Here is a 57671-nt window from a genome sequence, read left to right on the forward strand (position 1 = left end):
TCCCGATCGCCGGCCTGCCAGCGCGCCAGCCACTTGTAGCCGACGTCAGGACTGATGTTGAACCGACGGCACAGTTCGCGCCGGTTGGCGCCCTCCTGCAAAGCCAGCCGCACAAACTCGTGACGCTGATCCATCACTGACACCTCGCTCCAAGGCATGGACGGCCTCCCGAATCGGACCAATCCAGCCAATGTTGATGTGTCAGCTATGTCTCCGAACACCCGTCAGTGATCTGTCCGGGCTAAACAGAAGGCGGGGCATCCAGTACGCCGCGGCCCCTCGATTCATCACAGCTGTCTCGGAGTACTGGATCGCCCGCCTTCGCGGGCGATGACAGTGTTTGGTGTGGCGGCTACCGCCCCCCTAGCCGCACCCTAAGCCGCACCCCTCCTCCAATCGAACGACCAAATCTCATCCGAACCACGACAATTTCTCATGCCGGCCGCGGTTGCATTTTTTGCGCCGCATCATATGATGATCATAATCTTTTCCGTCATCGCTGGGAGTTTCATCATGGCCGAAGCCACCGATCCCGTCGTCATCGTCTCCGCCGCCCGCACCCCGCTCGGCCGCTTCATGGGCGAGCTGTCGCCGCTGGCGGCACACAAGCTCGGATCGCATGTGATCAACGCCGCGCTGGAGCGCGCCAAGCTTGCGCCCGCGAAGGTGGATGAAGTTTTCATGGGCTGTGTGCTGCCGGCCGGACAAGGCCAGGCGCCGGCTCGCCAGGCGGCGCGCGCGGCCGGCCTGCCCGACGCCACGGGCGCGACCACGGTCAACAAGGTCTGCGGCTCCGGCATGAAGGCGACCATGCTGGCGCACGACATCATCCGCGCCGGCTCGGCCGAGATCGTCGTTTCCGGCGGCATGGAGAGCATGAGCAACGCGCCCTATCTGCTCGCCAAGGCGCGCGGCGGCTACCGCGCCGGGCACGACCGCATCATCGACCACATGATGATGGACGGGCTGGAGGATGCCTATGAGACCGGCCGCTCCATGGGCGATTTCGGCGAGGCCACCGCGGAGGCGTATCAGTTCACCCGCAAGGACCAGGATGCCTACGCGATGGAGACGCTGAGCCGCGCGCGCAAGGCGGTCGAGGGCGGCGCGTTCAAGGCCGAGATCGCGCCGATCACGCTCACCGAGAAAGCAGGCCCGCGCATCGTCGCCAATGACGAGCATCCGCTGAAGGTCGATCCTGCGAAAATCCCCGGATTGAAGCCGGCGTTCCGCGCCAACGGCACCATCACGCCGGCCGCCTCCTCCGCCAATGCCGACGGCGCCGCGGCGCTGGTGCTGACGAAGCGCTCGCTCGCGGATCGCAACGGCCTGCCGGCAATCGCCGAGATCAAGGGCCACGCCACCCACAGCCAGGAGCCGCAATGGTTCACGACGGCGCCGATCCCGGCGATCCGCAAGCTGCTCGACAAGGTCGGCTGGAGCGCCGGCGACGTCGACCTGTTCGAGATCAACGAGGCCTTCGCCGTGGTGGCGATGGCGGCGCAGCGCGACCTCGGCATCCCCCGCGAGAAGCTGAACATCAACGGCGGCGCCTGCGCGCTCGGCCATCCCATCGGCGCCACCGGTGCGCGGCTGATCGTGACGCTGCTGCACGCGCTCGAGGCGCAAAACCTCAAGCGAGGCGTCGCGGCACTCTGCATTGGCGGCGGTGAAGCCACGGCCATCGCCGTGGAGCGTCTGACGCACTGACCTAGACACGTCCGAAAATGAGGGAACTCTGTCATTTTCGACAGACACGTTCCGTGCCATTCTGCAAGCTCGTGCAGGTGTCTCAAAGCCTGCCCATCAAACATTGAGGCCCAATGATCTCGAACTGGCTCGCGGCGACACTCAGCCGCCGCAACATCCACTACGGTTGGGTGATGGTCGGCGTGACCTTCCTCACCGCGCTGATCAGCGCCGGCACGGTCGGCGCGCCCGGCGTCTTCATCGTCCCGCTTCAGCACGAGTTCGGCTGGAGCACGGCGCAGATTTCCTCCGCGCTGTCGATCCGCTTCATCCTGTTCGGGCTGATGGCGCCGTTCGCGGCCGCCCTGCTCAACCGCTACGGCCTGCGTAACGTCACGCTGACCGCCCAGCTCATCGTGGTCTCGGCGCTGGTCCTTTCGCTCGGCATGACTGAAGTCTGGCAGCTCGTGTTGCTGTGGGGCGTCGTGATCGGCATCGGCACCGGCATGACCGCGCTGGTGCTGGGCGCCACCATAGCGACGCGCTGGTTCGCCGCGCGGCGCGGCCTCGTCGTCGGCATCATGACTGCGAGCGTCGCCACCGGCCAGCTCGTATTCTTGCCGTTGCTCGCAAGCCTGACCGAGCGTTACGGCTGGCGGCTCGCGCTCGGCTTCGTCTGCATGGCGCTCGGCGTCTCCGCCATAGCGGTTCTCCTCGCGATGCGCGACCGGCCGAGCGATGTGGGCCTGCGCCCGTTCGGCGACGAAGGCACCGAGCCCCTGCCGGCCCCGCCGGTCAGCCATGGCTCGATCACGGGCGTGGCGCTCGGCACGCTGCGCGACGCCTCGAAGTCGCGCGCGTTCTGGATCCTGTTTGCGACCTTCTTCGTCTGCGGCGCGTCGACCAACGGCCTCGTCCAGGTGCATTTGATCCCGATGTGCCTCGATTTCGGCATCCCGCAGGTGCAGGCCGCAGGCCTGCTCGCCGCAATGGGCATCTTCGACTTCTTCGGCACCATCATGTCGGGCTGGCTGTCGGACCGCTACGACAACCGCTATTTGCTGTTCTGGTACTACGGCCTGCGCGGGCTCTCGCTGATCTTCCTGCCCTTCAGCGACTTCTCGTTCTACGGGCTGTCGATCTTCGCGATGTTCTACGGCCTCGACTGGATCGCCACGGTGCCGCCGACGGTGCGGCTCACCGCGCAGAAGTTCGGGCCCGAGCGCGCCAATCTGGTGTTCGGCTGGATCTTCGCCGGTCATCAGCTCGGCGCAGGCACCGCGGCGTTCGGCGCCGGTTTGTCGCGGACGGTCTATGAGAGCTACCTGCCCGCGTTCTTCATCGCCGGCGCGCTCTGCGTGTTCGCCTCGCTGATCGTGCTGGCGCTGTCGCGGCAACCGAAGGCCGAGCCGAGGCCGGCGATGGCCTAGTACCTGATCGTGGTGGTGACGCCGAAGACTGCGGCGTCACCGATCCGCGACACGCCGGTCGGATCGTTTGGATTGGGGATGCCGCCGGAGGGGCGGAACACGTATTGGAAGTAAGGCGCGATCAGCCAGCCCGGCTTGATATGCGCCTCGTAGATCATCTCGATCAGCGTCTCGTTGCTGCGCACCGGGCTCTGGATGCCGGTGAAGGCCTGCGTATCAATGTCAAGATTGCGCGCAGTGTTCGAAATCCGCATATAGGCCATGGCCACGCCGAAGCGATCGAGCGGACGGCTTGGCGTGAAGCCGACGAAGCCGATGCCGCCGTCCACATAAAGGTCGATCAGATTGCGGTCCGGCGGGCTGTAGGCAATGCGGCCGAACGCGGTGACGCCCGGGATCGAGGCTGACGTGCTGTTGTCTTTCACCTCCGGCGGGCGATAGAGCACCTGCTCGATGACGGCGAAGATACCGTAATTGCCGCGAAGTCTTGCAGGTACACCGCTTCCGCCGGGATCGGCGATCGAGAGCCCCTCGGCCGTAAAACGCTGGCTGTCGAACGAGCCGTAATGCTTCCAGGCGCCCGGCGTGAAATTGCCGGCGAGCGGCCGGCCGCCGATATCGATGTCGTAGTTGAAGCGGACCTGCCCAATCACCCACGGCGGATCGTTGACGCGGAACGCCAGGCCATGATGGTCGCGCAGCTGCGGATCCGCCTCGCCCGGGCCTGACGGATCGCCGTTGAACACCGCACCGAACACGGTGATGTTCTCGGTCAGCGCCGCCTTGATGCGGATGCCGGGCACCGCGATCGGCGGTGCCGGGCCGCCGGCGGGAAGATTGCTCGCCTTGATCGCGGGCCAGCCGAAGGTGCCGTTGATGAAGAGGTCGTCGGTCTGGCTGTCGAAGAACTCGACGTCGGCGGCCTGCTGGCCGGCCCTGATGTTCAGGCGGTCGCCGAAGAAGCTCTGCTCGAAATAGGCGTTGTAGAGCCGCTGGTCCGGTAGCGCCTCGATCTCGCTGATGGTGGCGAGGTTCATCACGTAGTTGCGGGAGAGCCCCTGCCCGTAGATCACGAACGCATTGGCGTAGAAGCGGCCGCCGGTCCACCCGACGAGCTTGTCGAGATCGGCATCGACCGAGAGATCGAGGCGGCCGAAATGGATGGCACCACGCTTCACGCCGCCGGAGACGTTGGCGATGTTGTCGGCGATATAGGCGGCGCCGAAATTCAGGCCCTTGTTGGCGAGCCCGTCATGCCATTCGTTGAACCATTTCGGCGCCAGCCATTCGGCCGCGCTTTCGTCCTTGGCGCCGGCGAAGGCGCTGGTGCTCGCCATTGTCGAGGCCAGCGCAATCGCGGCCGCATTTCGCAGCGGAAATCTGTGGGACGTCCCGATCACGGCTGATACCGGCTGCGTACGCTACCTGAAGATACCCGTGCGCCGCATGAACAGATAGGCCGCGCCGACCGACGAGGCCATCAGGAGCGCCGCCCAGAGAAATCCGCTCTCGACGTCGGTGAGCGGCAGGCCCTTGGTGTTCATGCCGAAGATGCCGGTGATCAGGGTCGGCGGCAGCAGCAGCGAGGTCACGATGGAGAGCGTGTGGAGGTGGTGGTTGCTCTCCTCCTCGTTCTTGAAGCGCAGCTCCTCCTCGAGCAGGCGGCTGCGTTCGCGGAGCTCGACGATGTCGTGATCGAGCCCGTCCAGCCGCTGCGCCAGTTTGCCGGCGTGAATGCGCAAGGCCGGCGCGAGATGATCGGTGTTCTTCTGATCGAGGCGGTGGAACAGCACGCGCAGGCCGGTGAGCTGGCGATGCAACCTGACGCAGGTCCGGCGCAGCCGGCCGAGATTGCGGCGCATCTCCGGCTTGGCGTYGTCGGCCAAAATCCGTTCCTCGATGTCGTCGATCTCCTGGCCGAGCTTGTCCGCCATCCGGTCCAGCGTGTCAGCGACCTCGTCGACGATCTTTTCCAGGAGATGGGCGACGTTGTCGACGCGATAGCCGCCTTCGAGCACGCGGCGCGTCGCATCGGCCGAGCACAGCGCCTGATGCCGGCCGCTGACGAGAAGATGCTCGGTCATGGCGAAACGCAGGAACGCGGTCTCTTCCGTCGCGCTGTCGATGTCGCGCACGAGATCGGAGAAGACGCCGTAGACGCAGTGGTCGATGACGTGAAGTTGCTGGAAAGTGTCGTTGGACAGCAGGAGGTCGCGCGCGAGCGGCGGCAGCTGTGACGCCGCGATCCAGGGCCGTGCGCGCGCATCGGTCAGGTTGAAATGCAGCCAGAGCCGGCCGTCATGGCTGAACTCGATCGGCTGGTCGATCGGCAGCGCCTCGGCACTGCCGTCGCCGTGCAGCCGGAACGCCCAGACCAGGCCGGGAATGGCGGGCACAGAATCCGATATCGCGCTGACAAGCTTCGCCGGCTCAGCCATGGCCAACCCCAACCGTCAACAAATGCCCCGTTTCCGGAAGATGGCTGACGGCATCTTCCGGACCTCTCACGGGTACTCAATTACGGCTTTGTTACAGTTTGATGATGGCCGCCCTACTCCGCGGCCAGCCCCGTCGCGGCCATCGCCTCGGCCTCCTTGACGTAGTCGTGCACGACGCGGCCGAACGGCAGCGTGAGATCGGCGATGTAGTGGTGCGCGCCCAGGCAGCGGCGAACCGGGAAATCCGCAACCGGCGCGTTGACATGCGGCACCAGATGCAGCCGGCCGGGCCCCATCCAGGAGCCCTTCGGCACGATGTCGATGAGGTTGATCGCGACGAGCTGACAGACTTCGAGACGGCCGTCGACGCCCGGGATCATCTTCAGATTGATCTGCGTCTTCGACAGCGTCGCACGGGTGCGATCGCCGTTGCCGGCCATGCTCTCGTGCTTGTAGCCCATCGTGCCCATGGCGACGAGCTGACCGGCATATTCCAGCGTGCCCGTCAGCGTGTCCTTGACGATCTCGAGTTTCGGATGGGCATATTTCTTGGGAAAGCCCCAGATCTCGCGACCCGCCGCGATCGGCGGATCATCATCCAGATACATCTGCGAGACGAAATTGACCTCCTCGCCGTTGAGGCGCGCGGGGATGACGAGGCCGGATTCGGTGTAGCTGCCGAAGCCTGAGGAGTCCGGCATCTTGATCCATTCGTAGTGCACGATCGGCTGGTCGATCGGCTCCAGCGGCTCAGGCAGACCGGCGCGGATCAGCTCCGGATCGGTCTCGTAGGTGATGACGAGGAATTCGCGGTTGACGAAGCGATAGGGCCCGGCCGGATAGCTCGGCCCCGCCGCTGGCATGGACGGAAGTCTCAGCACGTCTTCCCTGCGCATCCTGATCTCCTGTGTGTGATGCCCGCCCGGCGGCGTCAGGCCTAGACCGCAAATTGCTAGCCGCCGTCATTGACTGCGATGTGAAGGATTTCCGTCAGGCGCACGACCTCCCGCCATTCCCGCTGCGGTCGGACCTGCATGCGGACGATGCATCGGCGCTGCAATTGTCATCACGCCGTCACTGCCGGACGCAATCGTTTGGTCCACGCTAGGAGGCACCCATGGACGCCCGCACGTCGCAACCGGCTCATCAGACGCATCAGCCTCCCGCACGGGGCTGGCGCCCCGAACGCTGCGACCGCGTCGCGCTGGTGCTGCAAGGTGGCGGCGCGCTCGGCGCCTACCAGGCCGGCGTCTACCAGGCCCTGCACGAGGCCGGCATCGAGCCCGACTGGGTCTGCGGTGTTTCAATCGGTGCGATCAATTCCGCCATCATCGCCGGCAACAAGCCGGAGAAGCGGCTGGAAGCGCTGCGCATCTTCTGGGAGCGCATCACCAATCGCAAGATCTGGCATTACACGCCCGACGGCGACATCTTCCGCCAGTGGCGCAATCTCACCAGTGCGTGGATGACGTCGGCGATGGGCCAGCCCGGCTTCTTCACCCCGCACCAGGTCAATCCCTGGTTCAGCCCGGTCGGCGCGCGCACCGCCACCAGCTATTACGACACGATGCCGCTGAAGGAGAGCCTGCTGGAGCTCGTCGACTTCGACCTCATCAACGAGAAGAAGGTTCGTTTCGCAGTCGGCGCGGTCAACGTGCTCTCGGGCAACTTCATCTATTTCGACAATTCCCATGACGAGATCGAGCCGGAGCACATCATGGCCTCCGGCGCCCTGCCCCCGGCGCTGCCGATGGTTCGGATCGGCACCGATCATTTCTGGGACGGCGGCATCGTCTCCAACACGCCGCTCCAGCATCTGCTGGACCAGGAGGATGCGCTCAATTCGCTGGTGTTCCAAGTCGACCTGTTCAGCGCTCGGGGCGTGCTGCCGCGCTCGATCCAGGACGTGATGGCCCGCCACAAGGACATCATGTATTCCTCGCGCACGCGCCACAACACCGACGTCTACCGCCGCACGCACAATCTCAAGGTTCTGCTCTACAAGGCGCTGGCGAAAGTCCCGGACGAGCAACTCTCCGACGAGGATCGCCAGCTCAAGTCGAGCCTGCGCCGCATGCCGGAGATCGCGATCCTGCACCTGATCTACCAGCAGAAGGCCTATGAGGGCGACGCCAAGGACCATGAGTTCTCGGGCACCTCGATGCGCGAGCACTGGACGAGCGGCTACGAGGACACCAAGCGCACGCTGAAGCGCCGCGACTGGATCAAGATGCCGGACGAAGGCATGGGCCTCGTGGTGCACGACGTGCACCGGGAGACGGAGAGCGCGTAAAGCGCCGCGCGCGCTGCTCCAAACAAAACTGCGAAAACAACCCCATGCACAGTAGACGAGGCATTGCGGATCAACAACTTACGTTTTCCGAAGACGGTTTGACTCGTCGGGCAAAACAGGAGCATGATGGCATCATTCCAAAATCGCACGATGCATCCGCTCCAGGCCGATCGCGCCACATGGTCAGACTGCGCCGCATCCCCTAAATTGCGCGCGGAATGACGTTGGGAGGCTGGCTTGCGCGCCATCAGCGAAGCCGCTTACTTCTTCGACAGCGACAGATTTTTCCCTCCGCAGGAGCCTTCGGGGCGAGCTTGCGTAGCGAAGCGGCGTGCTCCGCCCGATCTGCTCCGGTCGTTGCTTGAAACGCCAGAACGGTCGTCGCGGCAGGTTGCCGTTCGCGTCGGCCGGATTGTTATGAAGTTCTAACCGCAAAACGATCAAGCAAATCGGAGGAGATCGCATGTCCAAAGGAAAAGTTCTCGTTGTCGGCTCCAATGCCACCCGTATCGAAATCCGGGGTGGCGGCACCGGACCGACCGGCCAATACCTCAATGAAACCGTCGTGCCGGCAATGGCCGTGATCGATGCCGGCTACGAGGTGGTGCTGGCGACGCCGAACGGCAAGCAACCGTACATCGATCCGGCCTCCGATCATGCGGCCCATTTCGGCGGCGACGAGAAGGCCTACCGGCGGGGACGCGATTTCTTCGACAAGGACCCGTCGATGACCAACGTGCGCACGTTGCGCGCGATCGTGGACGGAGGACTGGATCAATATGCCGCCGTTTTTGTCCCCGGCGGGCAGGGTCCGGTCGTCGACCTCATGCAGGATCCCGAGCTCGGCAAGATTCTGCGATATTTCCACGAACGGAAGAAGATCACGGCGCTGCTCTGCCACGGACCGATCGCAACTCTGGCCGCCCTGCCCGACGCCAAGGCCTATCGCGCCGCCCTGATCGCTGGCGACAAGGCCAAGGTCGCGGAGCTGGGCAAGGGCTGGCAATATGCGGGATACAAGATGACGGTGTTCACCGCCTCGGAAGAGATACCGATCGAGGAGCAGTTCCTGCACGGCAAGATCTACTTCACCATGCCGGACGCGCTGGGAGCTGCGGGTGCCGAGGTCAGCCGAAGCACCGTCGACTTCGAGCCTTACGTCGTCGAGGACCGCGAGCTGATCACCGGCCAGAATCCGCGGTCCGACCATCCCATCGCGGCAAAGCTGATCGCAGCGCTCGACCGCGCCACTGTGGCGGCGTAAGCGTTCACCCCAATGTCATCCGGCCCGGTGCGCAATTGCGCTCAGGGGCCGGGAGGAAATCGGGACAGAAGCGTGCCTCAGCGGCATCCGGCTTCTTTCGGACCGCGTTCCGTGAAACTAACAGGTCTTCTGCTGCAAGTGCTGCACGCAGGTGCAGGTCTTCGCCGCCGGATATTTCACGTCGTAATAGGGAAAACTCGACGTGGCGGGGGTGTTCGTCGAGCAGCGGGGGAACAGGTAATAGCTGTCGGACAGCTTCACCGTGCCGGCGATCGTGAAGCCGAGGTTGGGCGCGTAGTCGTAGGACACCTCGCTCAGAATGAGCGAGATGTTGGCATTGCTGGTGCCGCCCGGCGCGGTAAAGGACGACAAGGTCATCTGCTGACCGGCGGCCCTCGCCCCCGACGTACTGGTCGACTTGCTCCATTGCACCGTCGCGTTGCCATTGCTGTCGGTCGAGACCTCGGAGACCGTGATCGTCATCAGCGAGGTGCTGCCGTTCTTGATGGGATAGGGAGCCATGATGGAGCTCGCCGCAGCGAGAATGCCGTCCATCTGGGTCGACGTGACGGCCGTGTTCTGCGAGATCATGTCGGCAACGCTGTGCGCAGTCGCGCTGACCTTGACGTTCATGGCGAGCCCGTTCCCGAGCTCGACGCCGCCGACATAGAGCACCAGCATGAACGGCGTCACGATGGCGAACTCCGTCGCTGCAACAGCGCGTACATCGGTCAACATCTGCCGAGCGCGAGACGACAGGGCGGAGATCATCAGGTAGCTCCTGGCTCGTTCTGGAACGCGGCGGACGACATGAGCAGCCGGTTGCCATTGCTAAGGTTCGAGAGATTGAAGCCGAGCGGCCCGAGCACGACCGGCCAGACATACATGACGCGGAGAACGACGATATCGCCGGAATCGCCCGGATTGTATTGCCAGCTGTTGGTCACATTGCCCGAGCCGTCGAAGGTCAGCGTGGGCGTCGCCGTGTTCGCGGAAGACCAGGACGTTGCGACCTGCATGTCGACCATCAGACCGCTGCAATTGAACAGGATCACGATCTGATCGCAGACCTTCTGCTTGAAAACCGCCTGGTTCATCTGCGCCGACTGAACCTGCCCCGTCATGACGAGACGCGCCGACTGGCGCACCACGGTTTCAAGCATCTGCTGGGCAAAGAAAACCAGAAACGTCTGGATGAGCGCGATGATGAGGGCGAGAAACGGCGCGGCAACGAGCGCGAATTCGACGGCCGTGGCTCCGCGGCTATCGCCGGCGAAGGCGGCGCAGCGGTTGCGGCGTCTTTTCGTTGTCGTGACCTGTCGGGTCATGGCCCCTTCCCTACTGCACGAGGCTGGCCGTGCTGGACGCAACCTTGATGAAGAGGTTGGTCAGCGCCGCGGAAATGTCGCCACCTGTCTGCACGCTCGCATACAGGCCGGGCGACGCGCACGATTGCAGCCGTGTCGCGATCGTACCGGTCGACGAGGATGGATTGTTGAACTGCGAGATGCGGCTCGTGTACCAGCTGTCGCTCAGCTGCAGATACTCGGTGTAGAGGACCGCGATGCGAATGCCGCGGTTCTTGATCGTCGTGCAGACCGTCGTGTCGAGCGGTTGCTGGCACCGCAAGGTCGTCGAGTTGGCTGTCGGAAGCGCATAGGTGGCATTGGGGTCGCAGGAGCCCCCCGTCTTCGGGATGAGCTTGTCCTCGACGCCGTCGGTGACGAGGAAGACCACTTCCTGCGGCGTATCGCCCGCCTGATTGGTGCCGGTGCCTGGCGCAGGCATCACGGTGTTGACGCCCGTGAGCCCGCCCGAGATATCCGTGCCGTAGTCGGTGGTGTAGGTGCAGTTGCCCTTGCTATCGACAATGGGGCAGTTCTGGTGGTCGACCGTCAGGAGCTGAATGTTGGTGATCTTCGTGGCGGCGGTGTCCGGCGTGGTCAGCACCTGAATCGTGTTGAGGGCGTAGTCGAAGGTGTAGATGGCGGCCTTGTAGGTCGTGTTGTTGAGCGCCGACATGCACTGCATGACGCCGCCCGTCACACCCGCCTGCGGGCACGTCCAGGGTCCCTTCAGCAATTGCGTAACGGCGTTGGTCACGAGATCGATGCGCAGTGTGATGTTGTTTGCGCGTGCGACGGTGAGATTGTCCTTGTTCGTCGAGCTGGCAGTTGCGTTGTTGGGACGCGCCTCATGGCAGGCGAACGAGCAATTCTTCGCGTAGCTGGGCTGGTTCTTCGTGGCCGCGATCATGTTGGTGATGTCGGCCTGCGTCGCAGCAAGCGCCATCGACGGCGAGTCGTCCAGCAGCAGGTAGAAATTCATGTTGGGCGCACTCGACGCCTTCGCCGTTGAGGAGCCAGAGACGTCCCAGGTCTGCTTGCCGAGAACGCTGGGGAAATTATTGACGGACTGCGCGGTGTACGAAACCGTGATGCTTCGTGCGAGGCCGGAATCCGTGACGGTGATGGTCGGCGTCGGCGTCGCCGTCAGACCGGGAAGATTCGCCTTCGCTGCAAAGACGGCTGCCGCGGTCGCCTGGACGACCGTCTTGTCGGTCTGGGTCAGCATCGCCGGCCGCACGGCTGCGATCGCGGCCGCGTCGGCGGCTGCGTTCAATTGCTCCCGCTTGCGGACGGCCTGCGTGTAGTCGAGCGTCATGCCCAGGAGAAAGACGATCGGGACCATCGTGAGGGCGAAGATAACGGCGATGTTGGCCGTCCGGTCTCTTGCGAAACGGAGCACTACCCGGCGGAGCATGACCTTCATCCTGATTGCCGTCGTGGCGGCAGAGAGCAAATTCCTAAAGTCTTTTGATCGGGGCAACCGGTGGGATTACCGCTGCCGGTCAGCCCGCCAATCGCAGGCTGGAATATGGATATGGCCTTCTTAATCAACACTTACGGGCAATCCACAAACAGGGAGTGCAACGGAGTGAGATGTTCCATATCGAGAAGACATCATTAACGTCGGTTAAACGCGATCGCAGAGATTGAGGGGTAAGCGGCCTCAGGTGCGGTCGATACGGCCTCAACGCCGGCGCTGGCGGGTGCGTCCGGTGGGCTGCGCAGCATCACCGCGCAGCAGGCACGTCGGTCTGGTTAAGGACGGCTATGGCACAGAGGCCAAGGCATCATGCCGTCATTGGGCATCTGCGCCATCGTCGTCTTCAACTTGCAGAATGGTGTCGGATAGCAGAGCGGCGGCCTTTTGAAGCGGCGCTATGAACCGGTCCAGTTCGGCGAAGCTCACGCGGGCCACCGGTACAGAGACGCCGAGGCAAGCGATCAATTCCCGATCCGGTGACAGAATGGGGACGGCGCACCCCACCACCCCCTTGACGTACTCTTCGTTTGTCTTGGCCCAGCCGCGTTGTCGCGTCTCCTCGAGAACCTTCATCAGCGCGTGGACATCGACGATCGTCGTTTCGGTGAATTTGGTGAGGGGTAGCGCGCGGCACAGCTTCGCCCGGATCCGCTCGGGCAGTCTGCTCATATAGATCTTTCCGGTCGACGTGCAGTGTAACGGCGCCGCTTCCCCCGGATTGAACTGAAGACCTTGCGGCTCCGAAACGCGAACGCTGTCGACATAGGCAACGACGTTGTCGCGTACGACGCCGATCTCACACTGTTCGCCGATTTCTCCCGCGACCGCCCGAAGCACCGCATGCCGCCGCGCAGTACGAAACGCAGCGCCGATGACGGTGGCTGACAGTGTGACGAGCTGGTTGCCCACAACGTACCGCTTGGTACCCAACGCCTTCTGAAGCAATCCGCGGTCTTCGAGGTTTCCGATCAACCTGTGTGCCGTTGGAAGCGGCAGCGAAAGAGCCTTTGCGATCTCCGCGGCCGAGACGGCTTTGCGCTGGTCGGCAACATGCCGAACGATCGCGAAAGCCCGATCCAACGGTCCTTCCTTCCCAATTCGCTTCGTCATTTCCCACCCGGCCAAAACTGGAAGTGAAATCAAGATCAAAGCCTAGTATTATCATTTTTCGGAATAAAACCTATTGAAATTCGACATAATTGATTGTCGAAATCCTGAAAGCTCATATTCTTGGCGTCACCGGCGATTGACCAGAAATTGTGCAGTGCGGTCTCGCCGTTCCGAAAATCGCGCTCCGCCGCTTGGCCGGGAGCCAAGTTCTGCCGGCGCGCTCAACAGGAGATGTGCATGTCTCGTCATTACGACGTGGACGCCGTGAGGAAGGAATTCCCCGCCGTCGAACGGATGGTCTATCTGGACTCCGGGTTTCAAACGCCGCTCGCGCGTCCCGTGAAGGCCGCGATCGAGCTTTTCCTGCGCGAGGGCTTCGAGACAGCCGGTCCGAAGAGCATCTGGCTCGATCGGGTCGAGCAGACCCGTGCCAAGGTCGCCCGCTTTCTCGGTGTGACGGCGGACGAGATTGCCTTCACGAAAAACACGTCGGAAAGCATGAACATTGCGGCAAATGCACTGCCGCTGCGCGCCGGCGACAACGTTCTGATGATCCACGGCGATCATCCGAACAACGCCTACGCGTTCCTCAATCTGCAACGGAAAGACGTCGAGATCCGCTTCATCCCAATGACGGAGGTCGTCGACGCCGACAGCTTTGCTCCCTTCATCGACGAAAGGACGCGTGCGATCTCGATGTCGCATGTGACTTTTCACGCCGGTCACCGCTTTGACATCGAGAGCGTCGGCGCGATGTGCGTCAGGAACAAGCTCCACTTCGTAGTGGACGTGATGCAGGCCATCGGAGTCGTGCCTGTTGACGCCAAGGCGATCGGCGCAAGCTTCATCGGCTCCGGCAGCCACAAGGGATTACTGGTTCCGCAAGGGCTCGGGCTGCTCTATTGGGACAAGACGCTCAAAGAGCTCGAGCCGGCCTATCTGGCGGCTGCGAGCCTCGCCGAGATCCCGAGCGATCTCATCGCGCGTGCCGACAGGATGGCGCCCTCGCCGGCCGCCAGGCGCTTCGAGCTCGGCAACTTCAATCTGCCCGCAGTCCACGCCCTCGGTGCCTCGCTCGACATGATCGAGCAGATCGGGGTGCAGAACATCCAGAACCACTGCTTCGATCTCGGCGATCACCTGATTGCGCGCCTGGACGAGCTGGGCGTCCGCCTCGTCGGTCCGCGCGAACGCAAGCATCGCGCTCCGCACATCTACGTCATCGCCCTGCCCGCGGCAGACTGGCTCGGCCATTTCGAGGAGAACGGCGTGCGCGTGTCGCCCGAACGAGATGGCATTCGCGTCTCGCTCGGCATGTTCAACACTGCCACCGACATCGATCGCCTGATCGACGTCATCCGCCGGCGAGGGCTCGGACGCCCATCCGTCGCAGCTTGAGTTTGACAAACGATGGGAAGGCAAGAACCATGAAGAAGCTCGTTCAGCTATTGGGACTTCTCCCGGCGCTCCTGGCTGTCAACGCAAGTCCGGCCGCGGCAGCCGACAGCCCGACGCTCGACAAGATCAAATCCAGCGGATCGATCACGATCGGCTACCGTGAGGCTTCGATACCGTTCTCGTACCTCGGGCCGGACCAGAAGCCGATCGGCTTCTCGCTCGATCTCTGCGCGGCGATCGTCGATCGCATCAAGGAGGAGCTGAAGTTGCCCGGTCTGAAGGTCAACTACACGCCGGTAAACTCCTCGAACCGGATTCCCCTGATCCAGAGCGGGACTGTCGACATCGAATGCGGCGGCACCGCCAACGACAAGAAGCGGCAGGAACAGGTCTCGTTCTCGGTCGCAACGTTCGTCAGCCAGCCGCGCTGGCTCGTCAAGGCCGCCAGTGGCGTGAAGACCGCCGGCGATCTGAAAGGCAAGACGGTTGTCGCTACGCAAGGCTCCAACGCAGTAGGTTTCGCGCAGAGCGTCAACGCCAAGGCGCAGCTCGGCCTCAACATCGTCCAGGCCAAGGACCATGCGGAGTCCTTCCTCATGCTGAACACCCGCCGTGCCGTCGCCTTCATGGAGGACGATATCCTTCTCGCCGGGCTCAAGGCTGCGGCGCCGAATCCGGACGCGCTCCTGTTCCTTTCCGAGGGTTACGCGAAGATCTACTATGGGCTGATGTTCACCAAGGGCGACGCCGGCTTCAAGAGGCTCGTCGACGACGTTCTCTCCAAGCAGATGGCATCCGGCCAATTCGAGAAGACCTACGCGAAATGGTTCACCAGGCCGATCCCGCCCAAGGGTGAGAACCTCGCATTCCCACTCACCGACGAGTTGATGGAGCGGATCGCACATCCCAGCGATGCCGTCGACTGATTGACGGAGCTGATCGTCCCGGAAAGTCATCCTCGTCCGCACCTGCAACCCGGAGGCTCGCGATGTTCGGAGTGCTTTTTGAACAGGCGGCAGACGGCCAGCGCTATATCGACTGGCTTCTGTCGGGTCTCGGTTGGACCCTGGCTCTGGCCTTCTTCGGCTGGTGGATCGCCTTCGGTATCGGCGTGTTCGTCGGCGTGGGCCGCACGGTCCAGAATCGTTTCATCTCGATTCCGGCCCGGCTCTACGTCGAGATATTCCGAAACATCCCTGTCCTGGTGCAGATGTTCCTCTGGTACTTTGTTTTCCCGGAGGTGGTGCCGGCCACGCTCGGAAATGCCATCAAGCAGATGCCGCCGCCTTGGGCATCGTTCTTCCCGGCACTCCTTTGCCTGGGACTCTACACGGCGTCTCGGATAGCCGAGCAGGTCCGGGCCGGCATCGAAGCGCTTCCTAAGGGGCAGATCGAGGCCGCCAATGCTCTCGGCCTCAGCGGCTACCTCACCTATCGCTACGTCGTCGTGCCGCAGGCTCTGCGCCTGATCGTGCCGAGCCTCACCAGCGAGGTGATGGGAATATACAAGAACACCTCTGTCGCACTCACGATCGGCTTGATGGAGCTGACCGCACAGGCGCGCCAGATCAGCGAGGCAACGTTCCAGACATTCTCGGCATTCGGCGCGGCGACGATCATCTATCTTTGCCTGGCGCTGGTTGCGTATCAGATCATGACGCTCATCGACAAGGCCTTCAGGATTCCGGGTAGCGCCCCGGTGAAGCTCACTGCTGAACAGGATCTCGCCGCCGACATGCAGCAAGGCAGCGCTCTGCCTGGCGCCATGGAGACCGTGAAATGAATACCCTCGATTTCTCGATCGTCGCGCAGTCGTGGCCTTATCTCTGGTCGGGCCTGCTCTTCTCGCTTTCGCTCACGGCGGCCGCATTCGCCATCGGCATGGTGCTCGGAACCTGTCTTGCGCTGGTACAGCACTTCGAGGTCCCGGTGTTCGCGCAGATCGTTCGCGGCTACGTCGCGATCATCCGGTCGATCCCGTTGATCCTGGTTCTCTTCTGGTTCTTCTTCCTGGTGCCGATCGTGCTTGGGCACCTGAGCGGCAACGGCCGCCCGGTCCCGATCGGGGCGACCTACACGGCGTTCATCACCTTTGGCTTGTTTGAAGCCGCCTACTACTCCGAGATCATCCGCGTCGGACTGCGGGCCGTGAACAAGGGGCAGTTCGAGGCCTGCCAGGCGCTCGCGCTGTCGACCTACGACACCTACCGCCATGTCGTCCTGCCGCAAGTCTTTCGCGTGGCGAGCCCGATCATCCTGAGCCAGACGATCATCCTGTTTCAGGACACGTCTCTCGTTTACGTGCTGTCGTTGACGGATCTTCTGGGCGCGGCTTCCAAGCTCGCACAGCTCAATGGACGTCTCGTCGAGATGTACCTCGTCGTCGCGGTGGCCTACCTCGTCATCAGCTCGGTGGCCTCCCAGTGCGTCGCCACCCTTCGCAAGCGATATGGCCTTGCCACGGCACGATGATCATCGGGATACCAAACGGCCTCGTATTTGGGAGACGAACATGCCTCAAGCGACTGTCAGCAATGCCACGCAGCCCAGTGCAATCGTGCTCGTCGAGAACGTGATGAAGCGATTCGGCGCATTCAATGCGCTGAACGACGTCAATCTCAGGGTCGGCAAGGGCGAGAAGATCGTGCTGTGCGGCCCTTCGGGCTCCGGCAAGTCGACGCTCATCCGGTGCATCAACCATATCGAGAAACACGACGGCGGCAGGATCGTCGTCGACGGTGTCGAATTGAGCAACCGCATGGCCGACATCAACAGCGTGCGCTGCGAGGTCGGGATGGTCTTTCAGAGCTTCAACCTCTTTCCGCACCTCACGGTCGCCGAGAACTGCATGCTGGCTCCGATGAAGGTTCGCGGCATCTCGCAGGCGGAAGCGCGCGATCGCGCACTCGGCTTGCTGCGGAAGGTCCGCATCCAGGATCAGGCGGACAAGTATCCCGCACAATTGTCGGGTGGCCAGCAGCAACGCGTCGCCATCGCGCGGGCGCTGTGCATGCAGCCCAAGATCATGCTGTTCGACGAACCGACGTCCGCTCTCGACCCCGAGATGGTCAAGGAAGTGCTGGACACCATGGTCGAGCTGGCACGAGATGGAATGACGATGGTCTGCGTGACGCACGAGATGGGATTCGCCCGCGAGGTCGCCGATCGGGTCGTCTTCATGGATCGCGGAAGCATCGTGGAAGAAGCGGATCCGGAGACATTCTTCCGGGCTCCGCGCACGGAACGGGCGAAGGGCTTCCTGAACCAGATCATCCACTAGAATTCCGCTCGGCCGAGACCAAGCGCCGTCGGTGACGGGCACCTGCTCGGCGCGTTCGTCCACGGTCCTCCGCTTCGAGACATATTGCCATTAGACTCCCCGCCGCAAACGTGGAGAATACCCCTGCACGTCACGTGCGCAGTGCACACCAAGATGCGCCAGGGGAAACAAAATGCCGGCTGCCTTCCCGTCGTCCCTACCCACCATCCCGACCGCTCCTTTGACCGCCCGGATGCGCAACGCGTTGCGCGCGATCGTCGGCGAGAAGGGCCTGATCGAGGACGAGCACGGCAAGCAGCCGTTCGTGACGGATTGGCGCGGATTGCTGGTTGGCGGCGCGGGCGCCGTCGTTCGTCCTGGCAGCACCGAGGAAGTCTCCAAAGTCGTCCGGCTTTGCCATGAGCACGGCGTCGCGATCGTGCCGCAGGGTGGCAACACCGGTCTGATGGGCGGGGCCACGCCCTGGCCGGCGCACACCGGTATCGTGCTGTCGCTCGGCCGCATGAACCGCGTGCTGGACGTCGATGCCGTCGGTTACGCGATGACGGTCGAGGCCGGCTGCGTTCTCCAGACGCTTCAGGAGACCGCAAGCCGTCACGACAGGTTCCTGCCGCTCAGCCTTGGCGCCCAGGGCTCATGCATGATCGGCGGCAACCTGTCGACCAACGCCGGCGGCGTGCAGGTGCTCCGCTATGGCAATGCGCGCAATCTCGTCTTGGGGCTCGAAGTCGTGCTGGCCAACGGGGACATCTGGGACGGACTGCGTGCGCTCAAGAAGGACAACACGGGCTACGACCTCAAACACCTTTTCATGGGCGCCGAGGGAACGCTGGGCATCATCACGAAGGCCGTCCTCAAGCTGTGGCCGGCGCCGAAGGACGTCTGCACGGCGTGGCTGGCGATCCGCGATCCGCGCGCGGCGCTGGAGATCCTGTCCGAAGCCCATGCCGCATCAGGGGACAATGTCGGCTCCTGCGAGCTGATGAGCCGCAGCGCCATCGACATGGTGCTGCGCCATATTCCCGGCACCCAGGATCCTCTCAAGGCGGACACGCCATGGTACCTCCTGCTTGAATGGTCGTCCTCGCGGGCCCGGCAGGACGGGACCGAGGGCATGACCGAGAAGCTGGAGCAGTTTCTCGCCGATCAGCTCGAGGCCGGCCGCGTGCTCGACGCGGCATTGGCGCAGACGGTCGGTCAATCGCGCAACATGTGGCGCATCCGGGAAAGTGTCGCCGAGGCCTCCCGTGCCGAGGGGCCGGGACTGAGCTACGACGTGTCGGTGGCCATCTCCAGGATTCCCGGGTTCATCGACCAGGGGCTGAAGGCCGTGTTCGACATTCTTCCGACCATTCGCCCCTATCCTTTGGGGCACATCGGCGACGGCAATCTGCATTTCTCGTTCATGGGCCCCAAAGGCATGGATCAGCAGACGCTGACCCAATATTCGTCCGCCATCACGCGGGCCGTAAACGATCTCATCACTTCCATGGGCGGCTCGATCTCGGCGGAGCACGGCATCGGCATCGACAAGCTCGACGAGCTCAGTCACTACCGCTCGAAGACCGAGCTCGACATCATGCGCACCATCAAGCGCGCGCTCGATCCGCAAAACATCATGAATCCAGGCAAGGTGCTGCGGCTGTGATCGACGCCGGATAGCCTCGTCTACAACGATGCCTGCCTTCGCGCGACCTCCACGCGGGCGCCGTAGTCGGACTGGCCTACGGAGAAGTGAAAAAGACTGAGAGCGTCTCCGGTCAGGACCGCGTCGCCGGACGTGAGATGATTGAGGCCAACCCAGCCATCGCGCATCCAGACCACCCCGGGCTTGACGTCGTCGGTGACGCAGGCCTTTGCCGCGAACTCGCCCCGCTGATTGTAAATCCTGATCGCATCCCCGTTGCTGAGCTGACGCGCCTCTGCATCCACCGGCGATATCCAGAGTTGCGGGGCGACATTGTGCTTTGCCAATGCCGGGAGAGCCTGGCCCTCGTCATAGAACGAATGAAAATGTGTCAGCGTCCTTCCGAAGCTCAGCGACAACGGATAGGACGAAGCCTGGTCGCCGCCGTGCACCGGAAGCGGCGGAAGCCCGAGCCTTGCCGCCTGCGGCGAGCAGAATTCGATCTTCCCGGACGGTGAATCGAATTTCCGATCCGCATAGGCGACCGCGGGCACGTTAAGAGGCAAAAAGCCACCGGCAGCGCGCAGCGACGCAACAGTCGCATGGCCGGTTGTCGTGTCATTCAAGATGACATCGATCACCTCTTCGATCGACGCCCACGGAAAGAAGTCAGCAAGCCCGAGGGAGTCTGCCAAAGAACTCAGGATTTCATAGATCGGGCGCGTCTCTCCCTCCCGTTCCAGTGCGCGCTCCATCAGATAGAGGTGCGTGTTCGTCACCTTAAATCCCAATTCCTCGAGCCAGGCGGTTCCAGGCAGCAGCACATCGGCGAAACGCCGCGCCGTTTCATTCATGAACAGATCGACGCAAACGACCAGACCCGTCTTGTCGAGACCATGGGAGATTTCACCGGCGTCCGCGAAGGACGACAGCATGTTGGTCCCCAGCAGGAGCAAAACCTTGAGCTGCCCGTCGGACAAGGCCTTTGCGATGTCGGGCATTTGATTGGCAACATAATTGCCCGGCGCGCGTGCCACACCCGTATTCAGATTGCACATGGCCGCACTGTGGGCGCCATGACGTGGGCCGAGACCGCCGCCTGCAACCCCAAAATTGCCGGTCAACGCCGGCAGACAGCTGATCGCACGCGCCGCGTGCCAGCCGTTGGCACTCTTGTGCATGGAGCTGCCGCCGAGAAGGATCATGGCTGGTCGCGTGGACGCGTACGCTCTGGCGAACGACGCAATCTGGCCTTCCTCAAGACCGGTCTCGGCTGCTGCCCAGGCCGGCGTGAAGGGCAGAACGTGAGACGACAATTCCGCGAAGCCGACGGTATGCGCTTCGATGAACTCAGAGTCATAGAGCTTTTCAGTGACGATGACGTGCATGACGGCCAAAGCGAACGCAGCGTCCGATCCAGGGCGGATCAGGAAAACTTCATCCGATTGAGCCGCCGCTTCCGTTCTCCTTACATCGATCGTGATGACTTTTGCCCCGCGACGCCGAGCCGCGACGATATGACGGGCGGTATTGGGCTGACTCGAAATGTTCGCGCCCCAAAGCACGATCATGTTCGAGTTCTCAGCCATATCCTCCTTGGTATTGACCTTGAGCGCGCCCGTCAGACCCACTCCAAAACCGCCAAGCCCCCAACAGACCATTGCAGGATGCCAGTTCTGGCATCCATACATATGCGCGAAACGCTGCATCAACTGCACCGTCACGGCACTGCCCACGGTGAAGCCGCCATGCCCCGCCCATAGACCCACCGCCTCGGGCCCAGCCGACCGCATCCGCTTCGCCATGAAATCCAGCGCCTCGTCCCAGCTTACCCGGCGCCAGATGTCGGTGCGGCGATCGTCGCGAATCTGGGGGTAGAGCAGTCGCTTCGGATTGCCGAAGATCTCGCTGGTCGCGCGCCCGCGAACGCAAAGAAACCCGGCACTGTCCGGATTATCCTTGTCTCCGCTCAGCGTCTTGAGCCGACCGCTCTCGACCTCAACCTGCATTCCGCAAAACGTCGGGTGGCAGTTCATCGGACACATGGTGCGGACGATCTTCGCATCGACAGCCGACATGAGCGAGCCCTCCCGGTCTCATTCCCGAGATGATCTTATCAGAGACGGGATAGGTCGGCAGCCCCAATGAGTTCCCCGTTCGCGCCGCTACGGCCGTATCGTCATGTTCTCCGGCGGACGCCGGTGACACACGACCAAGTCCGCTACGGCGCCTCCATCGCACTAACCCACGGCTTCATTCGCCGTTGTTATTCGACATGCCAGCGCTATTGTGCGCGGGCGGCGCAGCCGCGGCATTCATCCAATAGTTCAGATTATGGGAGAATCGCATGAAATTCATTACAACCTGGAGTGTACCTCAAGGCACCTTCAATGCAGCCGTCAGCCGTTTTCTGGAAACCGGCGGAGCGCCACCCGAAGGCGTCAAGATGCTGGGCCGGTGGCATGGCATGAACGGACAGGGATTTGCGATCTCTGAATCGAGCGATCCAAAGGCGATGTATCGCTGGCTCGCACAGTGGGCTGACCTGCTCCCATTGACCGTCACACCCTGTCTGGAGGATGGCGACGCGGGCGAAGTGATGGCCTCGCTGCCCAAGCGCTAATCGTCAATCCTCATGTCGCTGCCGCTGAAGACCGGCGGCAGTGACATCCCCGGCAGGTCTAAAATGTCGATCTGTCCGGCCGAAGGCGTGGCCGTTTCCGTGGCGGCTTACAACGAATGTGTTTGCGGGTATTTCGATAGGGCCGTCAGTGACGGCCGCGATTCCTTTAGCGCTCAGGTGGCGGGCGTGGAATCACCCATTGCTCGAGGCGATCGATTGATGCCTCCCGTTCATGCTGGCCCAGCCAAACCGTAAAGAGAACCAGCGCGGCGGCGAGAGCCCCGATGCCGAAATACAGGTTCCTCATGCGCGTTTGAATGCACAGCGCCGGAAATGGTTCCACGCATCACGACTTGCACCGCGCCGCTCCACGAGGAGCGAAGCGACGAAGCAATCCAGACGGCCTCCGCGGGTAACGTCTAGATTGCTTCGCGGAGCCCGTCATCGGGACTTCGCTTCGCGCGCACGGTTGCTCGCAATGACCGCAACCTACGGTCTGATCGTCATGTTCTCCGGCGGCCCCGCCTTCCGCAGCGGCTCGGCCAGCCTCGCGAACTCGCACAGCAGCGACCGCGTCTTCCGGGGATCGACGATCTCCTCGACCCAGAATTTTTCGGCGGAGCGGAACGGCGAGCGCAGCTTGTTCAGCCGTTCCTGGATCTCGTTGAGCTTGCCCGCCTTGTCCTCGGCCGCATCGATGTCGGCGCGGTAGGCGGCTTCGATGCCGCCTTCGAGCGGCAGCGAGCCCCAATAGGCTGACGGCCAGGCGTAGCGGATCGAGAAGCGGTCGGCCGGCTGATGCACCACGCCGGCGACACCGAAGGCATTGCGCAGGATCACAGTGCACCAGGGCACGGTGGTCTGGTTGACCGCGGCCATGGCGCGGACGCCGTGGCGGATGGTGGCCGCCTTCTCGGCATCGAGGCCGATCATGAAGCCCGGGCAGTCCATAAGATAGACGATCGGCAGGTGGAAGGTTTCCGCGAAGTCGACCCAGCGCACCACCTTCTGGCACGCATCCGCGGTCCACGAGCCGCCATAGTGAAAGCTGTCGCTGGCAAGCACCATCACCGCCCTGCCCTCGAGCCGGGCGAGACCGACGATGATTGGCTTGCCGAAATTCTTGGCGACCTCGAAGAACGAGCCCTTGTCGACGACCTGCTCGACGATCGGCCGCATCTTGTAGACCTGCTTGCGGTTGCGCGGCACCGCATTCATCAGGGCTTCTTCGGTGCGCTCCGGATTGTCGGTGCAGGGCAAGGTCGGCGGCAGTTCGTAGACCGATGACGGCAGGTAAGAGAGGAAACGCCGCGCGCAGGCGAACGCCTCTTCTTCCGTATCGACGGCGTGATCGACCGCGCCGGCGCGGGTCTGGATGTCGGCACCGCCGAGCTCCTCCTTCGAGAGGTCCTGCCCGAGCGCCTTCACCACCGGCGGCCCCGCGACGAACATCGCGGACTTCCGGGTCATGATGGAATAGTGGCTGGCGGCAAGGCGCGCCGCGCCCAAGCCCGCGACCGAGCCGAGACCGAGCGCGACGACCGGCACGCGCGACAAATTCTCCGTCGTGAAGCGATACCAGCGCGTGCCGCCGATGCCGCCCGGCAGATTGGCCGCGCCCTTGGTCTCGATGGTCTTGACCGAGCCGCCACCGCCGGAGCCCTCGATGATGCGGACGATGGGCAGACGGAAGTCGTGCGCCATCTCCTCCGCCATCAACGGCTTGGCCGAGATCGACGCATCGGCCGAGCCGCCGCGGACGGTGAAATCGTCGCCGACCACGACGACCGTGCGGCCTTCGACGCGCGCGCGGCCGAACACGCAGTTCGCCGGCGTCAATTTCTGCAGCTCGCCGCTGGAATCGTACTCACCGATGCCGGAGACGGCACCGATCTCGTGAAAGCTGCCGCTGTCGATCAGTCTGTCGATACGCTCCCGAACAGTCAGTCGGCCCTGGTCATGCTGACGCTTGACCTTGTCAACGCCGCCCATCTCCCGCGCGAAGGCTTCGCGCCGGGCGAGCTCGTCGAGTTCCGGCTTCCAGTTCATTCACTCCCTCCGAATTGATCGGCTTGTTATTGTTATGCACGGCCATTGCGACCGGTTTGCGCGAGATGCKGTTGTTGAAGACATCACCTTCGGCGCCCTCCATCAGGCTTCCGAGCGAGCGGCCGAGCGCGACCATCAACGGCGCGACTTCCGCATGCAGACGTTGCTCGTCATACATCGACGACAACAGCCCGATCGTGATGACGACGAAGGTCTGGTATTGCGGCGACCAGATCGGCACCGCGAGGCCGTTGATGTGCGGGCTCCACAGGCCGCAGGCCGTGACATAACCGCGCTCGAGCAACGACTGCCTGTTGGCCTCGATGCGGGGCCGCAGGATCTTTGCAGCTTCGGGCGCTTCCCGTTCCATGTCCGTAATGAAGGCATCGCCGACTTCACGCGCTAGCGCCGCCGTGTAGGCCGCGCCCGCGGCCGTCGAGGCCATCGAGATGCGGCTGCCGGTGCCCTCGTGCAGGCCGAGCGCCGAGGCCGAGCGCGCGAACTGGAGATAGACCAGATGGAAGCGATCGGGGACGACGAAGCCGACAGTGCCTGGCAATTGCTCGGCGACTTCCTGGAGCCGCTGCCGGATCATGCTGCGCAGCTGCGCGCCCTTCATCATCGAGGCGCTCATCGCCACCGCGCTCGGGCCGATGCGATATTTCTGGTCGCGCGGCAGGTACACGAGTTGCCCCATCCGCGTCAGCGTGTGCGTGAGCCGCGACACCGTCGAGCGCGGCAGGCCGCAGCGATTTGAAATCTCGAGATTGCCGAGTCGGGCCTCATGGCCCTCGAAGCATCGCAACACGTCGAACGCGCGCGACACCACCTGGATGACATCACCCTCGCCGGCATCGCCAGCGAGCGCACCTTGCCTGCTTAACCGCTCCGATCGTCGTCCCATGTTCCCTACCGTTCGTTCCGCTCTGCGGAATTAAATTCCACTTGCAGACGACGCTACCTCAGGCATTTTGCAACGACAACAAAAAGGCGATGGCATGCCAGAAATTAAGATCGTCACGGAGGTCGCGGGTCGCATCTGCGCAACTCCCGTGCAAGTTGGAGGAACCGTTGCGGATGGCGATGACGTTGTAGTCGTCGAAGCCATGAAGATGGAGATACCTGTGCCCTCGCCCGCGAGCGGCACGATCAAATCGCTGCTGGTCAAGCTCGACGATGTCGTCGCCGAAGGACAGGCGATCGCGATCGTCGCGAACTGACTGCATTATCCGTGGCTTCCGCGACAATCTTTCTGCCTCATCGCCGCGTTCGCGGTACGGCGTTGCCATCGCCTGATCGCGATGACATGATCCGTTTCAAACAAAAAACTGTTTCAAACAAAGAATGAAACTCTTCGCGGCAAACGCGAGGATCATTGGAGGGAAACATGCTTCGTGGGCTGACCATGCTCGCGCCTGCCTTGGTTGCGGGCATTTCTTTTGCGTCTACAAGCTATGCAATCGCCGAAGACATCAAGCTGCCGGCGACATTGACGTTCACCGCCTATGACACCGGCACCGCCGGCTTCAACATCGCGGTCGGCGTCGGCAAGATGATGAAGGACAAATACGGCACCGATGTGCGCGTGCTGCCCGCAGGCAACGACGTCGCGCGGCTTGCACCATTGCGCGCCAAGCGCGCGGCGTCATCGGCGATGGGATCGGGTACCTATTTCGCGCAGGAAGGCGTGTTCGAGTTCGGCTCGAAGGAATGGGGCCCGCAGCCGCTCCAGATCATGCTCTCGAGCGTCGATTGCAATTGCGGTTCGCTTGGGGTCGCAGCCGATAGCGGCGTGAAAGATCTGAAAGACCTGAAAGGCAAGCGCGTCGGCTTCGTCGTCGGCTCGCCCGCGCTGAACCAGAACTCGCTCGCAGTGCTCGCCTTCGCAGGCCTGACACAGAAGGACGTCAAGGTCGTCGAGTTCGCGAGCTACGGCGCGATGTGGAAGGGCCTAATCAACAACGACACCGACGCCGCCTTCGGCACCACCATCACCGGCCCCGCCAAGGAAGCCGAGACCTCGCCGCGCGGTCTGGTCTGGCCGCCGCTGCCCGCCAAGGACAAGGAAGGCTGGGCGCGAATGCAGAAGGTCGGCTCGTTCTTCTTCCCGCAGACGGCAACTTGCGGCGCCGGCATCACACCGGACAAGCCGATCGAGCTCGGCAACTACCCCTATCCGATCTTCGTCGCCTATGCCTCGCAACCGGCCGATCAGATCTATGCGATGACCAAGTCGATGATCGTGAGCTATGACGCGTACAAGGACTCCGCGCCCGGCGCCGGCGGGTTGGCCGCCGACCGGCAGACCAAGAACTGGGTGGTGCCCGTGCATCCCGGCGCAGTGAAGGCCTTGAAAGAAGCCGGGCAATGGTCTGACGCGCAGGACGCCCACAACAACAAGCTGTTCAAGCGACAGGACGTGCTTGGTGCGGCGTGGGCGGATTACGGCAAGTCCAATCCGCCGTCGGACGAAAAGGCCTTCCTCGAGGGCTGGATGAAGGCGCGCGCCACGGCGCTGGCCAAGGCCGACATGCCGAACGGGTTTGACTGACCGTCAAGCTGCCTGCCGCAGAACTGTTTGAGGAGAGCGCCGATGTCAGAGACTGCGGCAGCGCCGGCGACGAAGGTTGAGTTCGCAGATCCGCATCTCGGCGCCGCCGCCGATCTGCAGGAAGCCGAGGTCACGCGCGTCCGTACGCTGAAGGGTGCGTGGCGCTGGGTGCTGATGACGGCCACCGCGGCCACCATTCTGTTGTGTGTGAACCAGCAATTCTCGCTGCGCTTTTTCATCGACTACACCCAGCTCAACACCGAATATTTCTACCTGCTGATCGCGCTGATGCTGCCGTTCACCTTCCTGATCTTTCCGGGGTCGGAGAAGGCTCCGCTCGACCGCATCCCCTGGTATGACCTGCTGCTGTTCGCGGCGACCTTCGGTTCGGCGATCTGGCTGATGCTCAACATCCGCAAGGCCGCGCAATTCGGCTGGGAGTTCGATGGCGCGCCTGCCAACGTCATCGCCGCCGGGCTGGTGATGTGGTTCGTGCTGATGGAGGCGCTGCGTCGGACCGGCGGCTGGAGCCTGCTGCTCAGCGTGCTGCCCTTCACGCTCTATCCGCTGTTTGCGGACTCTTCCTGGCTCGGGCCGTTCCGCGGCACGCAATCGACGCTGGCACAGACCACGTCCTATCACATGCTCTCCGGTGAGAGCCTGCTCGGCATTCCCATCCAGGCGTTTGCCGACACCGTGATCGGCTTCCTCGTCTTCGGCACCGCGCTGATGATGACGGGCGCGGGCAAATTCTTCATCAACATCGCCTTCGCGATGTGCGGCACCTTCCGCGGCGGCGCGGCAAAAGTCTGCGTGTTCGCCTCCGGCCTGCTCGGCACCGTCGGCGGCAGCATCGTCTCCAATGTTCTGACCGCCGGAACGATGACGATCCCCGCGATGAAGAAGACGGGGTTCACGCCGTCCTATTCCGGCGCGATCGAGGCCTGCGCCTCGACCGGCGCCGTGCTGGCGCCGCCGGTGCTGGGCGCCACCGCCTTCGTCATGGCGCAGTTCATGAACACCGGCTATGCCGACGTCGCGCTCGCCGCCACCATCCCCTCGATCCTCTATTATGTCGGCCTGTTCGCGCAGGTCGACGCCTATGCCGCCCGCCACAAGCTGAAGGGCCTGCCGCGCGCCGAGCTGCCGCGCTTCTGGGACGCTTTCAAGGAGGGCTGGTACTATCTCTTCGTGATCGTCGTGCTCGTGGTGATGCTGCTCTACTTCAAGCGCGAGAGCCACGCGCCGTTCTATGCCTCCGTGCTGCTCGTGATCCTGCATCAATGGTCCGGGCCGGCGCGCTGGAAGCACGGCAATACGCTGGTGCTCGCCGGTTCGATCGCGGCAACGGCTGCGATGTTCTGGTTCGGCGTGCTCAACGCCGCGCTGTGGGGCATGTGCCTGCTGGCCGCACTGAACGAATTCTTCCCCGGCAAGAACTGGGGCGGCGCGCGCTGGCTGCATTTCCTCGAACTCAACGGCAAGACCTTCGTCGAGCTGATCGCGATCCTCGCCGGCTGCGGCCTGCTGATCGGCGCCTTCTCGCTCACCGGCGTGATCTCGAGCCTCGCCAACGACCTGCTCAGCATCGCCGGCGGCGATGCCTTCCTGCTGCTGATCATGTGCGCCATCACCAGCCTGATCCTCGGGCTCGGGCTGACCACGACTTCCTGCTACATCTTCCTGGCCATTCTGGTGGCGCCGGCGCTGGAGAAGCTCGGGCTGAACAAGATGGCGGTGCACATGTTCATCTTCTACTGGGGCATGCTGTCCTCGATCACGCCGCCGGTGGCGATCGCCTCCTTCGCGGCGGCCGGCATCGCCGGTGCGCCCGCGATGAAGACGGGCTGGGAGAGCATGTGGGTCGGCAGCATCATCTATTTCATCCCGTTCTTCTTCGTGCTCAATCCGGCGCTGCTGCTTCAGGGCAGCAACCCGTATCTGGAGGCATTCGGGCTGACCGGACTTGCCTGCTTCGGCATCGTCTTCATCTGCGGCGGCATCCAGGGCTACCAGGCTTTTGTCGGCGACCTTCGCGGCGCCGGCCTGATGGAGTGGCCTTTGCGGGTGCTGCTGGTGATCGGCGGCTTCGTCGTGGCCACCCCCGGCGGCGGGATCATGCCGCTGTCGCAGATGCAGGTCACGCTGCTGGGTCTCGCGATCCTCGTGCCCACGGTCTTGATCGCCCTGCTGCTGGTCCGGCGGCAGGCCGTGGTGCCCGACGGGTTGCGCGTGCCCTGATTGCGTTGCACAACAGGGGCGATGACATCACTCTCGCCTCTCGCTTCCGCCTGGACCCGCTCGAAGCCGCCCTTGCTGCGGTTTCTGGGCAATTGTCTCAACGAATTCTCGGCCGAGACCTCCGGCGCCGTCGCCGACTACATCCCCGAGCTGAGCAAGGCCGACCCTGCCCATTTTGGCATCAGCCTCGCGACGCTGGACGGCCATGTCTACGAGGTCGGCGACAGCCGGGTGCCCTTCACCATCCAGTCGATGTCAAAGCCGTTCGTGTTCGCGCTGGCGCTGGACCTCCTGGGCGCCGGCCGCGTCGAGAGCGCGATCGGCGTCGAGCCCTCGGGCGATCCCTTCAACTCGATCCGGCTCAATTCCGAGAACCATCCGTTCAACCCGATGGTCAATGCCGGCGCGATCGCCTGTACCGGGCTGATCTATGACAGCAAGGGCGCGGACGCCTTCGAGCAGATCCGGCTCGCGCTCAGCCGCTTTGCGGGGCGCGATCTCGCCGTGGACGAGGCCGTTTACAGCTCGGAGAGCCAGACCGGCGACCGCAACCGCGCCATCGGCTACCTCCTCAAGACCAATGCGGTGATCTCGGACAATGTCGCCGGCGTGCTCGACGTCTATTTCCGGCAATGCGCGGTGCTGGTCACGGCGCGCGACATCGCGGTGATGGCGGCGACGCTCGCCAATCGCGGCGTCAATCCGGTCACGGGCGAGCAGGTGCTGACGCCCTACGCCATCTCGCGCACGCTGTCGGTGATGACGTCGTCGGGGATGTACGACTACGCCGGCGAGTGGATCTACCGGATCGGCATCCCCGCCAAGAGCGGCGTCGGCGGCGGCATCCTCGCGGCCCTTCCCGCCCGACTCGGGCTCGGCAGCTATTCGCCGAGGCTCGACAAGCATGGCAACAGCGTGCGCGGCATCAAGGTCTGCGAGGCGCTGTCCTCGCATTACGACCTGCACATGCTCAACCGCAGCGACGACGCCCGCAACGCCGTCATCGCCGATTACGACATCGGCAAGAGCCCGTCGCGGCGCGTGCGCCGGCCGCAGGAGCGCGAGATTCTGGCCGGGCATGAGCAGGAGGTGCGGGTCATCGAGCTGGTCGGCACGCTGTCGCTGTCGGCGGTGGACTATGTCTCGCGCAGGCTGGCCGGACAGGCCCGGCCGCAAATCGTGATCTTCGATCTCCACCGCGTCACCTCCACCACGCGCGCCGGGGCGCGGCTCGTTGCCGAGGCGTTCGAGGAGCTGGCAGCGCTGAACGTGACCGTCGTACTGTCGGGGATCAGGCGTGCGTCGAAGGAATGGGACAGCCTGCGGGAATGGACGGCGGAGCTGAAGAACGTCCGCGACTTCTATCTGCTCGACACCGCGATCGAATGGGCGGAAGACCAGATCGTCTACCGTTACGGCGGCTCGATCGATTTCCACGAGACCACGGAGCTTGCCGAACAGCCGCTGCTATCAGGCATGAGCGAGGAAGAGCTGACCGACCTCGCCTCGATCTGCACGATCCGGACCTTTCAATCCGGGGCAAAGATCATCACGACAGGCGACCCCGCCGATTTCCTGTTCTTCCTGCGCAGCGGCGCCGTACATGTCACCCTGCCCGACGGCGTGCGGCTGGCGACGCTGACCGCCGGCATGGCCTTTGGCGAGATGGCGCTGCTGGAGCCGACGCGTTCGGCCGATGTTTTCGCGGACATGGCAGCGACCGCATTCGAGGTGCCGCTGAAGGATTTCGAGCGCTTCCGCAAGCAGCACCCGCGCGCTTCCGAGCGCATCATGCGCAATCTGGCGCAGCTGCTCGCCGACCGCCTGATCGTCGCCAATGCCAAGGTCGACATTCTGACGTCGACGTGAGCGCGCTGATCCGGGTCAGCGGCTCGCGGCTTCGCTCAGCCGTCGCTTGACCTTGGCAGCGCTCGCCTTGAGCAATTCGGACGGCTGCTGGCCGGTCGCGGCGCACAGGCAAGCCCAGTAGTAGATGACGTCGCCGAGCTCATCGACGAGGCCCGCCTTGTCGAGCCAGTCATCGCGCAGCAGCTTCTTGATGTGGTCGGCGACCTCGCCGGATTCGCCGGCGAGGCCGAGCCCGAGATAGGACAGCCGCTCGTTGGATGGATGCTCATCGACTTTCGCAATGCTCGCGGCCCAGACCGCGTATTCATCGATCGTCATCGGCAGACCTCGCCACAGTTTTTGGATCAGCCCACCACTTCCGTGACAGGCTGGAGATCGATTTCAAAAGTCTCCAGAAATTTCGAGGTCATGATGTAGAAGCCGACCGAAAGCTGGAGCTCGACCAGCGCGGCCGGTGTCAGCTTCGATGCGATCGTCTTGAATGTCGCATCCGTCGGCTTCTTCAGCTTCACGATCTCGTCGGTGAAGGCGAGTGCGGCGCGCTGCACCTCGTTGAAGCAGGTCGCGGCCTGCCAGTTCTCCAGCGCTTCGTTCTGCTCGTCGGTGACGCCGACATTCTTGCCGATGCGCTTGTGCGCGACGATCTCATACGGCGCCTCGCACAAAATGCCGGTGCGGGTGATCGCGAGCTCGCGCACGATGGGATCGAGCTCGCCCTTGTGGCGGATGGCTCCGCCGAGCCGGCAGTATTGCTCAAAGTAGCTCGGCGAGTGCGCCATCATGCGGAAGATGTTGGCGTTGCGGTTCTTGTCGAGAATTTCGCGGGTGCGGTCGGACGCCTTGATCGGGTCGCTGTAGTTGATGCGGGCCATCAGTCACCTTGGGTCTTGATCTTGTTGTCGTTTTTTCGAGCAGAGGTCCCAAGAGTATTCTCGCACCGGCCCAAGAGCAACATCGTCGCGTGAGGTCATCCCCCTTGTGCGGGGGCCTTCGGCACCGGGAATGGCGTCGAATCGGCGAAGCGCCTGACGATGTTGGTCACCAGCAGGGCTGCCACGTTGTTGTAGCCGTCGACGGGCAACGCGCCGATGAAATTCATCGAGCCGACGGAGAACACCGCGCCGCCATTCGGTGTCTCGAAAAAGGTCAGGTCGGAGCGGATGATGTCCTCGCGCGATGCCGGCCAGGTATGGTCGTAGCGCTCTTCGTTGACGGGCTGATAGGTCGGATCAGTGAGGACTGCGCGGCCGACGATGATCGCATGATGCGGGGTGCCAAGGCGCGTGTCCGCCCGATCCAGCTCGTGACCCGCCGCGCCGCCGCCCATGAAGCCGCGCTCGCCAAGCTTGGCACCGGGCTTCGCCAGATCCTCGATCCCCTCGCGCATGAAGGCGACGCGGGAATCGAGAATGCCATCGAGGAAGGTGTAGGGGAAACCCATATACTCCCCTTGCGTGCTGAAGCCGACGCCGACCAGCGCCTGCGGCGGGCGGCCGAGCCGACGCCAGAGGCCGCCATAGGACCCGTCGAACGCGTGATAGCTCTCGCCGGGCAGCGTTTCCCAGAGCCGGATGCCGCCCTCGGCGCGGCGCAGCTCGAAAGCCCAGGTGCCTGTCGCATGCGGCACCACTTTCCAGTAGAAGCCGTTGCCGCCGAGATACATGAAGCGGCCGCCATTGCCGAGATAGGCGCCGAGCGCGTCGAGCGTCTCATGGGTGTGATATTCCGGATGCTGCCCGGTCAGAACCACAGAATATTTCGACAGCAGATCGACGCCTTCGGCATGGACGTCGTGATCGGTGATGACTTCGAAGTCGATACCCTTGCGGGTCAGCAGATCGGTGATGGCGCTGTCGGCGGAGATCCAGTAGAGGCCGGAACCGTAGTCGCTGGGATCGACCAGATGGATCTGGTTCACACGCTTGTCGATCAGCGGCCGGCGCATCGTCGACATCACCACGCCGCTGCCGTCAGAGTGGAAGTTGTAGGGCGAGACGCCGTACTCGGGATGGCCGTCCGGCGCCTGCGCCAGCGCGCCCCAGGCCAGCGAGCGCTCCGTGATCAGGGCTTGCCTGCCCTTCTTCTGATACTGGCTGTAAACCGTGTAACTGAAGGTCGGCGCGAGAAAAGCCACCTTGGCCTGCGATCCCGGTATCCGGGCGCGGACATAGAAGACGATGTTGTCGCGCGTGCCATCCTTTTCGAGATGCAGTGCGTAGACGCCGCTCTTCCAGTCCTCCGGCACGGTGAAGGTCAGCGACGGCTGCCAGCCGGAATCGCCGATATCGTCGTCGTGGAAATGGATCGCACCCCAGAGCTTGGGTTCTTCTGTCCAGCGATGCGTCACGCCGCCGGTCCAGCGCGACCCCGTCATCGCGCGCGTCGGCAAATTGATGCAGGTGCCGTGCGCCTTGGCAGCGCCGATATCGGTCGCGGAGTCGGTCGGAATGCCGATGGAAAAATCCCATTCGGCGATGGACGGAGCCGCCGTTCCAGAAGCCTGCGCGGCGATGATGCCGTCAAGGTCGGTGCTGCCATCGGTGATACGCGGCCGTTCGATCTTGCCGTTGAAATGGTGGACTACGCCCCGGCCTGCGCGCTCCGCCGCAATCGCCGCCGTCCCCGTGCCGGCCAACGCGGCCTTTGGCGCGCCCAGCGATTTCGTCGCGCGCTCGTCGCGATCGAGCCTGATCTTGCGCGGTGCCTGTGCGATCGCCAACGATCCGGTTGCCGGGTCGAACACGCACGCGATGTCGTGCCACGCCCGCTCAGTGAGCCCGACGCCGGTCTCGACCTCGATGGTGCCCCCGCCAGTCACGAGCCGGACGAAAGCGCCCGCCTTGCCGACGCCGAGCGTCATTGAGCCGCCTGCGCCGGCCCAATTCAGCACGGCCTGCTGGCCCGCGGCCAGCAAGGTCGGCCAGACAGTCGCGGCAAAGGCGATCGGGCCCGCCGGCAGCGTCAGCGCCGATACATCGACCCATGAGCCCTTGGCGATGGTCTGCTCGATGCCATCGTGCTGGCCTTCCAGGTCCCACTTGACCGGAATCTCGCGATAGCCTGGTCCCCTGGGATTCGGGTCGCCACAGATGATGCGGGCGATCCGCGCCGAATAGCGGCCGCCGCCCTTGATCGCAATCATGAAGTTGATGTCGTCGCCGGAGCGCACGCTCCAGCGGTCCGCATAACCGGTGATCGGAAGCATCGAAAATCCCTCTTCAGGCGCCGCGCACGTTCCAGAACAACGGCAGGCCCTTGAGCATGCCCGTCAGGCTCTTCTTGTAAGCCGTCGGCTGATAGAAGACACCAAGCGGAACATAGGGAACATCGATGAAGCACTGCTTCTGCATCTCGACGCCAATCTTCGTCTGCGTGGCGGCATCGGGCGCGGCGAACCAGGCATCCCGGAGCTGCTCCAGCTTCTCGCTCTTTGCCCAGCCGAAGGTCGCCTTGTCACCGCTGCCGCGGATGAAGTTATGCGCCGAGGGGTTCAGCTGCGTGACGCCCGCAGAATATGTGCAGAAGGCGCTATATCCGCCCTTGTCCGGTGTCTCGCGGTTGCCCATGCGCCGCAGCATCGAGCCCCAATCCATCGCCGCGTAGTCGACATTGAAACCGAGCTTGCGGAACAGATCGGCCGCGACTTCGCTCATCTGCCCGATGACAGGGAAATCGCCCGGCGCCATCAGCAGCACTTTCTCGCCTTTGTAGCCGGCGTCCTTGATGGCCTTAGCCGCGGCGGCGATATCCCGGGGGCCGTTCAGCGCGTCCATGCCGGCATCGTTCGCCATGATGCCGCCGGGCGCGAAGAAGCCGACCTTGTCGCGCCAGAGACTGGTGTCGTCGCCCGCAACCGCGGACATGAATTCCTTCTGGCTGATGGCGGAGAGCACCGCGCGGCGGATGGCCGGGTTGTCGAACGGCGGCTGCGTATGGTTGAAGCGCAGCACGCCGACATTGCCGATGGGGTCGAGCAGTTCGACAGTCAGCGTCTTGTTGCCCTTCAGCTTCGGCAACAGGTCGACGATGGGCTGATCCCACCAGTCGATCTCCCCCTGCTGAAGCGCAGCCGCGGCCGTCGCGGGGTCCGGGATGACCTGCCACTCGACCCGGTCGAAATGCGCGATCTTCGGACCGGCGAGCAGGCTCGGCGTCCCCTCGGGGCGCGGCACGTAGCCATCGAAACGCGTATACACCAGGCGCGCGCCGGGCACGTGCTGATCGGCCTGGAATTTGAACGGACCGGAACCGATCAGCTCCTTGACCGGCGTGACGCTGTCGGTCTGCGCAAGACGTTCCGGCATGATGAAGGCGATGATGGCACCGACCTTGCCGAGCGCTTCCGGCAACAGCGGAAACGGTGACTTCAGACGCCAGCGCACGGTCTTGTCGTCAGGCGCCGAGAGTTCGTCCACCAAATTGAAGAGCGAATTGCCGAAGGCATCGCGCGCGGCCCAACGTTTCAGGCTCGCCACCACATCGCGCCCGCGTACGGGCTCTCCGTCGTGGAATTTCAAGCCGTCGCGCAACGTCATCGTCCAGAGCTTGCCGTCGTTCTCGATGGTATGGCCAGCGACCATCTGCGGCTGAACCTGGAATTTCTCATCGACGCCGTAGAGCGTGTCCCAGATCAGGAAGCCATGGTTGCGGTTGACGAGGCCGGTCGTGATCATCGGATCGAGGATAGCCGCATCGGCCTGCGGCACGAAGCGCAGCACGCGCGAACCTTGCGCGCGGGCCAGCCGCGGCATCGCAAGACTAGAGCCCAGGGCGACGCCGAGACCGGCGCCCAGTGTGGATCGGAGCAGGTCTCGACGGCGCATGCTATGGTCTCCTCAAGGGGTTACGCAGATGGACGTGTCTCGGCAAGCTTGGCCTCGGCGCTGAGCAAGGTCCGCGCGAACAGGTCGAGCGCCTCGTCAACTCCGGCTTCGTCGATGATCAGCGGCGGACAGAACCCGATCGTGTCGCCCATCGCGCGGATGATCAGGCCATTCTCGATTGCGAGCGCATCGAACATCGCGCCGACCTTCAGCGCGGGATCGAAGGCCTGCCGCGTCGCGGGGTCCGCGACCAGCTCGACCCCGATCATCAGTCCCTCGCCCCTCACCTGGCCGACGATGCGCGAATCCCGCGCGATCCGCTCCAGTCCGGCGCGGAGCCTTGAGCCCATGCGGCGGACGTGCGGCACCACATCCATCTCGTGATAGATCTTCAGCGTTTCGAGCGCGATCGCCGCGCCAACCGGGTGCCCGGAATTGGTGAAACCGTGGCCGAACAGCTCGCCGCCCTTGTTCATCTCGCTGAGCGCGTCGCGGATCGGACGGCCCAGCAACACGGCCGACATCGGGAAATAGGACGAGGTGATGCCCTTGGCGAGCGCCACCATGTCCGGCTTCATGCCGACCGTCTGGCAGCCGAACCAATTGCCGGTGCGACCGAAGCCGCAGACCACCTCGTCACCAAGCACCAGGATGTCGTGACGGCGCAGCACCGCCTCGATCCTCGCGAAATATCCCTTCGGCGGCACGACGATGCCGCCGCCGGCGTTGATCGGCTCGGCGATGAAGGCTGCGATCGTATCGGGTCCCTCGGCCATGATCAGTGCTTCGAGATCGGCTGCGAGCCGGCCGACAAACGCCGCCTCGCTCTCACCGGGCCTCGTGCCGCGATAGGCATCCGGGCAATGCGTGTGCAGGAAGCCTTCGAGCGGAAGACCGAATTCGCGGTGCATGCGGGGCAGACCGCACATCGAAGCAGCAACGATCGTCGAGCCATGGAACCCGCGATCGCGGGCGATGATCTTGCGCTTTCCGGGCTTGCCGTGAACCGCGTGATACACCCAGGCGAGCTTCACCATTGTCTCGGTGGCTTCCGAGCCTGACGTTGCGAAATAGGCCTGAGCATCCGGGATCGGCGAGATCTCGACCAGCTTCTCGGCGAGGTCGATCGTGGTGTCCGGCGTCTTGTGATTGAAGCTGTGATAGAAGCCGAATTTGTCGTAGGCCGCCGCTGCTGCCGCTTTCAGGCGCGTCTCGGAAAAGCCGAGCGAGGTACACCAGAGCCCGGCCATCGCTTCCAGATAACGCTTGCCGTTCGCGTCAAAGACATGGACGCCCTCGCCGCGTGCCATGATCAGCGGTCCGATTTCTGCATGTCGCTGGGGGTTGGTCTGCGAGTGCAGATGGAACGCGATGTCACGCGCCTCGGCTGAATTCGGCTTGCTGTCGAACACGCGCGCAGCCTCCATCGTCCCACCGACAGAGCATTCCCAACCCCGGTCGCGCGAAACTGGTCAGTCCAAATTGGTCTGACCAGACTTGGCTTTCGAGCGGCAGCTTGTCAAACTCAAAAAAAGGACTGATGAGCACGAAGATGTTGCACGATCCCCCGTCCAAGCCTGAACGCAGCTTCGAGATCGTTGCCCGGCGCATTGCTGCGATGATCCAGGCGAGTTACCGGATCGGCCAGCGCCTGCCGGCAGAGCGCGATCTCGCGAAGACGTTTGGCGTGTCGAGGCCGACGGTGCGCGAGGCCATCCTGTCGCTGGCAATGGCCGGCATGCTGAAGGTGCGCAGTAACAGCGGCGTCTATGTGATCAGTCGTCAGGAGGCACCTGACGTGCACGTGCTCGAAGGTTTTGGGCCATTCGAGAACCTGGAGGCGCGCCAGCTGATCGAACCGCAGATCGCGGCGATCGCGGCGCAGCGCGGCTCCGAGGCCGCCTTCGCGCAGCTCGCCGAAGCGCTCGCGATGATGCGCTGGGAGCATGCGCAGGGACGCGAGGCCGACACGTCCGACCACCGCTTCCACATGGTGCTGGCCGAGGCGACCGGGAACGGCGCGCTGGTGTCGATCAGCGACTCGCTGTGGCGCGCACAGACCGAGTCCGGCATCTGGCAGGAGATTCACAACCACATGCAGATGGAGGACTACCGGCCCATGTGGCGCAGGGATCACGAGGCCATCTTCGAAGCCGTTCAAGCGAGGAACCCGCGCAAGGCGAGCCACGCCATGACGCGTCACCTCACCAACATCAGGGATGCGCTGATGGAGGCTTCGAAGGCCAAATCGATGGCCACAAAGAAACCCGCGAATTCTCGCGGGAAAATCCGATGATTTGTCGCGATTGAAGAAAGTTGCCGCAAACCCTGTGCTGCGCGACCGCAACAGCAACATCATCGAGTCAAAATGCCGCCGCATTGCTGATCGACCTTGGCACAGTCGATATTCGCCGTGTGGGGACAAATCACGGTGAATACTCGCAAGGGGTGTTCCGAGTAAAAACAATTGACCGTCGGGTGCGCAGTGCGCGCAACGATGAGTCACGCCCAAGTCTAGGGAGAATAGGCATGAAGGAAGCCACCAAGGGGGCGGCCTCGGGAGCGCTCGCGCATATGCTGGCGGTGACGGCGATGCTCGTCATCGCCAGCATCTTGTTCTACGGGCGTTAGCAAAAGAGTTGCGTAGAGTGTTTTCGTCATTCCGGGGTGGCTCTCGCACAAGCCAGGCCCAGAATCCCGTTCCAGGCTCGGTCCCTTGGACCGCCCCCGAATGACGAATCCTACTATTTCCTTTTGCTGAAAAACGGCACGAGCTTGCCGGCGAACGTCGGGAAGCTCGCGGTGACCTCATCGCCGATAGCTAGATTCGTCTCGCCGTGCGCCATCATGCGAAATCCCTCGGCGCAATCGACCAGCAGGATGTTGTAGGGCACGTGCGCCCGGGTCTCGGGCGTGGCGGCGCGGCAGACCAGCGAAGTCGCATAGACCCTGCCCTTGCCGCTGGCGCGCGCGTCGCGCGGATCGGGCGCGCCGCAGGCCGCGCAGAAGGCGCGATGGAAATACTGCACATGGCCGCATGCGCCGCAGGTCTGAAAGGTGATGGCCTGCTCACCCTTGGTCCAGTCCGCGATTCGCTCGCTCATCGCACGCGCTCCAGAAACATGCTCACGTGGGACGACAGCACGCCGCCATCACCGTGCAGCAGCGCGATCGAGGCGTCGCGCACCTGGCGATTCGCAGCCCGCCCCGTCATCTGCAAATGTGCCTCGACCAGATGCGCCATGGCGCCGCCGACGCCGCAATGGCCATAGCTGAGCAGGCCGCCATGGGTGTTGAGCGGCATCGCGCCGTCGCGGCTGAAACGGCCGGCGCGCACGTGGGCTGCGGCCTCGCCGCGGCCGGCAAGGCCGAGGTCTTCCAGCAGCATAGAGAGCGTGATCGTGAAACTGTCGTAGATCGCGGCGTAGCGCACATCGGAGATCGCAAGGCCGGTGGCCTCCTTGGCGCGGGCAATCGAGATTTCAGCACCGAGCTCGCTGAGCGCGGGCGCGGCCGTCACGTGCTGATGGGTATGCGCCTGGGCGCAGCCGCGGATGCGCACGCCGGCCTCGCCGGTCCGCTCACGGCTGATGACGAAAGCCGCGCCGCCGTCCGACACCGGGCAGCAGTCCAGCAGCTTGAGCGGCATCGCCACCGGCTTGGACGCCATGACATCGGCGACCGTGATGGGATCGTGGAATTGTGCGCCGGGATGGGTGCAGGCATGCGCGCGCATCAGCACGGCGAATTCGGCGAGGTCCTCTTCCGTCACGCCGTATTCGTGCATGTAGCGGGTGGCGACCAGGCCGTAATAGGCGGGAATGGTCGGGCCGAGCGGCACCTCGTAGTCGGGATGACCGACCTGCGCCAGCGCCTGGATCGAAGCGTCGCGGCTCTGCCCGGTGAGCCGGTTCTCACCGGCGACGACGAGGACGTTGCGCGCGACACCCGCCTCGACGAGGTGATGGGCCAGCATCGTCATCGCGAGACCAGTGGCGCCGCCGACCTGCACGGCATGCGCGTAGGACGGGCGGATGCCAAAATGCTCGGCGAAGACGGTCGCCAGCATGATGTGCGGCGACACGGTGGAGTAGCCGCAGAGGATGCCGTCGATGTCCGAACGCTTCAGCCCGGCATCGTCGAGCGCGGCTTGCGCGGCCCGGCTCATCAGGTCGAGCGAGGACGAGCCTTCGTGCTTGCCGTAGGGTGTGAGGCCGACGCCGGTGATGAAGCTCATGGTGCCCCTCCCTGCTCCGGCGGTGAGCGCGTGACACCGTCGCGCACCATGGCGGCGATCTCGTCCGGGGAGTAGCCGACCTCACGCAGAATCTCCGCGCCGTGCTCGTTGAGCCGCGGCGCGAGTCGCACCGGCTCCGCCTCGGTCTCCGACCAGGTCGCCGTCACCTTCATGCTGCGGATCGGGCCTTCGGTCGGATGGTTCACGACCGGGAAGAAGCCGGTGGCTTCCAGATGCTCGTCGTGCAGGATCGACGCGAGGTCGTGCATCGGCATCACAGGCACGTCGGCCTTGGTCAGCAAATCGATCCATTCGGCCGTGGTGCGCGTCTCGAAGATGCGCGCGAGCTCGGCATAGACGACGTCGATATTGGCGGCACGGCCGGCGAAGGTCGCGAATTTGGGGTCGGCGCGCAGATCGTCGCGGCTCGTTGCCTTGAAGAAGTTCTCCCACTGCTTGTCGTTGTAGACGATGACGCTGAGATAGCCGTCCGAGGTCTTGTAGGGCCGGCGGTCGCGCGAGAGGTGGCGGGCGTAGCCGCCCTTGTCGAGCGGCGGCTCGTAGGTGAGCCCGCCCATGTGGTCGCCCATGACGAAGCCGGCCATGGTCTCGAACATCGGGATGTCGACGCGCTGGCCGCGGCCGGTGCGATCCCGATGCACGAGGCTGGCGCAGATCGCGCCGACCGCAGTGAGACCGACGATGCGGTCGACCAGCGCGTTGGGCACATAGCGCGGCACGCCGTCACCGGTCTGCGCCATCAAGGCGGGGAGCGCGGTCGCGCCCGGGATCAAATCGTCATAGGCGGGCTTTGCCGCATAAGGACCGTCCTGGCCGAAGCCGAACACGCCGGCGTAGACGAGACGCGGGTTGATTGCGGAGACAACGTCGTAGCCGAGCTGAAGCCGCGCCATCGCCTGCGGGCGGACATTGTAGACGAGAACGTCGGCGTCCTTCAGCAGCCGCAGCACGGCATCGCGGCCGGCGGGCTTCTTCAGGTCGAGACAGATCGAGCGCTTGCTGCGGTTGGTGTTGAGGTACACCGGGCCCATGCCGGCATGGCGCATCGGGCCGATCAGGCGAGTGACGTCGCCGTCGAGCGATTCCACCTTGATCACGTCGGCACCGTAATCGCCGAGCATCTGGGTCGCATAGGGACCCATCAGCACGGTGGTCATATCCACGACCTTGATGCCCTTCAGCGGCCCCATCCATTCGCTCCCGATTGCGCGGGCTCAACCTCGCCCTGCGATTTCGGTCCAGCTAAGGGCAGCGACGCCGCGCGCGCAAGGGCGGCCGGGGTATGGCCGCATGCGCGGTGCCGCGGCCGCTATTTCTTCTGGCGGGATTCGCGGATCTTGATGAGACGGTCGAGCTCATCGTTCTGCTGGTTGATCCGGTCGGCGATCCGCGACTCGTTCTGCTCGCCGGAGGCGGCCGCGGCCTGCTCGATGAGCTGCCGGATATTGTCCTCGAGGATCGCGATGCGATCGTTGAGTGCGTCTATCGACAGCGAGTCTTCGTAGTCATTGCCCATGATGCATTCCCTGCCAATCAATGAAGAGCCGCAGGATGGGCAAAGCCTAGCGTGCCCACCATGATCTAGCGCAACAAAAAGGTGGGCACGGCGCAAACGCGCCTTTGCCCACCCTACGAGAACTTACTTCAGCGGCTCCAGCACGGAAACGTAATTCGCGACCGCTGCGCCGCCCATGTTGAAGATGCCGCCAAGCTTGGCGTTCTTGAGCTGCATGCCCTCGGGCGCCTGGCCAGCGAGCTGCATCGCGGTCATCACGTGCATGGAGACGCCGGTGGCGCCGATCGGATGGCCCTTGGCCTTCAACCCGCCGGACGGATTGACCGGCAGCTTGCCGTCCTTGAGCGTCCAGCCTTCCTTGATGGCGCGGGCGCCCTGTCCCTTCGGCGTCAGGCCCATCGCTTCGTACTCGATCAGCTCGGCGACCGTGAAGCAGTCATGGGTCTCGACGAAGGAGAGATCGGTGAGCGCAACGCCCGCCTTCTCCAGCGCGCGCTGCCAAGCGACCGTGCAGCCCTCGAACTGGAGGATGTCGCGCTTGGACATCGGCAAAAAGTCCTGGGCGTGCGCGGTGGCGCGGAAGCCGATCGACTTGCTCATGCCCTTGGCGGTCTCGGCGTCGGCCAGCACCAGCGCCGCGGCGCCGTCGGAGACCAGCGAGCAGTCGGTACGCTTCAGTGGACCCGCGACGTAGGGGTTCTTCTCGCTCTCGGCGCGGCAGAACTCGAAGCCAAAGTCCTTGCGCATCTGGGCGAAGGGGTTGGCGACGCCGTTCTTGTGGTTCTTGGCCGCGATCAGCGCCAGCGCATCGGACTGGTCGCCGTATTTCTGGAAATAGGAGCTGGCGATCTTGCCGAACACGCCGGCGAAGCCGCCGACGGTGTCGCCGTCTTCCGGCAGATAGGATGCCTTGAGCAGGTTCTTGCCGATCTCGGGCCCCGGGGTGCGGGTCATCTGCTCGACGCCGACGACGAGCACGATCCTGGCCGCGCCTGCGTCGATCGCACGCAGGCCCTGATGGACCGCGGCGGAGCCGGTGGCGCAGGCGTTCTCGACGCGGGTCGTCGGCTTGAAGCGCAGCTTCGGGTCGGCCTGGAGCACCAGCGAGGCGGTAAAATCCTGCGGCGAGAAACCGGCGTTGAAATGGCCGAGCACGATCTCGTCGACGTCGGAGGCGGAAATGCCGGCATCGGCCATCGCCTCGTTGGCCACGCGGGTGACGAGGCTTTCGACGGTCTCGGTGTCGAACTTGCCGAACGGCGTATGCGCCCATCCGACGATGCTGGCGGTCATGGTCATCTCCCTGGGGTCTCTTACTGACCTAAGTCTTAGCCCACCAACCGCAAGACTTCACGTGGCTTTCAGGGCCTTGAGGGTGCGCTGGCAGATGGCAGTTATGCCGGCCCAGTTCCCGGCCTTGATCTCCGCCGTCGGGCATAGCCAGGAACCGCCGACCGCGACCACGTTGGGCTCGGCGAGCCAGGTCGCCGCATTGGCCTCGCCCACACCGCCGGTCGGGCAGAACCGCACATTCGGGAACGGCCCGCCCAGCGCGCGCAGGCCCTTGATGCCGCCGGCCTGCTCGGCCGGGAAGAATTTTGCGACGTCGAGGCCGTAGGACAGCGCCAGCATCAGCTCGGACGCGGTGGCAATGCCCGGCGCGAACGGCAAGGAGCTGTCCGCGGCGACCTTCAGCAGATCGGGGGTCAGACCCGGGCTGATGCCGAACGCGACGCCCAACTTCTCGACACGGACGAAATCGGCCGGCTTGAGGATCGTGCCGATGCCGACGACCGCCTCGGGCACCTCGGCCATCATCGCCCTCGCCGCCTCGATCGCAACGGGGGTGCGCATGGTCACTTCCAGCGTGCGGACGCCGCCGGCCACCAGCGCTTTCGCCAGCGGCACGGCATCCTGGATCCGCTCGATGGTGAGGACGGGAATGACGGTCGCGGCCTTGAACAGCGCGACGAGATGGTTCTGTTGGGCGGTCGTGGTCATCTTGGCTTTCGTTTCACTTGGTCGCTTGACGCGTGGTCGCCGGCCGGTGCCGCTTCTTCGGCGGCATGGCATAGCCCGGAATGATGGCGCCGGCATAGCAGATCACGAGGCTGGCGAGGCGGTGCCCGGCCTGGGCTGCCTCGACCGGATCGGAGCCGCCGAGCCGGGCCGCGATATAGGCCGCGGCAAAGCTGTCGCCCGCCGCTGTGGTGTCAACGACCGGCTTGGTCATGGGCTCGGCGCGGACCTCGCTGGTGCCGCCGGGAAAGCGCAGCAGGCTGACGGGCTCGGCGAGACGGAACACCAGCTCGGGGCTCGGGATGCGTGCCATCAACTGCTCGTGGCTTTCGCCGGGATAGAGCGCGAGCAGATCCTCGGTCGAGGTCAGCACGATGTCGGCGGTCGCAAACGCCGTGGCAAAGACCTCGCGGGCGACGTCGCGGTCCGGCCATCCCCGCGCGCGGAAATTGGTGTCGAACACGAAGCGGGTGCCGAGCAGGCGCGCCCGCTTGATCGCCGCGAACAGGCGCTCGCGCCCGGCCGCATCGTAGATCGAGAGCGTGATCGCGGAGAGATAGACGATGTCGTAGCTCATCAGCGAGTTGAGCAGCTCGTCCGTCTCGGGCAGGTTCATCAACTGGCGCGCCGCCGCACTGTCGCGCCAGTGGAAGAACTGCCGCTCGCCCTTCGCATCCGTCTGGATCATGTAGAGGCCGGGCAGCTTGCCCGGCAGCCGGGAGACGCGGCGGGTCCCGACGCCCTCCGCATTCCAGGCCGCGATCATCTCGTCGCTCAGGGCATCGTCGCCGAGCGCGGTGAGATAGTCGACCTTGACCTCGAGCCGCGCCAGGTACACCGCCGTGTTGAGGGTGTCGCCACCAAAGCCGCGCGAATACAGGCCGCCGCCCTGGCCATGCCCGCTGGACTGTCCAGCGGACTGTCCACCCTGGGCCTGCCGGAGCTCGACCATGCATTCACCGATGCAAGCAACGCTCGCCATCGTCATATCCACGCTGTTCATCAGTTCGATCAGGCGACGAAGTTGCCGCCGAGCTCGTCTTCGATGTGAATGCGGATGATGTCGTCAAAAGTCTTTTCTTCGGTGGTGAAGCCGAGCTCGCGTGCCCGCTTCGCCTCGAAATTGCGCGGCCAGCCGCCGACGATGCCGACGATGAACGGATCCAGCTCGTGCTTGATGCGCGCGGCGACCTTGTCGCCCGCAACACGACGGAGGGCTGCGATCTGCTCACCGACGGTGGCCGAGAAGCCGGGCATGGTCAGGTTGCGGCGCGGACCGACCTTGGCGAGGTCCATCGTGCCGGCATGGAGCAGGAAGCCGACGGCGGAACGCGGCGTGGCGTGCCAGTGGCGGACGTCCTCGGAGACCGGGAGGATCGCTTCCTTGCCGGCCAGCGGCTCGCGCAGGATGTTGGAGAAGAAGCCCGATGCCGCCTTATTGGGCAGGCCGGGCCGGATGCAGATGGTCGGTAGGCGGATGCCGATGCCGTCGAGGAAGCCGCGGCGCGAATAGTCGGCGAGCAGCAATTCACCGATCGCCTTCTGGGTGCCGTAGCTGAGCAGCGGGGTGTGGAAGAACTCGTCGCCGATCGCATCCGGGAACGGCGCGCCGAACACCGCGATTGACGAGGTGAAGACCACGCGCGGCTTGTAGCCGCCGCCGACGAGCCTGACGGCATCGAGCAGCATCCGCGTGCCGTCGAGATTGATGCGGTAGCCCTTGTCGAAATCGAGCTCGGCTTCGCCGGAGACGATCGCGGCGAGATGGAAGATCACGTCGGGTCGGCCGGCGATCAGCTTTTCGGCTGCCCCCGGCACGGCGAAATCGCCTGACACGGTCTCGACGGGGAAACCGGCCTTTTCCGGCTTCTTGGGCTCGACCACGTCGTGCATGGTCAGTTTGGTGATGTCGCTCTTGCCGAGCCGGCCGTCGCGCAACAGCCGTTCACACAATTTACGGCCGACCATGCCGGCGGCGCCCAGAACCAGAATGTGCAAGAGCCTACTCCTTCTTATTGGCCGGAGCGCGCCGCTCCTGACACGTTCTCCTGGCACGCTCTCAAGGCAGGCCCCGCGATCATTCCTTCACGGCGCCGGTCATCGCCGACACATAATACTCCACGAAGAAGGAATAAAGGATAACTACGGGGACCGAGCCGATCAGGGCCGCCGCCATCAGCGCGCCCCAATGGTAGACGTCGCCGCTGACGAGCTCGGTGATGGCGCCGACGGGAATCGTCTTGTTCTCCGACGAGGAGATGAAGGTCAGCGCGTAGATGAACTCGTTCCAGGACAACGTGAAGGCGAAGATGCCGGCCGAGATCACCCCCGGGAGCGACAGCGGCAGCGTGATCTTGACCAGGATCTGGAGCCGCGTCGCACCGTCGATCAGCGCGCATTCCTCGAGCTCGTAGGGAATGGTGCGGAAATAGCCCATCAGGAGCCAGGTGCAGAACGGGATCAGGAAGGTCGGATAGGTCAGGATCAGCGCCAGATTGCCATCGAACAGGCCGAGCTGGAACACGATCGCCGCCAGCGGAATGAACAGGATCGAGGGCGGCACGAGATAGCCGAGGAAGATCGCTAGCCCCACATAGCGCGAGCCCTTGTAGCGGAGACGTTCGATCGCGTAGGCGGCGCAGACGCTGGCGAACAGCGAGATGAAGGTGGAGGACACCGAGACGATCACGGTGTTCCACATCCAGAGCGGATAGTCGGTTTCGACCAACAGCTTCTTGATGTGCTCAATGGTCGGATTCACGATCCAGAACGGATTATACTTCTCGTAATCGTACATCTCCGCGTCCGGCTTGAACGTCGCGACCGCCATCCAATAGAACGGGAACAGCAGGAAGAAGATGATCAGGCCGAGCGGAAAGTACACCCGCAAGAACTTCCGCGGGAAGCTCTCGAGATAATCCATTCCGACGCTTTGGTCGTCTGCGGTGCTCATGGTCAGTCCCTCCCGCCCTGCTGCCAGCGGGAGCGCTGAAGCCCGAAGAAGCTGAGCAGGATCGCTGCGACCAGGAACGGGATCATCGCGTTCGAGATCGCTGCGCCCTCCCCGAGATTGCCGCCGGTGATGGCGCGCTGGAACGACAGCGTCGCCATCAGATGCGTGGCATTGATCGGCCCGCCCCGCGTGATGGTGTAGATCAGCTGGAAGTCGGTGAACGTCATCAGCACCGAGAATGTCATCACGACCGCGATGATCGGCGACAGCATCGGCAGCGTGATGTGGCGGAAGCGCTGCATGTTGGTGGCGCCATCGAGATTGGCCGCCTCGTAGAGCGAGGGCGAAATCGTCTGCAATCCCGCCAGCAGCGTGATCGCCACAAAGGGCACGCCACGCCAGATGTTGGCGGCGACGACCGACAAGCGCGCATTCCAGGGATCGCCGAGGAAGTCGATGTAGCGCGTGATCAGGCCGGCCTTGATCAGCACCCAGGAGATGATCGAGAACTGGCTGTCATAGATCCACCAGAACGCGATCGCGGACAGCACCGTCGGCACCACGAAGGGCAGCAGCACGATGGCGCGAATCATCGACTTGAACGGCAGCCGCTCGTTGAGCAGCAGCGCGAGGTAAAGGCCGATGGCGAATTTCACGATGCTCGCGGTGAACGTATAGAAGATGGTGTTGAAGACCGAGAGCCAGAACACCGAATCCTTGGAGAGCGAGACGAAGTTCGCAAAGCCGATATAGCGCCCGGCCCCGCCGATCTTGGTGTCGGTCATGCCGAGCCAGAAGCCCAGCGCCAGCGGATAAGCCAGAAACAGGATGAGGATCGCGATCGCCGGCACCATGAACATCGCGCCGAGCCAATTCCGGCTCTCGAATGCTCTGGTCCAGAGGCTGGCGCGCTTGACCTGCGCGACAGCGGACTCGGCCATGACTGCCATGTCGGATTCCCCTCGGGAGAAAAGTCACGGCGTCCGGCGAACCGGACGCCGCGCGGATTGGCGTTGATCAGACYTGGTAGTAGCGCTTGGCGCGCTCGGCGGCGCGCGCCGCCGCCTGCTTCGGCGTCGCCGAGCCGGAGGCTGCTTCCGCGAACATGTCGACGACGACGAAGTCGCCCATCACCGCGGCGGAGGCATAGCCGAGATCGCCGGCAAAGCCGTTGTCGCGGCAGCGCTTCAGGCAGTCGCGATACGGGGTGATCTTCGGATCCGACGTCCACACCGGGTTGTCGTTGTAGGCCGGCAGCGGCGGCGACACGTAGCCGTTGGAAGCGACCTCCCAGGCGTCGTAGTTCTCCTTGTCCATCATGAATTTGATGAATTCCTTGACCGCCTTGGGATACTTCGAGTGCTTGTAGCCGTAGTAGACCAGCACGTTCTGCTGCTCGGTCGATACGCCCACGGGGCCGATCGGCATCGGCGCGTGGTTCATATCCTTGGCGATCTCCTGCTGCTTCGCATCGGTAGAGTTCTTGCCGACGGTCCAGATCGAGATGCCGTTCAGCGTCAGGCTGAGTTCGCCGTTCAGGAACGCCTTGTTGTTGTTCGAGTCATTCCACGACAGCACGCCCGGGATGAAGGTCTCGTAGAGCTGCTTGACGTATTCGAGCGCGGCGATCGTCTCCGGGGAGTCGATCACGACCTCGTTCTTGTCGTTGACGACCTTGCCGCCGAACGCCCAGAGCGCCCACTGGCACCAGCCATTGGCATCGCCCGTGGCATGGCCGAGCGCGAAGCCGGCCGGCGTGTTGTTCTTCTTCAACGCCTGGCAGAGCTTGAGGAAGCCGGCGGTGTCCTTGGGGAATTCCTCGAAGCCCGCAGCCTTAACGTGGCTGATGCGGTAGTTCAGGCAGCCGCCGGTCGCGCCCTGCGGAATGGCGATCCAGCTGTTGCCCTTCTTGCCATAACGTTCGGCAACCGGATACCAGCCGCCATACTGCGCGCCGAGATAGTCGGCGACATCAGTCATATCGATCAGCTTTTCCGGGAATTTGTGGGGATCGTCGAGCGTGCCGATGATGAGGTCGGGGCCGGCGCCGACATTGGCGGCCACCGCGGCCTTGGGGCGGATGTCTTCCCAGCTCTCGGCCTCGAGCTTGATCTTGACGCCGGTCTTCTCGGAGAACTTCTTGGTCTGCTCGGCGAACTTGTCGAACTCGGCCTGGATGAACTGCTTCCAGCGCAAGACGCGGATGGACGCGTTCGGTTCGGGCGTGTTGGTCCACTCCGCGGCGCGGACCGGCACGATGCCCGGGCCGGCCAGCAACGCTGCGCCGCCCAGGCCGGCCTTAAGCACACTTCGCCTGTCGAAATTGCTCATCGTTCTCTCCCTGAATTTTATATTTGTATTGGGTCGTTCTTGAACAGTCGTTGGGCAATCCTTCGGCGCGGCTACATGCGTTTGCCCGTCGCCTCGTCGAACAGATGAACCAGTGACGGGTCAGGCTTCAGCTTGACCTTGTCGCCCGGATTGAACTGGTGACGCTCGCGGAAGACCGCGACGACCTGCTCGCCACCCACCTTCGCGAACACCTGCGTCTCCGAGCCGGTCGGCTCGACCACGATGATCTCGGCATCGGCGCCGTCGTCCGCGATGGTGAAATGCTCGGGTCGCACACCGTAGACGACAGGACGACCGTCGGACGCCGCCGGCGCGTTCTTGAGCGGCAGCTTGACGCCGTTCGGCCCCTCGAAGGTCGCAACGCCGTTGACGCGCACATGGCCTTTCAGGAAGTTCATGGCCGGCGAGCCGATGAAGCCGGCGACGAACTGGTTGTCGGGCTTGTCGTAGAGCTCGAGCGGGGTGCCCATCTGCTCGACGATGCCGTCATGCATGACGACGATCTTGTCAGCCATGGTCATGGCCTCGATCTGGTCGTGGGTGACGTAGACGGTCGTCGTCTTCAGCCGCTGGTGCAGCTCCTTGATCTCGGTGCGCATGGCGACGCGCAGCTTGGCGTCGAGGTTCGACAAGGGCTCGTCGAACAGGAACACCTGCGGATCGCGCACGATGGCGCGACCCATCGCGACGCGCTGGCGCTGACCGCCGGAGAGCTGGCGCGGGTAGCGCTCGAGCAGCGGCGACAGCGCGAGAATTTCGGCAGCGCGCTTGACACGCTTGTTGATCTCGTCGGAGCTCGCGTTCCGCAGCTTCAGCGAGAAGCCCATGTTCTCGCCGACGGTCATGTGCGGATAGAGCGCGTAGTTCTGGAACACCATCGCAATATCCCGCTCCTTGGGCTGGATATTGTTGACGACGCGGTCGCCGATCGAGATCGTGCCGGAGGTGATGTTCTCGAGGCCTGCAAGCATGCGCAGAAGCGTCGACTTGCCGCAGCCGGAGGGGCCAACCAGGACGACAAACTGGCCGTCCTCGATCGGAATCGAAACGCCGTGCAGGACTTCAAAATTGCCGAACGATTTCCGCACGTCGCGGATTTGCACAGACGACATCTAGCTCCCTCCTCGAAAGTCCACGACGCCTCACGCGCCGCGACCGTCTTGTTTTTCAGACTTCACCGAACGAAGCCCGATCTTAGCGAGCGACATTGTCGGCAGTTTGTGCGGTTTTGGCAATTTGTCTTTGGTTAGTCGTTGCTGGTAGCGCTGTCAACGTTCCTTTGTTTGCCGGACCGACTGTGATAAGAGCAGCAAATGGGTCGAAAACGCACCAAGTCAGGTAAAATCCGGCTGGCGGAAGTTGCCGAGCTTGCCGGCGTCAGCCCGATCACGGCGTCCCGGTTCTTCCGCAATCCGGAGGCCCTGTCGGTCGCCAAGCGGACGCGGGTCGAGAGCGCGGCCAACGAGCTCGGCTATGTGCCGAACCTGGCGGCGCGAGCGCTGGCCTCGCAGCGCACCGAAGTGATCGGCGTCTTGATCCCGTCACTGACCAACAACGTGTTTTCCGACGTGCTGCGCGGCATCTATGACGCCTCCGAAGGCAGCCGGTACTCGATCCAGTTGTCCAACACACGCTACAGTATTCTCCAGGAGGAGAAGCTGCTGCGCCTGTTTCTTGCGCAGAAGCCGGCCGGACTGATCGTCACCGGCATCGACCAGACCGCGGAATCGCGCGCGATGCTGGAGGCCGCCGACTGCCCGATCGTGCAGATCATGGAGATCGGGCCCAATCCAGTCGACATGATGATCGGCTTTTCGCACTATGATGCGGCCCGCGCGGCGATCGCCCACCTGTTCGCGCAAGGCCATCGCAAGATCGGCTTCGTCGGCGCGCGCATGGATCCGCGGGTGCAACGGCGGCTGGACGGATATGTCTCGGCCATGAAGGACGCCGCGCTGTTCGAGCAGCGCCTCGTCGTCACGACGGCGACACCGACCTCGGTGACGCTCGGCGGCACCCTGTTCACCGATCTGCTGGCGCGCGAGCCCGATATCGACTCGGTGTTCTGCGCCAATGACGACCTCGCGCTCGGCGTGCTGTTCGAATGCCGGCGCCGGGAGATCGCGGTCCCCGAGCAGATCGCGATCGTCGGATTCAACGACCTCGAATTCATGGCCTCCGCGGTGCCCACCCTCACCAGCGTGCGCACCAACCGCTACGAGATGGGCAACACGGCCGCCACCATGCTGATCGAAGCGATCGACGGACGCCGCCCCGAGCAGCCGGTGCTCGATCTCGGCTTCAAGGTGATCGAGCGGCAAAGCTCGTCGTCGCGGCGGTCGGACGACAGGCCTGCCGCATCAGGCGCGGGCGCCGCGAACAAAATGATAGCGTTACCAAGTGGCCAAGACTAGTATCGCGCTTGTGAGGGAATGACCCGCCAACGGGCCTTTGAACCATGGATCGCGCCGTTGGGCATCGCACCAGCCGAAGCTGAGCTCCCGACGCCAGTGCGTTTGCATTGCAGGAGAAACCAATGACAAAAAAACCAACCAATGGGCATGCGCCCGCCAGCAACGGCGCTCGCCGCCACCTCCGCTCGCAGGAATGGTTCAACAATCCGCATAATCCGGGCATGACCGCGCTCTATATGGAGCGCTACCTGAATTACGGCCTCACCCGGGCCGAGCTTCAGTCCGGCAAGCCGATCATCGGCATCGCCCAGACCGGCAACGACCTTTCCCCCTGCAACCGCCACCATATCGAGCTGGCGCACCGCGTCCGCGAAGGCATCCGCGAGGCCGGCGGCATTGCGATGGAATTCCCGACCCATCCGATCCAGGAGACCGGCAAGCGCCCGACCGCGGCGCTCGACCGCAACCTCGCCTATCTCGGCCTTGTCGAGATCCTCTACGGCTATCCGCTCGACGGCGTGGTGCTGACCACCGGCTGCGACAAGACCACGCCTGCCTGCATGATGGCGGCGGCGACCGTGAACCTGCCCGCGATCGTACTGTCGGGCGGCCCGATGCTGAACGGCTGGCATGCCGGCGAGCGCACCGGCTCCGGCACCATCGTCTGGAAGTCGCGCGAACGGCTCGCGGCCGGCGAGATCGACTATGAGGAATTCATGGAGATCGTGGCGTCCTCGGCGCCGTCGGTCGGCCATTGCAACACCATGGGCACCGCCTCGACCATGAACGGGCTTGCTGAAGCGCTCGGCTTCTCGCTGCCGGGCTGCGCGGCGATCCCGGCCCCCTATCGCGAGCGCGGCCAGATCGCCTACGAGACCGGCAAGCGCGCCGTCGAGATGGTCTGGGAAGACCTCAAGCCGTCGGACATCCTGACGCGCAAGGCGTTCGAGAACTGCATCGTGATCAACTCGGCGATCGGCGGCTCGACCAACGCGCCGATCCACATCAACGCGCTGGCCCGCCACATCGGCGTCGAGCTGTCGATCGACGACTGGCAGAAATTCGGCCACGACGTGCCGCTGCTGGTCAACATGCAGCCGGCCGGCTTCTATCTCGGCGAGGAATTCCACCGCGCCGGCGGCGTGCCGGCCGTGGTGCGCGAGCTGATGAAGCACAAGCGCATCCACGAGGACGCGGTCACCGTGAACGGCCGCGGCATCGGCGAGAACTGCGCCAATGCGCCCGCGCCCGACAATGACGTGATCAGGGCCTACGACAAGCCGCTGGTGAAGGACGCCGGCTTCCTGGTCCTGAAGGGCAATCTGTTCGATTCCGCGATCATGAAGACCAGCGTGATCTCCAAGGAATTCCGCGACCGCTATCTCAGCAACCCGAAGGACCTCAACGCCTTCGAGGGCCGCGCCATCGTGTTCGAGGGCCCGGAGGATTATCACGAGCGGATCGACGATCCTTCACTCGACATCGACGAGAATTGCATGCTGTTCGTCCGCGGCACCGGCCCGATCGGCTACCCCGGTGGCGCCGAGGTCGTGAACATGCAGCCGCCGGCTGCGCTGATCAAACGCGGCATTCTCGCCCTGCCCTGCATCGGCGACGGCCGCCAGTCCGGCACCTCGGGCTCGCCGTCGATCCTGAACGCCTCGCCGGAAGCTGCCGCCAATGGCGGGCTCGCGATCCTCAAGACCGGCGACAAGGTACGCATCGACCTCAACAAGGGCAGCGCCAATATTCTCATTTCGGACGACGAGGTGAAGAAGCGCCACGCCGAGCTGATGGCCAATGGCGGCTTCAAGCATCCGGCGAACCAGACGCCGTGGCAGGAGATCTACCGCAACACGGTCGGCCAGCAATCGACCGGCGCCTGCATGGAGCTCGCCACAAGGTATCAGAACGTCGCCGGCACGTTTGGTGTCGCCAGAGACAACCACTAACAGCCACGTCGTCATTGCGAGCGAAGCGAAGCAATCCAGAGATATCTCCAAGGAGACAGTCTGGATTGCTTCGTCGCAACAGTGCAAAATTGCTGCGCAATTTTGTCACGAGCTCCTCGCAATGACGAGCCGATAGACAAATTCAAGCCAAGGAGAAAAACAACATGGCAGACCGCCTCAAGGGAAAGCGCGCCGTCGTCACGGCTGCAGCGGCAGGCATCGGGCGCGCATGCGCCATCGCATTCGCGCGTGAAGGCGCAACCGTCATCGCCACCGACATCAACGAGGCCGGCATCGCGGGCCTGACCAAGGAAGGCATCGCCGAGGTCGCAAAGCTCGACGTCCGCAACACCGCCGACGTCAACGCCTTCGCCAAGCGCATCGGCAAGGTCGACATCCTGCTCAACGCGGCCGGTTTCGTGCATCACGGCACCATCCTGGAGTGCTCGGAAGAGGATTTTGACTTCTCGTTCGACCTCAACGTCAAGTCGATGCACCGGACCATCCGGGCGTTCCTGCCCGAGATGCTGGCGGGCGGCGGCGGCAGCATCGTCAACATCTCGTCCTGCGCGGCGCTGCGGCCACCGGCCAACCGCTACGTCTACAGCGCGTCGAAGGCGGCGGTGTCGCTGCTGACGCGCGCGGTCGCGCTCGACTTCATCACCAAGGGCATCCGCTGCAACAGCATCTGCCCCGGCACCGTCGAGACGCCCTCGATGCTCGACCGCGCCGCCGCGCAGGGTCCGCAGGGCAAGGAGATGTTCGTCTCCCGCCAGAAGATGGGCCGGCTCGGCACCGCCGACGAAATCGCATCCATGGCGGTCTATCTCGGCAGCGACGAAAGCGCATTCACCACCGGCGTCGACCTTGTCGTCGACGGCGGCTACATGCTCTGATCGCTCCTCATCCCGAGGAGGCGCGACAGCGCCGTCTCGAGGATGGGCCACGGGCTTATGGTTCGAGACGCGCGCAAGTGCGCGCTCCTCACCATGAGGGATAGACAAGGGAGTTCTCGATGAACAAGATCGATCTCAACGGCCGCATTGCCGTCGTTACCGGCGGCGCGCAGGGCTTTGGCCGTGCCATCACCCGGCGCTTCATCGACTCCGGCGCCAAGGTCGCGATCTGGGATTTCGACTCGGCTCTCGCCGAGAAGACCGCGAATGAAGTCGGCGGCGAGACAAAGGTCTTCAAGGTCGACGTCACCGACCCCGCCGCCGTCGAGCAGGCGCGCGATGCGACGCTTGCCGCCTTCGGCAAGATCGACATCCTCGTCAACAATGCCGGCATCGCCGGCGTCAACAAGCCGGTCTGGGAGACCGATCTCGAGGAGTGGCGCAAGGTCCTGCGCATCAATCTCGACGGCCCTTTCATCGTCTGCAAGGCGATCGTGCCGACGATGCTCAAGCAGAAATACGGGCGGATCGTGAACATCGCCTCGATCGCCGGCAAGGAAGGCAATCCCAACGCCTCGCATTATTCGGCCTCCAAGGCCGGACTGATCGCGCTGACGAAATCGCTCGGCAAGGAATTGGCGGCACATGACATCCTCGTGAATGCGGTGACGCCGGCCGCGGCGAAGACCGCGATCTTCGACCAGATGACGCAGCAGCATATCGACTTCATGCTGTCAAAAATCCCAAAGGCGCGCTTCGTGCTGGTGGAAGAGCTCGCCGCGATGGTGAGCTGGCTCGCATCCCAAGATTGTGCCTTCTCCACCGGCGCCGTGTTTGATATTTCCGGCGGACGGGCGACCTACTGAAGCTTTGGCCGCCCCTTGAAGGGGTGGACCATGCGGCTTGGACGTCGGGATTTTGGGCGGCGGGATTTCGTGAAGCTCGCAGCGGGCGTAGGCGCGCTGCCGCTGCTGTCGCGCGTTGCACCCGCGCAACTGGCGCCCAACCCGCCGAGCATCCTCCCGCCCTCGCCAGCCGAGCGCGGCGCCATGGCGCGGCTCGCGCGCAGCTTCATGGACAAATACGACGTGCCGGCGCTGTCCTTTGCGATCGGCTATGCCGGCACTGTTGTCCACGAGGACGCCTTCGGTCTTGCCGATCGCGAGCGGAACGAGACCGTGACACCGCGGCATCTGTTCCGGATCGCCAGCGTCAGCAAGATGATCACCTCGGTCACTATCTTCCGCCTGATCGAGGAGAACCGCCTCAATCTCACGGATCGCGTGTTCGGCCCCGGTGCACTGCTCGGCACCGATTACGGGTCACCGCCCTACTCCGCCGGCATCGACCAGATCACGCTCGAGCATCTGCTGACGCACGCTGCCGGCGGCTGGAGCAATGACAACCGCGATCCCATGTTCACGCATCCGCGGATGGATCATGCCGAGCTGATCGCCTGGACGCTCGCCAACCGGCCGCTGGACCGGCCGCCGGGCCAGCACTACGCCTATTCCAATTTCGGCTATTGCGTGCTGGGCCGCGTGATCGAGAAGCTCACCGGCCAGGCCTATGCCGAGCACGTCCGCACCGAGGTGCTGACGCGCTGCGGCGTCACCGACATGACCATCGCCGGTAATACCCGCGACCAGCGTCAGGCCGGCGAAGTCGCCTACTACGGTCAGGGCGAAAGTCCGTATGAGATGAAGGTGAGGCGGATGGATTCCCATGGCGGCTGGATCGCGACGCCGGCGGATCTCGTGCAGTTCCTGATGCATGTCGACGGCTATACGAGACCGGCGAACATCCTGCGGCCGCGCACCATAGAGGTCATGACCACCGCGCCCAGTTACAGCCCGAACTACGCCAAGGGCTTCTGTGTCAACAAATTCGACAATTGGTGGCACAATGGCAGCCTGCCGGGCACGAGCACGATTGCCGTGCGCACCCATGGCGGCTTCTGCTGGGCCGCCTTCACCAACACCAGACGCGGGAATTCCAACATGGATGGCGATCTCGACAATCTCAACTGGAGCATGGCGCGCCAGGTCGGCGAATGGCGGGTGGCCTGAGCCATGATCCGGGAAGGTGGATGCCTGTGCGGCGCGGTACGGTTCAAGGCGGAGGGTGAGCCGCTCAACGTCCGCATCTGCCATTGCCGCCTGTGCCAGAAGGCGATGGGCTCGCCCTATTTTGCCCGCGCGCAGTTCGACCAGCGCGCGCTGACCGTCGAGGGCGACACCGGCCGCTATGCCTCGTCCGAGAACATCGATCGCGTGTTCTGCAAGCGCTGCGGCACGCGCCTGTTCTCCTGGCGGCGCAACGGCACGCTGGCGGGCGTTTCGCTCACGACCTTCGACGATCGCAACGCCTTCGCGCCGACCGAGCACATCTGGGTCTCGGAGAAGGTCGCCTGGCTGAAGCTCGACGACGGCCTCACGCAATATCAGGGCACCATCCCGGCGTGACGTCAGGCTTGCCCTGACGCAGGCACTCTCGCCGCCTGAGCGCGCCGTCCCGCCGTCGTCGCGATCCAGATCCCGGCAAACACCGCAACAATGCCGGCCGCCAGATTCCAGCGCAGCGGCTCGTTCAGCAGCCAGGCGCCGACCAGGGAGGCCGTGATCGGGTTGACCGTCACCGAGATCGCGACGCGCGTCGGCGTGGTCCGCTCAAGCGCGAAGGCCCAGAGATAGAAGGTCAGCGCAGCACCAAAGGCGCCGAGATAGAAGGCCGCCAGCCATTGCGGCGCGCCGAAGCCGGCGACCGGCGCAAAACTGCCGCGGACATAAGAGAGCAGGATGAGGCAGGCCGCGCCCGCCGCCATGCTCATGGTCGTGAAGGCGATCGGGCTGGAGCGCCGGATCAGCGGCTTCGACCAGATGCCGTACAGCGCCATGCACAGCGCTGCCGCCATCATCAGGAGATCGCCGCGCCAGGCGCCGGATGGTGCCGAGGTCAGGTCGGAGAGCAGCGCGACGGCAACGCCAAACGTCGCAATCACGACACCGATCGATTTGCGCCAGCTCAGGGCTTCGGCGCCGAGCGCCGCGCCGATCACGAGCGACAACAGCGGAAGCGTCGACAAGGCGAGCGCGCCGCGCGCGGCGGTCGTGAAGATCAGCGACGCGTTGAACAGGATCGGAAACAGCGCAAAGAACAGGATGCCGAGCCCGATCGCGGCGGCCCAGTCCCCTCGCCCCGGCCAGCGGTCACCGCGGAGCAGCGTCAGGGGTAACAGCAGCAGGAAGCCGATGCTGAACCGGAACGAGCCGATCGCGAGCGGATCGAGGCTGCCCACCAGATAGCGCGTGGCACCGATCGAGGTGCCGCCGAGGCCGCTCGACAGCACCGCGGCCAGAACGCCGGAGATTTCGCCCACACGCCCTCCCTTGACGAGCTCTGAACGCAGCATACGAGGCGCGCCGAAACAGGGAATGGAGTTTCCGTCATGCTGGGATAAGTTTTCGTCATGACCACGCCTGTTCTCGACCCCGATCTGCTGAAAGCATTTCTCGCCGTCGCCGAGCATCGCTCGTTCACGCGCGCAGCCCAATTGCTCAACCGGACCCAGTCGGCGGTCAGCGTCCAGATCAGGCGCCTGGAAGAGCGGATCGGCACCAGGCTGTTTCAGCGCACCAGGGCCGGTGTCGCGCTGACCGCGGCGGGCGAAGAACTCCTCGTTTATGCGAGGCGGCTTCTCGGCCTCAATGCAGAGGCGATCGCTGTGCTCCGCGCACGCAAGCGCGACGCCGTGGTCCGCCTCGGCGTGATGGACGATTACGGCACGATCGTCATTC

Annotated in this window: 52 protein-coding genes (1 of these 52 running past the window's edge); 23 read left to right on the forward strand and 29 right to left on the reverse strand. The window is 63.9% G+C overall.

Annotated elements, in window-relative coordinates; translation table 11 throughout:
- Positions 1–158 (reverse strand): helix-turn-helix domain-containing protein (locus AC1DW2_RS17945; RefSeq protein ID WP_477006897.1); only part of this gene is annotated, 158 nt, incomplete at its 3' end.
- 355 nt (positions 159–513) lie between these two features.
- Between AC1DW2_RS17945 and AC1DW2_RS17950 the strand changes: the two genes are divergently transcribed.
- Positions 514–1710 carry an acetyl-CoA C-acyltransferase gene (locus AC1DW2_RS17950; RefSeq protein WP_477006789.1) on the forward strand — a complete coding sequence of 399 codons (1197 nt, stop codon included), beginning with the start codon at positions 514–516 and terminating at the stop codon, positions 1708–1710.
- Positions 1711–1823: 113 nt separating this feature from the next.
- Positions 1824–3119 (forward strand): MFS transporter, encoded by a 1296-nt coding sequence (locus tag AC1DW2_RS17955; RefSeq protein ID WP_477006790.1) that lies wholly within the window; start codon positions 1824–1826, stop codon positions 3117–3119.
- Here AC1DW2_RS17955 and AC1DW2_RS17960 read toward each other — a convergent pair.
- The 3 genes from AC1DW2_RS17960 to AC1DW2_RS17970 form a co-directional block, all read right to left on the reverse strand.
- Complete coding sequence (locus AC1DW2_RS17960) at positions 3116–4519, reverse strand: carbohydrate porin (protein WP_477006791.1); 1404 nt, start codon at positions 4517–4519, stop codon at positions 3116–3118. The two genes, AC1DW2_RS17955 and AC1DW2_RS17960, sit on opposite strands and share 4 nt — an antisense overlap.
- A 21-nt stretch (positions 4520–4540) precedes the next feature.
- Positions 4541–5557 carry a transporter gene (locus AC1DW2_RS17965; protein WP_477006792.1) on the reverse strand — a complete coding sequence of 339 codons (1017 nt, stop codon included), beginning with the start codon at positions 5555–5557 and terminating at the stop codon, positions 4541–4543.
- A 113-nt stretch (positions 5558–5670) separates the two neighbouring features.
- A complete protein-coding gene (locus AC1DW2_RS17970; RefSeq protein ID WP_063983825.1) occupies positions 5671–6453 on the reverse strand; it encodes an acetoacetate decarboxylase in 783 nt (260 codons plus the stop codon).
- Between the two features lie 221 nt (positions 6454–6674).
- Here AC1DW2_RS17970 and AC1DW2_RS17975 point away from each other — a divergent pair, with 221 nt between their 5' ends.
- Together AC1DW2_RS17975 and AC1DW2_RS17980 are read left to right on the forward strand one after the other, a co-directional pair.
- Positions 6675–7850, forward strand: coding sequence for a patatin-like phospholipase family protein (locus AC1DW2_RS17975; protein ID WP_135214333.1), 1176 nt, complete (start codon positions 6675–6677; stop codon positions 7848–7850).
- Positions 7851–8313: 463 nt separating this feature from the next.
- On the forward strand, positions 8314–9114 hold the full coding sequence (locus AC1DW2_RS17980) for a type 1 glutamine amidotransferase domain-containing protein (protein ID WP_477006793.1): 801 nt from the start codon (positions 8314–8316) through the stop codon (positions 9112–9114).
- Between the two features lie 117 nt (positions 9115–9231).
- On the opposite strand, the gene AC1DW2_RS17985 is transcribed toward AC1DW2_RS17980, so the two are convergent.
- The 4 genes from AC1DW2_RS17985 to AC1DW2_RS18000 all read right to left on the reverse strand — a co-directional run bounded on the left by AC1DW2_RS17985 (position 9232) and on the right by AC1DW2_RS18000 (position 13053).
- Positions 9232–9885: a TadE/TadG family type IV pilus assembly protein gene (locus AC1DW2_RS17985; RefSeq protein WP_028157690.1), complete on the reverse strand. Its 654-nt coding sequence runs from the start codon at positions 9883–9885 to the stop codon at positions 9232–9234.
- Positions 9885–10442: a TadE/TadG family type IV pilus assembly protein gene (locus AC1DW2_RS17990; protein ID WP_135214335.1), complete on the reverse strand. Its 558-nt coding sequence runs from the start codon at positions 10440–10442 to the stop codon at positions 9885–9887. Before AC1DW2_RS17990 ends, AC1DW2_RS17985 begins: the two co-directional genes overlap by 1 nt.
- Before the next feature lie 10 nt (positions 10443–10452).
- A complete protein-coding gene (locus AC1DW2_RS17995; RefSeq protein ID WP_477006794.1) occupies positions 10453–11877 on the reverse strand; it encodes a TadE/TadG family type IV pilus assembly protein in 1425 nt (474 codons plus the stop codon).
- Between the two features lie 381 nt (positions 11878–12258).
- Complete coding sequence (locus AC1DW2_RS18000; RefSeq protein ID WP_063983830.1) at positions 12259–13053, reverse strand: IclR family transcriptional regulator; 795 nt, start codon at positions 13051–13053, stop codon at positions 12259–12261.
- A gap of 237 nt (positions 13054–13290) precedes the next feature.
- Between AC1DW2_RS18000 and AC1DW2_RS18005 the strand changes: the two genes are divergently transcribed.
- The 6 genes from AC1DW2_RS18005 to AC1DW2_RS18030 all read left to right on the forward strand — a co-directional run bounded on the left by AC1DW2_RS18005 (position 13291) and on the right by AC1DW2_RS18030 (position 19379).
- The gene (locus tag AC1DW2_RS18005) at positions 13291–14451 is read left to right on the forward strand and encodes an aminotransferase class V-fold PLP-dependent enzyme (RefSeq protein ID WP_477006795.1); all 1161 of its coding nucleotides are present in this window, start codon (positions 13291–13293) and stop codon (positions 14449–14451) included.
- Between the two features lie 29 nt (positions 14452–14480).
- Positions 14481–15377: an amino acid ABC transporter substrate-binding protein gene (locus AC1DW2_RS18010; RefSeq protein ID WP_477006796.1), complete on the forward strand. Its 897-nt coding sequence runs from the start codon at positions 14481–14483 to the stop codon at positions 15375–15377.
- 62 nt (positions 15378–15439) lie between these two features.
- A complete protein-coding gene (locus AC1DW2_RS18015; protein WP_247311993.1) occupies positions 15440–16234 on the forward strand; it encodes an amino acid ABC transporter permease in 795 nt (264 codons plus the stop codon).
- On the forward strand, positions 16231–16923 hold the full coding sequence (locus tag AC1DW2_RS18020; protein WP_477006797.1) for an amino acid ABC transporter permease: 693 nt from the start codon (positions 16231–16233) through the stop codon (positions 16921–16923). Before AC1DW2_RS18015 ends, AC1DW2_RS18020 begins: the two co-directional genes overlap by 4 nt.
- 40 nt (positions 16924–16963) lie before the next feature.
- Entirely contained in the window at positions 16964–17731 is a 768-nt protein-coding gene (locus AC1DW2_RS18025) for an amino acid ABC transporter ATP-binding protein (RefSeq protein WP_441268269.1), read from the forward strand.
- Between the two features lie 172 nt (positions 17732–17903).
- Entirely contained in the window at positions 17904–19379 is a 1476-nt protein-coding gene (locus tag AC1DW2_RS18030) for an FAD-binding oxidoreductase (RefSeq protein ID WP_477006798.1), read from the forward strand.
- A gap of 20 nt (positions 19380–19399) precedes the next feature.
- On the opposite strand, the gene AC1DW2_RS18035 is transcribed toward AC1DW2_RS18030, so the two are convergent.
- A complete protein-coding gene (locus tag AC1DW2_RS18035) occupies positions 19400–21436 on the reverse strand; it encodes a molybdopterin-containing oxidoreductase family protein (RefSeq protein ID WP_477006799.1) in 2037 nt (678 codons plus the stop codon).
- Positions 21437–21705: 269 nt separating this feature from the next.
- Between AC1DW2_RS18035 and AC1DW2_RS18040 the strand changes: the two genes are divergently transcribed.
- Positions 21706–21981, forward strand: a complete 276-nt coding sequence (locus AC1DW2_RS18040; protein ID WP_038941960.1) for a DUF3303 domain-containing protein — start codon at positions 21706–21708, stop codon at positions 21979–21981.
- 489 nt (positions 21982–22470) lie between these two features.
- Here AC1DW2_RS18040 and AC1DW2_RS18045 read toward each other — a convergent pair whose 3' ends face one another.
- On the reverse strand, positions 22471–24030 hold the full coding sequence (locus AC1DW2_RS18045; RefSeq protein ID WP_477006800.1) for an acyl-CoA carboxylase subunit beta: 1560 nt from the start codon (positions 24028–24030) through the stop codon (positions 22471–22473).
- On the reverse strand, positions 23960–24934 hold the full coding sequence (locus AC1DW2_RS18050) for an IclR family transcriptional regulator (protein ID WP_477006801.1): 975 nt from the start codon (positions 24932–24934) through the stop codon (positions 23960–23962). Before AC1DW2_RS18050 ends, AC1DW2_RS18045 begins: the two co-directional genes overlap by 71 nt.
- A gap of 94 nt (positions 24935–25028) precedes the next feature.
- Here AC1DW2_RS18050 and AC1DW2_RS18055 point away from each other — a divergent pair, with 94 nt between their 5' ends.
- From AC1DW2_RS18055 to glsA, 4 genes are all read left to right on the forward strand, one after another.
- A complete protein-coding gene (locus AC1DW2_RS18055) occupies positions 25029–25250 on the forward strand; it encodes an acyl-CoA carboxylase biotin carboxyl carrier protein subunit (protein ID WP_135214343.1) in 222 nt (73 codons plus the stop codon).
- Positions 25251–25417: 167 nt separating this feature from the next.
- On the forward strand, positions 25418–26581 hold the full coding sequence (locus tag AC1DW2_RS18060; RefSeq protein WP_477006802.1) for a TAXI family TRAP transporter solute-binding subunit: 1164 nt from the start codon (positions 25418–25420) through the stop codon (positions 26579–26581).
- Positions 26582–26623: 42 nt separating this feature from the next.
- The gene (locus AC1DW2_RS18065) at positions 26624–28822 is read left to right on the forward strand and encodes a TRAP transporter permease (protein WP_477006803.1); all 2199 of its coding nucleotides are present in this window, start codon (positions 26624–26626) and stop codon (positions 28820–28822) included.
- A 21-nt stretch (positions 28823–28843) separates the two neighbouring features.
- The gene (gene glsA / locus AC1DW2_RS18070; RefSeq protein ID WP_477006804.1) at positions 28844–30691 is read left to right on the forward strand and encodes a glutaminase A; all 1848 of its coding nucleotides are present in this window, start codon (positions 28844–28846) and stop codon (positions 30689–30691) included.
- Between the two features lie 15 nt (positions 30692–30706).
- Here glsA and AC1DW2_RS18075 read toward each other — a convergent pair whose 3' ends face one another.
- From AC1DW2_RS18075 to AC1DW2_RS18095, 5 genes are all read right to left on the reverse strand, one after another.
- Positions 30707–31009, reverse strand: a complete 303-nt coding sequence (locus tag AC1DW2_RS18075; protein ID WP_477006805.1) for a nucleoside triphosphate pyrophosphohydrolase family protein — start codon at positions 31007–31009, stop codon at positions 30707–30709.
- A 26-nt stretch (positions 31010–31035) separates the two neighbouring features.
- Positions 31036–31563, reverse strand: a complete 528-nt coding sequence (locus tag AC1DW2_RS18080) for a carboxymuconolactone decarboxylase family protein (RefSeq protein ID WP_441268275.1) — start codon at positions 31561–31563, stop codon at positions 31036–31038.
- A 95-nt stretch (positions 31564–31658) separates the two neighbouring features.
- Complete coding sequence (locus tag AC1DW2_RS18085) at positions 31659–33896, reverse strand: N,N-dimethylformamidase beta subunit family domain-containing protein (RefSeq protein ID WP_477006806.1); 2238 nt, start codon at positions 33894–33896, stop codon at positions 31659–31661.
- A 13-nt stretch (positions 33897–33909) separates the two neighbouring features.
- On the reverse strand, positions 33910–35514 hold the full coding sequence (locus AC1DW2_RS18090; protein ID WP_477006807.1) for an ABC transporter substrate-binding protein: 1605 nt from the start codon (positions 35512–35514) through the stop codon (positions 33910–33912).
- A gap of 20 nt (positions 35515–35534) precedes the next feature.
- Entirely contained in the window at positions 35535–36941 is a 1407-nt protein-coding gene (locus tag AC1DW2_RS18095; RefSeq protein ID WP_477006808.1) for an aspartate aminotransferase family protein, read from the reverse strand.
- 113 nt (positions 36942–37054) lie between these two features.
- On the opposite strand from AC1DW2_RS18095, the gene AC1DW2_RS18100 reads away from it, so the two are divergent.
- Positions 37055–37810, forward strand: a complete 756-nt coding sequence (locus tag AC1DW2_RS18100) for a FadR/GntR family transcriptional regulator (protein ID WP_208086263.1) — start codon at positions 37055–37057, stop codon at positions 37808–37810.
- Positions 37811–38258: 448 nt separating this feature from the next.
- On the opposite strand, the gene AC1DW2_RS18105 is transcribed toward AC1DW2_RS18100, so the two are convergent.
- The 12 genes from AC1DW2_RS18105 to AC1DW2_RS18160 form a co-directional block, all read right to left on the reverse strand.
- Positions 38259–38618, reverse strand: coding sequence for a Zn-ribbon domain-containing OB-fold protein (locus tag AC1DW2_RS18105; protein WP_038931970.1), 360 nt, complete (start codon positions 38616–38618; stop codon positions 38259–38261).
- The gene (locus AC1DW2_RS18110; protein WP_477006809.1) at positions 38615–39751 is read right to left on the reverse strand and encodes a thiolase family protein; all 1137 of its coding nucleotides are present in this window, start codon (positions 39749–39751) and stop codon (positions 38615–38617) included. The genes AC1DW2_RS18105 and AC1DW2_RS18110 overlap by 4 nt, the downstream gene beginning before the upstream one ends.
- Complete coding sequence (locus AC1DW2_RS18115) at positions 39748–40962, reverse strand: CaiB/BaiF CoA transferase family protein (protein WP_477006810.1); 1215 nt, start codon at positions 40960–40962, stop codon at positions 39748–39750. Before AC1DW2_RS18115 ends, AC1DW2_RS18110 begins: the two co-directional genes overlap by 4 nt.
- 119 nt (positions 40963–41081) lie before the next feature.
- Positions 41082–41288, reverse strand: a complete 207-nt coding sequence (locus AC1DW2_RS18120; protein ID WP_014495977.1) for a hypothetical protein — start codon at positions 41286–41288, stop codon at positions 41082–41084.
- Between the two features lie 123 nt (positions 41289–41411).
- Positions 41412–42581 (reverse strand): acetyl-CoA acetyltransferase, encoded by a 1170-nt coding sequence (locus tag AC1DW2_RS18125; RefSeq protein WP_063983845.1) that lies wholly within the window; start codon positions 42579–42581, stop codon positions 41412–41414.
- A gap of 57 nt (positions 42582–42638) precedes the next feature.
- Complete coding sequence (gene eda, locus AC1DW2_RS18130; protein ID WP_028146563.1) at positions 42639–43289, reverse strand: bifunctional 4-hydroxy-2-oxoglutarate aldolase/2-dehydro-3-deoxy-phosphogluconate aldolase; 651 nt, start codon at positions 43287–43289, stop codon at positions 42639–42641.
- 13 nt (positions 43290–43302) lie between these two features.
- Positions 43303–44289 carry a sugar kinase gene (locus AC1DW2_RS18135; RefSeq protein ID WP_477006811.1) on the reverse strand — a complete coding sequence of 329 codons (987 nt, stop codon included), beginning with the start codon at positions 44287–44289 and terminating at the stop codon, positions 43303–43305.
- Between the two features lie 29 nt (positions 44290–44318).
- Positions 44319–45305 carry a D-erythronate dehydrogenase gene (gene denD, locus AC1DW2_RS18140; RefSeq protein ID WP_208086257.1) on the reverse strand — a complete coding sequence of 329 codons (987 nt, stop codon included), beginning with the start codon at positions 45303–45305 and terminating at the stop codon, positions 44319–44321.
- A 79-nt stretch (positions 45306–45384) separates the two neighbouring features.
- On the reverse strand, positions 45385–46260 hold the full coding sequence (locus tag AC1DW2_RS18145) for a carbohydrate ABC transporter permease (RefSeq protein WP_014495982.1): 876 nt from the start codon (positions 46258–46260) through the stop codon (positions 45385–45387).
- 2 nt (positions 46261–46262) lie between these two features.
- Positions 46263–47210: a carbohydrate ABC transporter permease gene (locus AC1DW2_RS18150; RefSeq protein ID WP_063983847.1), complete on the reverse strand. Its 948-nt coding sequence runs from the start codon at positions 47208–47210 to the stop codon at positions 46263–46265.
- A gap of 67 nt (positions 47211–47277) precedes the next feature.
- The gene (locus AC1DW2_RS18155; RefSeq protein ID WP_071914934.1) at positions 47278–48591 is read right to left on the reverse strand and encodes an ABC transporter substrate-binding protein; all 1314 of its coding nucleotides are present in this window, start codon (positions 48589–48591) and stop codon (positions 47278–47280) included.
- A gap of 71 nt (positions 48592–48662) precedes the next feature.
- A complete protein-coding gene (locus AC1DW2_RS18160) occupies positions 48663–49724 on the reverse strand; it encodes an ABC transporter ATP-binding protein (RefSeq protein ID WP_063983849.1) in 1062 nt (353 codons plus the stop codon).
- Between the two features lie 201 nt (positions 49725–49925).
- Between AC1DW2_RS18160 and gntR the strand changes: the two genes are divergently transcribed.
- The 6 genes from gntR (at position 49926) to AC1DW2_RS18190 (ending at position 56339) form a co-directional block, all read left to right on the forward strand.
- Entirely contained in the window at positions 49926–51026 is a 1101-nt protein-coding gene (gene gntR / locus AC1DW2_RS18165; RefSeq protein ID WP_166095128.1) for an HTH-type transcriptional regulator GntR, read from the forward strand.
- 122 nt (positions 51027–51148) lie between these two features.
- Positions 51149–52978, forward strand: coding sequence for an IlvD/Edd family dehydratase (locus AC1DW2_RS18170; protein WP_085401991.1), 1830 nt, complete (start codon positions 51149–51151; stop codon positions 52976–52978).
- 164 nt (positions 52979–53142) lie between these two features.
- The gene (locus tag AC1DW2_RS18175; RefSeq protein ID WP_135214354.1) at positions 53143–53874 is read left to right on the forward strand and encodes an SDR family oxidoreductase; all 732 of its coding nucleotides are present in this window, start codon (positions 53143–53145) and stop codon (positions 53872–53874) included.
- A 119-nt stretch (positions 53875–53993) separates the two neighbouring features.
- Positions 53994–54740 carry an SDR family NAD(P)-dependent oxidoreductase gene (locus AC1DW2_RS18180; protein WP_014495989.1) on the forward strand — a complete coding sequence of 249 codons (747 nt, stop codon included), beginning with the start codon at positions 53994–53996 and terminating at the stop codon, positions 54738–54740.
- A gap of 30 nt (positions 54741–54770) precedes the next feature.
- The gene (locus AC1DW2_RS18185; protein ID WP_477006812.1) at positions 54771–55943 is read left to right on the forward strand and encodes a serine hydrolase domain-containing protein; all 1173 of its coding nucleotides are present in this window, start codon (positions 54771–54773) and stop codon (positions 55941–55943) included.
- Positions 55944–55946: 3 nt separating this feature from the next.
- A complete protein-coding gene (locus AC1DW2_RS18190) occupies positions 55947–56339 on the forward strand; it encodes a GFA family protein (protein WP_014495990.1) in 393 nt (130 codons plus the stop codon).
- 2 nt (positions 56340–56341) lie between these two features.
- On the opposite strand, the gene AC1DW2_RS18195 is transcribed toward AC1DW2_RS18190, so the two are convergent.
- On the reverse strand, positions 56342–57253 hold the full coding sequence (locus AC1DW2_RS18195) for a DMT family transporter (protein ID WP_477006813.1): 912 nt from the start codon (positions 57251–57253) through the stop codon (positions 56342–56344).
- 90 nt (positions 57254–57343) lie between these two features.
- Here AC1DW2_RS18195 and AC1DW2_RS18200 point away from each other — a divergent pair, with 90 nt between their 5' ends.
- Positions 57344–57671, forward strand: partial view of a LysR family transcriptional regulator gene (locus AC1DW2_RS18200; protein WP_477006814.1) — the 5' end (the start) only. Its footprint extends 539 nt past the window's final position; the window shows 328 of its 867 coding nt (coding positions 1–328); it begins with the start codon at positions 57344–57346; its stop codon lies off the right edge, out of view.

The sequence above is a fragment of the Bradyrhizobium sp. P3_C3 genome (genome assembly GCF_056402655.1).

Bases quoted from the DNA above. Each gene is read 5' to 3' on its own strand.
- AC1DW2_RS17950 (WP_477006789.1), top strand. From the start codon at position 514: ATGGCCGAAGCCACCGATCCCGTCGTCATCGTCTCCGCCGCCCGCACC.
- AC1DW2_RS17955 (WP_477006790.1), top strand. From the start codon at position 1,824: ATGATCTCGAACTGGCTCGCGGCGACACTCAGCCGCCGCAACATCCAC.
- AC1DW2_RS17970 (WP_063983825.1), bottom strand. From the start codon at position 6,453: ATGCGCAGGGAAGACGTGCTGAGACTTCCGTCCATGCCAGCGGCGGGG.
- AC1DW2_RS17975 (WP_135214333.1), top strand. From the start codon at position 6,675: ATGGACGCCCGCACGTCGCAACCGGCTCATCAGACGCATCAGCCTCCC.
- AC1DW2_RS17980 (WP_477006793.1), top strand. From the start codon at position 8,314: ATGTCCAAAGGAAAAGTTCTCGTTGTCGGCTCCAATGCCACCCGTATC.
- AC1DW2_RS17985 (WP_028157690.1), bottom strand. From the start codon at position 9,885: ATGATCTCCGCCCTGTCGTCTCGCGCTCGGCAGATGTTGACCGATGTA.
- AC1DW2_RS17990 (WP_135214335.1), bottom strand. From the start codon at position 10,442: ATGACCCGACAGGTCACGACAACGAAAAGACGCCGCAACCGCTGCGCC.
- AC1DW2_RS17995 (WP_477006794.1), bottom strand. From the start codon at position 11,877: ATGCTCCGCCGGGTAGTGCTCCGTTTCGCAAGAGACCGGACGGCCAAC.
- AC1DW2_RS18000 (WP_063983830.1), bottom strand. From the start codon at position 13,053: ATGACGAAGCGAATTGGGAAGGAAGGACCGTTGGATCGGGCTTTCGCG.
- AC1DW2_RS18005 (WP_477006795.1), top strand. From the start codon at position 13,291: ATGTCTCGTCATTACGACGTGGACGCCGTGAGGAAGGAATTCCCCGCC.
- AC1DW2_RS18010 (WP_477006796.1), top strand. From the start codon at position 14,481: ATGAAGAAGCTCGTTCAGCTATTGGGACTTCTCCCGGCGCTCCTGGCT.
- AC1DW2_RS18015 (WP_247311993.1), top strand. From the start codon at position 15,440: ATGTTCGGAGTGCTTTTTGAACAGGCGGCAGACGGCCAGCGCTATATC.
- AC1DW2_RS18020 (WP_477006797.1), top strand. From the start codon at position 16,231: ATGAATACCCTCGATTTCTCGATCGTCGCGCAGTCGTGGCCTTATCTC.
- AC1DW2_RS18025 (WP_441268269.1), top strand. From the start codon at position 16,964: ATGCCTCAAGCGACTGTCAGCAATGCCACGCAGCCCAGTGCAATCGTG.
- AC1DW2_RS18030 (WP_477006798.1), top strand. From the start codon at position 17,904: ATGCCGGCTGCCTTCCCGTCGTCCCTACCCACCATCCCGACCGCTCCT.
- AC1DW2_RS18035 (WP_477006799.1), bottom strand. From the start codon at position 21,436: ATGTCGGCTGTCGATGCGAAGATCGTCCGCACCATGTGTCCGATGAAC.
- AC1DW2_RS18040 (WP_038941960.1), top strand. From the start codon at position 21,706: ATGAAATTCATTACAACCTGGAGTGTACCTCAAGGCACCTTCAATGCA.
- AC1DW2_RS18045 (WP_477006800.1), bottom strand. From the start codon at position 24,030: ATGAACTGGAAGCCGGAACTCGACGAGCTCGCCCGGCGCGAAGCCTTC.
- AC1DW2_RS18055 (WP_135214343.1), top strand. From the start codon at position 25,029: ATGCCAGAAATTAAGATCGTCACGGAGGTCGCGGGTCGCATCTGCGCA.
- AC1DW2_RS18060 (WP_477006802.1), top strand. From the start codon at position 25,418: ATGCTTCGTGGGCTGACCATGCTCGCGCCTGCCTTGGTTGCGGGCATT.
- AC1DW2_RS18065 (WP_477006803.1), top strand. From the start codon at position 26,624: ATGTCAGAGACTGCGGCAGCGCCGGCGACGAAGGTTGAGTTCGCAGAT.
- glsA (WP_477006804.1), top strand. From the start codon at position 28,844: ATGACATCACTCTCGCCTCTCGCTTCCGCCTGGACCCGCTCGAAGCCG.
- AC1DW2_RS18075 (WP_477006805.1), bottom strand. From the start codon at position 31,009: ATGACGATCGATGAATACGCGGTCTGGGCCGCGAGCATTGCGAAAGTC.
- AC1DW2_RS18080 (WP_441268275.1), bottom strand. From the start codon at position 31,563: ATGGCCCGCATCAACTACAGCGACCCGATCAAGGCGTCCGACCGCACC.
- AC1DW2_RS18085 (WP_477006806.1), bottom strand. From the start codon at position 33,896: ATGCTTCCGATCACCGGTTATGCGGACCGCTGGAGCGTGCGCTCCGGC.
- AC1DW2_RS18090 (WP_477006807.1), bottom strand. From the start codon at position 35,514: ATGCGCCGTCGAGACCTGCTCCGATCCACACTGGGCGCCGGTCTCGGC.
- AC1DW2_RS18095 (WP_477006808.1), bottom strand. From the start codon at position 36,941: ATGGAGGCTGCGCGCGTGTTCGACAGCAAGCCGAATTCAGCCGAGGCG.
- AC1DW2_RS18100 (WP_208086263.1), top strand. From the start codon at position 37,055: ATGAGCACGAAGATGTTGCACGATCCCCCGTCCAAGCCTGAACGCAGC.
- AC1DW2_RS18105 (WP_038931970.1), bottom strand. From the start codon at position 38,618: ATGAGCGAGCGAATCGCGGACTGGACCAAGGGTGAGCAGGCCATCACC.
- AC1DW2_RS18110 (WP_477006809.1), bottom strand. From the start codon at position 39,751: ATGAGCTTCATCACCGGCGTCGGCCTCACACCCTACGGCAAGCACGAA.
- AC1DW2_RS18115 (WP_477006810.1), bottom strand. From the start codon at position 40,962: ATGGGGCCGCTGAAGGGCATCAAGGTCGTGGATATGACCACCGTGCTG.
- AC1DW2_RS18120 (WP_014495977.1), bottom strand. From the start codon at position 41,288: ATGGGCAATGACTACGAAGACTCGCTGTCGATAGACGCACTCAACGAT.
- AC1DW2_RS18125 (WP_063983845.1), bottom strand. From the start codon at position 42,581: ATGACCGCCAGCATCGTCGGATGGGCGCATACGCCGTTCGGCAAGTTC.
- eda (WP_028146563.1), bottom strand. From the start codon at position 43,289: ATGACCACGACCGCCCAACAGAACCATCTCGTCGCGCTGTTCAAGGCC.
- AC1DW2_RS18135 (WP_477006811.1), bottom strand. From the start codon at position 44,289: ATGGCGAGCGTTGCTTGCATCGGTGAATGCATGGTCGAGCTCCGGCAG.
- AC1DW2_RS18145 (WP_014495982.1), bottom strand. From the start codon at position 46,260: ATGAGCACCGCAGACGACCAAAGCGTCGGAATGGATTATCTCGAGAGC.
- AC1DW2_RS18150 (WP_063983847.1), bottom strand. From the start codon at position 47,210: ATGGCAGTCATGGCCGAGTCCGCTGTCGCGCAGGTCAAGCGCGCCAGC.
- AC1DW2_RS18160 (WP_063983849.1), bottom strand. From the start codon at position 49,724: ATGTCGTCTGTGCAAATCCGCGACGTGCGGAAATCGTTCGGCAATTTT.
- gntR (WP_166095128.1), top strand. From the start codon at position 49,926: ATGGGTCGAAAACGCACCAAGTCAGGTAAAATCCGGCTGGCGGAAGTT.
- AC1DW2_RS18170 (WP_085401991.1), top strand. From the start codon at position 51,149: ATGACAAAAAAACCAACCAATGGGCATGCGCCCGCCAGCAACGGCGCT.
- AC1DW2_RS18175 (WP_135214354.1), top strand. From the start codon at position 53,143: ATGGCAGACCGCCTCAAGGGAAAGCGCGCCGTCGTCACGGCTGCAGCG.
- AC1DW2_RS18180 (WP_014495989.1), top strand. From the start codon at position 53,994: ATGAACAAGATCGATCTCAACGGCCGCATTGCCGTCGTTACCGGCGGC.
- AC1DW2_RS18185 (WP_477006812.1), top strand. From the start codon at position 54,771: ATGCGGCTTGGACGTCGGGATTTTGGGCGGCGGGATTTCGTGAAGCTC.
- AC1DW2_RS18190 (WP_014495990.1), top strand. From the start codon at position 55,947: ATGATCCGGGAAGGTGGATGCCTGTGCGGCGCGGTACGGTTCAAGGCG.